51 protein-coding genes and 6 pseudogenes (1 of these 57 running past the window's edge) are annotated in these 57671 nt (G+C 61.2%); 33 read left to right on the top strand and 24 right to left on the bottom strand.

Features of this window, described 5'->3' with window-relative positions; all coding sequences use genetic code 11:
- The 3 genes in view from HY852_RS19690 to HY852_RS19680 are tightly spaced (at most 15 nt apart) and all read left to right on the top strand, a layout consistent with a single transcriptional unit that may run on beyond the window.
- Positions 1–2045, top strand: the 3' portion of a protein-coding gene (locus HY852_RS19690; protein ID WP_291606461.1) for a branched-chain amino acid ABC transporter ATP-binding protein/permease. Its footprint begins 475 nt before the window's first position; only the last 2045 of its 2520 coding nucleotides appear in the window; its start codon lies beyond the left edge, outside the window; the stop codon is at positions 2043–2045.
- A gap of 8 nt (positions 2046–2053) precedes the next feature.
- Positions 2054–3001 carry a 3-hydroxyacyl-CoA dehydrogenase gene (locus HY852_RS19685; protein ID WP_291606460.1) on the top strand — a complete coding sequence of 316 codons (948 nt, stop codon included), beginning with the start codon at positions 2054–2056 and terminating at the stop codon, positions 2999–3001.
- A gap of 15 nt (positions 3002–3016) precedes the next feature.
- Complete coding sequence (locus HY852_RS19680) at positions 3017–3940, top strand: 3-keto-5-aminohexanoate cleavage protein (RefSeq protein ID WP_291606459.1); 924 nt, start codon at positions 3017–3019, stop codon at positions 3938–3940.
- Positions 3941–4603: 663 nt separating this feature from the next.
- Here the strand turns inward: HY852_RS19680 and HY852_RS19675 are convergent.
- A complete protein-coding gene (locus tag HY852_RS19675) occupies positions 4604–5488 on the bottom strand; it encodes a DUF1259 domain-containing protein (RefSeq protein WP_291606458.1) in 885 nt (294 codons plus the stop codon).
- A gap of 648 nt (positions 5489–6136) precedes the next feature.
- On the opposite strand from HY852_RS19675, the pseudogene HY852_RS19670 reads away from it, so the two are divergent.
- Positions 6137–6461: pseudogene (locus HY852_RS19670) on the top strand (MBL fold metallo-hydrolase); the annotation flags it as partial.
- A 158-nt stretch (positions 6462–6619) separates the two neighbouring features.
- On the opposite strand, the gene HY852_RS19665 reads toward HY852_RS19670, so the two are convergent.
- Positions 6620–6952, bottom strand: coding sequence for a hypothetical protein (locus HY852_RS19665; protein WP_291606457.1), 333 nt, complete (start codon positions 6950–6952; stop codon positions 6620–6622).
- A gap of 516 nt (positions 6953–7468) precedes the next feature.
- Here HY852_RS19665 and HY852_RS19660 point away from each other — a divergent pair.
- Positions 7469–7653, top strand: a pseudogene (locus HY852_RS19660) (hypothetical protein).
- Between the two features lie 1379 nt (positions 7654–9032).
- On the opposite strand, the gene HY852_RS19655 reads toward HY852_RS19660, so the two are convergent.
- The 3 genes from HY852_RS19655 to HY852_RS19645 form a co-directional block, all read right to left on the bottom strand.
- Positions 9033–9518 carry a hypothetical protein gene (locus HY852_RS19655; protein WP_291606456.1) on the bottom strand — a complete coding sequence of 162 codons (486 nt, stop codon included), beginning with the start codon at positions 9516–9518 and terminating at the stop codon, positions 9033–9035.
- 137 nt (positions 9519–9655) lie between these two features.
- Positions 9656–10138, bottom strand: a complete 483-nt coding sequence (locus HY852_RS19650) for a hypothetical protein (protein ID WP_291606455.1) — start codon at positions 10136–10138, stop codon at positions 9656–9658.
- A gap of 314 nt (positions 10139–10452) precedes the next feature.
- A complete protein-coding gene (locus tag HY852_RS19645; RefSeq protein ID WP_291606481.1) occupies positions 10453–11358 on the bottom strand; it encodes a Ku protein in 906 nt (301 codons plus the stop codon).
- A gap of 143 nt (positions 11359–11501) precedes the next feature.
- Here HY852_RS19645 and HY852_RS19640 point away from each other — a divergent pair.
- A pseudogene (locus tag HY852_RS19640) lies at positions 11502–11958 on the top strand (transposase); the annotation flags it as partial.
- A gap of 479 nt (positions 11959–12437) precedes the next feature.
- Here HY852_RS19640 and HY852_RS19635 read toward each other — a convergent pair.
- Positions 12438–12881 (bottom strand): MarR family winged helix-turn-helix transcriptional regulator, encoded by a 444-nt coding sequence (locus HY852_RS19635; protein WP_291606454.1) that lies wholly within the window; start codon positions 12879–12881, stop codon positions 12438–12440.
- Positions 12882–13062: 181 nt separating this feature from the next.
- Here HY852_RS19635 and HY852_RS19630 point away from each other — a divergent pair, with 181 nt between their 5' ends.
- The 16 genes from HY852_RS19630 to HY852_RS19555 all read left to right on the top strand — a co-directional run bounded on the left by HY852_RS19630 (position 13063) and on the right by HY852_RS19555 (position 29510).
- Positions 13063–14247 carry a substrate-binding domain-containing protein gene (locus HY852_RS19630; RefSeq protein ID WP_291606453.1) on the top strand — a complete coding sequence of 395 codons (1185 nt, stop codon included), beginning with the start codon at positions 13063–13065 and terminating at the stop codon, positions 14245–14247.
- 154 nt (positions 14248–14401) lie between these two features.
- Entirely contained in the window at positions 14402–15916 is a 1515-nt protein-coding gene (locus tag HY852_RS19625) for an amidase (RefSeq protein WP_291606451.1), read from the top strand.
- Between the two features lie 36 nt (positions 15917–15952).
- Positions 15953–16810 carry a branched-chain amino acid ABC transporter permease gene (locus tag HY852_RS19620; RefSeq protein ID WP_291606450.1) on the top strand — a complete coding sequence of 286 codons (858 nt, stop codon included), beginning with the start codon at positions 15953–15955 and terminating at the stop codon, positions 16808–16810.
- 3 nt (positions 16811–16813) lie between these two features.
- Positions 16814–18034: a substrate-binding protein gene (locus HY852_RS19615; protein ID WP_291606449.1), complete on the top strand. Its 1221-nt coding sequence runs from the start codon at positions 16814–16816 to the stop codon at positions 18032–18034.
- A complete protein-coding gene (locus tag HY852_RS19610; protein ID WP_291606447.1) occupies positions 18028–19134 on the top strand; it encodes a branched-chain amino acid ABC transporter permease in 1107 nt (368 codons plus the stop codon). Before HY852_RS19615 ends, HY852_RS19610 begins: the two co-directional genes overlap by 7 nt.
- Positions 19121–19855, top strand: coding sequence for an ABC transporter ATP-binding protein (locus HY852_RS19605; RefSeq protein WP_291606446.1), 735 nt, complete (start codon positions 19121–19123; stop codon positions 19853–19855). Before HY852_RS19610 ends, HY852_RS19605 begins: the two co-directional genes overlap by 14 nt.
- Complete coding sequence (locus HY852_RS19600) at positions 19848–20549, top strand: ABC transporter ATP-binding protein (protein WP_291606445.1); 702 nt, start codon at positions 19848–19850, stop codon at positions 20547–20549. Before HY852_RS19605 ends, HY852_RS19600 begins: the two co-directional genes overlap by 8 nt.
- Positions 20550–20828: 279 nt before the next feature.
- On the top strand, positions 20829–21206 hold the full coding sequence (locus HY852_RS19595) for a hypothetical protein (protein WP_291606444.1): 378 nt from the start codon (positions 20829–20831) through the stop codon (positions 21204–21206).
- Positions 21207–21323: 117 nt separating this feature from the next.
- The gene (locus HY852_RS19590; RefSeq protein ID WP_291606443.1) at positions 21324–21782 is read left to right on the top strand and encodes a peptidoglycan-binding domain-containing protein; all 459 of its coding nucleotides are present in this window, start codon (positions 21324–21326) and stop codon (positions 21780–21782) included.
- 167 nt (positions 21783–21949) lie between these two features.
- Positions 21950–23116 carry a transporter substrate-binding domain-containing protein gene (locus HY852_RS19585; protein ID WP_291606442.1) on the top strand — a complete coding sequence of 389 codons (1167 nt, stop codon included), beginning with the start codon at positions 21950–21952 and terminating at the stop codon, positions 23114–23116.
- Complete coding sequence (locus tag HY852_RS19580) at positions 23113–23727, top strand: ANTAR domain-containing response regulator (protein WP_291606441.1); 615 nt, start codon at positions 23113–23115, stop codon at positions 23725–23727. Before HY852_RS19585 ends, HY852_RS19580 begins: the two co-directional genes overlap by 4 nt.
- A 232-nt stretch (positions 23728–23959) precedes the next feature.
- The gene (locus HY852_RS19575; RefSeq protein ID WP_291606440.1) at positions 23960–24850 is read left to right on the top strand and encodes a nitrilase family protein; all 891 of its coding nucleotides are present in this window, start codon (positions 23960–23962) and stop codon (positions 24848–24850) included.
- Between the two features lie 53 nt (positions 24851–24903).
- Positions 24904–26073, top strand: a complete 1170-nt coding sequence (locus tag HY852_RS19570) for a substrate-binding protein (RefSeq protein ID WP_291606439.1) — start codon at positions 24904–24906, stop codon at positions 26071–26073.
- 65 nt (positions 26074–26138) lie between these two features.
- Entirely contained in the window at positions 26139–26975 is an 837-nt protein-coding gene (locus HY852_RS19565; RefSeq protein WP_291606438.1) for a branched-chain amino acid ABC transporter permease, read from the top strand.
- A 46-nt stretch (positions 26976–27021) separates the two neighbouring features.
- On the top strand, positions 27022–28812 hold the full coding sequence (locus HY852_RS19560) for a branched-chain amino acid ABC transporter ATP-binding protein/permease (RefSeq protein ID WP_291606437.1): 1791 nt from the start codon (positions 27022–27024) through the stop codon (positions 28810–28812).
- Complete coding sequence (locus HY852_RS19555; RefSeq protein ID WP_291606436.1) at positions 28809–29510, top strand: ABC transporter ATP-binding protein; 702 nt, start codon at positions 28809–28811, stop codon at positions 29508–29510. Before HY852_RS19560 ends, HY852_RS19555 begins: the two co-directional genes overlap by 4 nt.
- Positions 29511–30063: 553 nt before the next feature.
- Here the strand turns inward: HY852_RS19555 and HY852_RS19550 are convergent.
- Positions 30064–30202: pseudogene (locus HY852_RS19550) on the bottom strand (Ku protein); the annotation flags it as partial.
- A gap of 27 nt (positions 30203–30229) precedes the next feature.
- Positions 30230–30871: pseudogene (locus HY852_RS19545) on the bottom strand (methyl-accepting chemotaxis protein); the annotation flags it as partial.
- A gap of 543 nt (positions 30872–31414) precedes the next feature.
- Between HY852_RS19545 and HY852_RS19540 the strand changes: the two are divergent.
- Together HY852_RS19540 and tnpB are read left to right on the top strand one after the other, a co-directional pair.
- Positions 31415–31816, top strand: a complete 402-nt coding sequence (locus HY852_RS19540; RefSeq protein WP_291606435.1) for a transposase — start codon at positions 31415–31417, stop codon at positions 31814–31816.
- Complete coding sequence (tnpB, locus tag HY852_RS19535) at positions 31813–32175, top strand: IS66 family insertion sequence element accessory protein TnpB (protein WP_367116377.1); 363 nt, start codon at positions 31813–31815, stop codon at positions 32173–32175. The genes HY852_RS19540 and tnpB overlap by 4 nt, the downstream gene beginning before the upstream one ends.
- A 212-nt stretch (positions 32176–32387) precedes the next feature.
- Here the strand turns inward: tnpB and HY852_RS19530 are convergent, their stop codons facing one another.
- A complete protein-coding gene (locus HY852_RS19530; RefSeq protein ID WP_291606434.1) occupies positions 32388–32654 on the bottom strand; it encodes a hypothetical protein in 267 nt (88 codons plus the stop codon).
- 13 nt (positions 32655–32667) lie between these two features.
- On the opposite strand from HY852_RS19530, the pseudogene HY852_RS19525 reads away from it, so the two are divergent.
- Together HY852_RS19525 and HY852_RS19520 are read left to right on the top strand one after the other, a co-directional pair.
- Positions 32668–33002 (top strand): annotated as a pseudogene (locus HY852_RS19525) (NYN domain-containing protein); the annotation flags it as partial.
- 27 nt (positions 33003–33029) lie between these two features.
- Positions 33030–34643, top strand: a complete 1614-nt coding sequence (locus tag HY852_RS19520; protein ID WP_291606480.1) for a response regulator — start codon at positions 33030–33032, stop codon at positions 34641–34643.
- Between the two features lie 119 nt (positions 34644–34762).
- On the opposite strand, the gene HY852_RS19515 is transcribed toward HY852_RS19520, so the two are convergent.
- From HY852_RS19515 to HY852_RS19445, 15 genes are all read right to left on the bottom strand, one after another.
- A complete protein-coding gene (locus HY852_RS19515; protein WP_291606433.1) occupies positions 34763–34990 on the bottom strand; it encodes a DUF2274 domain-containing protein in 228 nt (75 codons plus the stop codon).
- Between the two features lie 4 nt (positions 34991–34994).
- Complete coding sequence (locus tag HY852_RS19510; protein ID WP_291606479.1) at positions 34995–36176, bottom strand: TrbI/VirB10 family protein; 1182 nt, start codon at positions 36174–36176, stop codon at positions 34995–34997.
- 11 nt (positions 36177–36187) lie between these two features.
- Positions 36188–37162 carry a P-type conjugative transfer protein TrbG gene (gene trbG, locus HY852_RS19505; RefSeq protein WP_291606432.1) on the bottom strand — a complete coding sequence of 325 codons (975 nt, stop codon included), beginning with the start codon at positions 37160–37162 and terminating at the stop codon, positions 36188–36190.
- On the bottom strand, positions 37159–37842 hold the full coding sequence (gene trbF / locus HY852_RS19500; RefSeq protein ID WP_291606431.1) for a conjugal transfer protein TrbF: 684 nt from the start codon (positions 37840–37842) through the stop codon (positions 37159–37161). Before trbF ends, trbG begins: the two co-directional genes overlap by 4 nt.
- Positions 37842–39074 (bottom strand): P-type conjugative transfer protein TrbL, encoded by a 1233-nt coding sequence (gene trbL / locus HY852_RS19495; RefSeq protein ID WP_291606429.1) that lies wholly within the window; start codon positions 39072–39074, stop codon positions 37842–37844. Before trbL ends, trbF begins: the two co-directional genes overlap by 1 nt.
- Before the next feature lie 3 nt (positions 39075–39077).
- Positions 39078–39413, bottom strand: a complete 336-nt coding sequence (gene trbK-alt / locus HY852_RS19490; protein ID WP_291606477.1) for a putative entry exclusion protein TrbK-alt — start codon at positions 39411–39413, stop codon at positions 39078–39080.
- Between the two features lie 41 nt (positions 39414–39454).
- On the bottom strand, positions 39455–40189 hold the full coding sequence (gene trbJ, locus HY852_RS19485) for a P-type conjugative transfer protein TrbJ (protein ID WP_291606428.1): 735 nt from the start codon (positions 40187–40189) through the stop codon (positions 39455–39457).
- Positions 40186–42627, bottom strand: coding sequence for a conjugal transfer protein TrbE (gene trbE, locus HY852_RS19480; RefSeq protein ID WP_291606427.1), 2442 nt, complete (start codon positions 42625–42627; stop codon positions 40186–40188). Before trbE ends, trbJ begins: the two co-directional genes overlap by 4 nt.
- 8 nt (positions 42628–42635) lie before the next feature.
- A complete protein-coding gene (locus HY852_RS19475) occupies positions 42636–42899 on the bottom strand; it encodes a VirB3 family type IV secretion system protein (RefSeq protein WP_291606426.1) in 264 nt (87 codons plus the stop codon).
- The gene (locus HY852_RS19470; protein ID WP_291606425.1) at positions 42899–43225 is read right to left on the bottom strand and encodes a TrbC/VirB2 family protein; all 327 of its coding nucleotides are present in this window, start codon (positions 43223–43225) and stop codon (positions 42899–42901) included. The genes HY852_RS19475 and HY852_RS19470 overlap by 1 nt, the downstream gene beginning before the upstream one ends.
- The gene (gene trbB, locus HY852_RS19465) at positions 43225–44142 is read right to left on the bottom strand and encodes a P-type conjugative transfer ATPase TrbB (protein ID WP_291606475.1); all 918 of its coding nucleotides are present in this window, start codon (positions 44140–44142) and stop codon (positions 43225–43227) included. The genes HY852_RS19470 and trbB overlap by 1 nt, the downstream gene beginning before the upstream one ends.
- A 217-nt stretch (positions 44143–44359) precedes the next feature.
- Positions 44360–45676 carry an MFS transporter gene (locus tag HY852_RS19460; protein WP_291606474.1) on the bottom strand — a complete coding sequence of 439 codons (1317 nt, stop codon included), beginning with the start codon at positions 45674–45676 and terminating at the stop codon, positions 44360–44362.
- Between the two features lie 97 nt (positions 45677–45773).
- Positions 45774–46436, bottom strand: coding sequence for a hypothetical protein (locus HY852_RS19455; RefSeq protein ID WP_291606424.1), 663 nt, complete (start codon positions 46434–46436; stop codon positions 45774–45776).
- A gap of 132 nt (positions 46437–46568) precedes the next feature.
- The gene (locus HY852_RS19450; protein ID WP_291606423.1) at positions 46569–47006 is read right to left on the bottom strand and encodes a CopG family transcriptional regulator; all 438 of its coding nucleotides are present in this window, start codon (positions 47004–47006) and stop codon (positions 46569–46571) included.
- Positions 47007–47015: 9 nt separating this feature from the next.
- Positions 47016–49010: a conjugal transfer protein TraG gene (locus HY852_RS19445; RefSeq protein WP_291606473.1), complete on the bottom strand. Its 1995-nt coding sequence runs from the start codon at positions 49008–49010 to the stop codon at positions 47016–47018.
- 256 nt (positions 49011–49266) lie between these two features.
- Here HY852_RS19445 and HY852_RS19440 point away from each other — a divergent pair, with 256 nt between their 5' ends.
- The 7 genes from HY852_RS19440 to HY852_RS19410 all read left to right on the top strand — a co-directional run bounded on the left by HY852_RS19440 (position 49267) and on the right by HY852_RS19410 (position 57427).
- Positions 49267–50895: an AMP-binding protein gene (locus tag HY852_RS19440; RefSeq protein WP_291606422.1), complete on the top strand. Its 1629-nt coding sequence runs from the start codon at positions 49267–49269 to the stop codon at positions 50893–50895.
- A gap of 28 nt (positions 50896–50923) precedes the next feature.
- A complete protein-coding gene (locus tag HY852_RS19435; RefSeq protein ID WP_291606421.1) occupies positions 50924–52135 on the top strand; it encodes an ABC transporter substrate-binding protein in 1212 nt (403 codons plus the stop codon).
- A 37-nt stretch (positions 52136–52172) separates the two neighbouring features.
- Positions 52173–53306, top strand: coding sequence for an NADH:flavin oxidoreductase/NADH oxidase (locus tag HY852_RS19430; RefSeq protein WP_291606420.1), 1134 nt, complete (start codon positions 52173–52175; stop codon positions 53304–53306).
- Between the two features lies 1 nt (position 53307).
- Positions 53308–54054 (top strand): helix-turn-helix domain-containing protein, encoded by a 747-nt coding sequence (locus tag HY852_RS19425; RefSeq protein WP_291606418.1) that lies wholly within the window; start codon positions 53308–53310, stop codon positions 54052–54054.
- A 39-nt stretch (positions 54055–54093) separates the two neighbouring features.
- Complete coding sequence (locus tag HY852_RS19420) at positions 54094–54855, top strand: N-acyl homoserine lactonase family protein (protein WP_291606417.1); 762 nt, start codon at positions 54094–54096, stop codon at positions 54853–54855.
- Positions 54856–55415: 560 nt separating this feature from the next.
- Positions 55416–56321: a hypothetical protein gene (locus tag HY852_RS19415; RefSeq protein WP_291606416.1), complete on the top strand. Its 906-nt coding sequence runs from the start codon at positions 55416–55418 to the stop codon at positions 56319–56321.
- Positions 56322–56383: 62 nt separating this feature from the next.
- On the top strand, positions 56384–57427 hold the full coding sequence (locus HY852_RS19410; protein ID WP_291606415.1) for a matrixin family metalloprotease: 1044 nt from the start codon (positions 56384–56386) through the stop codon (positions 57425–57427).
- Positions 57428–57671 lie beyond the last annotated feature (244 nt).

The raw sequence follows: 57671 nt of genomic DNA, 5'->3' as shown, positions 1-57671 counted from the left end.
ACTATTACTGGTTCGTCGCTGCCATCGCGTTGATGGTGTTGATCCTGCTGTGGCGGTTCCACAACTCTGCCGTTGGCAGCGTGCTGGTTGCGATCCGTGAGAACGAGGAGCGCGCACGCTTTCTCGGCTACCCAACCAACCGCTACAAGCTTTTCGCCTTCACGCTCTCGGCCTCGATCACCGGGCTCGCCGGCATACTTCTGCTCTACCAGAACCGCATGACATCCGCCGACCCGATCTCGGTGGCGTTCTCCGGCGATCTCCTCGCCATGGTCGTGATCGGCGGCATGCGTAGCTTCCTCGGTCCGGCGCTCGGGGCATTGTTCTTTATCCTGTTCCGCGAATTCCTGGGAATCTACACCGAGAACTGGCTGTTCGGGTTCGGCCTCATATTCGTCGGCTTCATCGTCTTTTCGCCGACCGGTCTGGTCGGCGTCGGCGAGCGGCTCTTCGCGCCCTTCCGCAGGAAAGTGGTCGAGGATGCGGCGATGTCGGCACGACGGGTAGAGGTACTGCCGCTGCCGGAATTCTTGCGGCCGAAATCATCGGTCGACGGTCCCGTCCTCGCGGCCGAGCACATCTCCAAGAGCTTCGGCGGCATCAGGGCGGTGCGGGATGTCGATATCTCGGTCGTGGATCGGACGCTGCATGCGCTGATCGGCCCGAACGGCGCCGGCAAGACCACCGCTTTCAACCTGCTCTCGGGCATGTTCGCCCCGGATCACGGCAGCGTCTCGTTGATGGGCCAGCCGATCGCCGGCTACGCACCGGAGCAGATCGCGAGCGCCGGCATCGGGCGCTCCTTCCAGATCACAAATCTGTTTCCCGCGCTGAGCGTCGCCGAAAATATTCGCCTTGCGGTGCAAGCGCGCCACCCGCGGCGCTTTGATCCCTTGACTCCAGCTTTGTCAATCGAGGCGATCAATGCCGAAACCGACGCCACGATCCGCTATCTCGGCCTCGCCGGTATCGAGACGGCCGAAGCGGGCATGTTGTCTTATGGCGGCCAGCGCCTGCTCGACATGGGCGTGGCCCTGGCGACCGCGCCTCGCATCCTGCTGCTCGACGAACCGCTTGCTGGCCTCGCCGCGGCCGAGCGTGAGCGGATCGGTGCGATCGTTAAACGGATCTCGACCGATCTGCCGGTACTCCTGGTCGAGCACGACATCGACCGCGTGTTCCAGCTGGCCGATCGCATCACGGTCATGAACGAAGGCAAGGTGCTGCTCGACGGCTCGGTCGAGGGCGCTCGCGCCAGCAGCGCCGTGCAGGAGATCTATATCGGTTCCGGCACCAGCGCGGTGGCGGCACGACCGCGCGAAACCGCGGCCCGCGCCGGTGCGCTGCTCTCGGCCGAGAACGTCAACACCTACTACGGCAAGAGTCATATTCTCAACGATGTGAGCTTTGCCCTACATGAGAACGAGATCATTGCCCTCCTCGGCCGCAACGGCGCTGGCAAGTCGACGCTGCTCAAGACGCTGATCGGCATCGCGCCGGCTGCCGGCGGATCTATCAACCTTGCCGGCAATGAACTCGCCGGGCTGCCCTCGGCCGAGCACGCAAGGCTTGGCATCGGCTACGTACCGCAGGGCCGAGGCCTGTTCGCCGGCATGAGCGTGGCGCAAAATCTCGAGCTCGGGGCCCTGAAGCGGCAGACCGGCAACGGCGTGCACTGGACGCGCGAGCGCATCTACGAGTATTTCCCTCGCATCAAAGAGCGGCTCAACAGCCCCGCGGATTATCTGTCCGGCGGCGAGCAGCAGATGGTCGCGGTGGCCCGGGCATTGTCAGGCGACGTGCGGGTGCTCCTGCTCGACGAACCCTTTGAAGGTCTTGCGCCGGCCGTGGTCGAACAATTGTTCGAAACTTTCGACCGCCTGCGCAGGGAAGTCGCCATCATCATTGTCGACCACAATCTCGATCTGGCGCTGGCGCTCTCGGACGTCACCGTCGCGCTTGAACGCGGCCGGGTCATCCATCAGGGTCCGTCCAAAGCCCTGCGCGAGGATCTCGAACTGCGCCGCAAGGTGCTCTGGTTGTGAGGCAGGATATGTATCAGCCCAAGACCGTCGCTATCGTCGGCACTGGCCTGATTGGACGTGCCTGGGCCGCGATCTTTGCCCGCGCCGGATGGGAGGTGCGGCTCACCGATCCGCACGAGCCGACGTTGCAGGCTGCGCCCGGGCTGATCCGCGACGAGTTGCATGCTCTGGCGCGCCATGGATTGGCTGACGATCCCGAGGGGGCCGCCGCCCGGCTTTCGGTCACGGCCAGTCTGCAGGAAGCCGCGACCGGAGTCGCCTTCATCCAGGAGAACGGGCCCGAGCTGGTGGAGCAGAAACAGGCGATATTTGCCGAGCTCGACAGGGTAGCGCCAAAAGACGCACTGTTGGTCTCTTCGACATCCGCCATTACCCCATCGCGCTTCACGGAGAAGCTCGAAGGCCGTGCGCGCTGCCTCGTCGGCCATCCTGTCAACCCGCCGCATCTGGTGCCGCTGGTTGAACTGTGCGGTGCTCCCTGGACCTCGCCCGAGGTGATAGATCGCGCCCGCGCGATCTATCACGACATCGGTCAGGTGCCCGTCACGATCAAGCGCGAGATCAACGGTTTTGTGCTGAACCGCCTGCAGGGCGCACTACTGGCCGAATCCTTCCGACTGGTCGGCGAGGGCTACATTTCCGCCGAAGATCTCGACCACACCGTCAAAGATGGCCTCGGCCTGCGCTGGTCCTTTCTCGGCCCGTTTGAGACCATCGAAATCAACGCGCCCGGCGGAATACCGGATTATTGCGCCCGCTATACGGGTTTCTACAGGGAGCTTGCCGCAGCACCGGCAGGTCCGGAAGTCTATCAAAGCCCGAATGTCGACCGCGTGATCGCCGCCTGGCCGCACCAGGTAACGCCTGAACGCGTCGCTGCCTTGACCCGCCGCCGAAACGAGCACCTTGCGGCGCTCACCGCGCACAAGAAAGATGTCAGCAAGACTTTTCCTTGAGAAGGAGATCACGACATGGCCCGCAAAGTCATCATCACCTGCGCTGTCACCGGCGCGATCCACACCCCCTCGATGTCGAAGGCATTGCCGGTGACCCCGCAGGAGATCGCTGACGCCGCCGTCGAAGCCGCGGAAGCCGGAGCCGCCGTCGTGCACCTGCACGCACGAAATCCGGAGACGGGCCAGCCCGACCAGAGTCCTGACGCCTTCGCGCCGTTCCTGAAAATCATCAAGCAGCGCTCCAATTGCGTCGTCAATCTAACCACCGGGGGCGCGCCGACCATGACGGTTGACGAACGCGTGCGGCCCGCGGCGGTGTACAAGCCCGAGGTCGCTTCGCTGAATATGGGCTCGATGAATTTTGGCTTCTTCGGCATGCTCAACCGCTTCAAAGCTTTCAAGCACGAATGGGAGCGCAAGCACGTCGAAAACAAGGATATCGTGTTCCGCAACACCTTCCAGGACATCGAGTTCGTGCTGAAGACGCTGTCGGAGACCGGAACCCGCTTCGAGTTCGAATGCTACGACACCGCGCATCTCTATAACCTCAACTACTTCCTTGAACAGGGATTGGTGAAGCCGCCGCTGTTTGTCCAGACCGTGTTCGGGCTGCAGGGCGGCATCGGTCCGCATCCGGAGGACGTGCTGCACATGAAGCGCACCGCCGAGCGCCTGTTCGGCGACAGGTTTATCTGGTCGGTGCTCGGCGCCGGACGCCATCAACTGCCGATCGCGGCGATGGCAGCAGCGATGGGCGGCAACATCCGCGTCGGCCTTGAGGACTCACTATGGGCTGCGCCGGGGCGCATGGCGGAATCGAATGCCGAGCAAGTGCGCCTCGCCCGCAAGATCATAGAAGGTCTGGGACTCGAGGTTGCGACCTCCGATGAAGCGCGCGAAATCCTCCATTTGAAGGGCGGCGATACGCTGCAGGTATAGGTTGCCCCTACCCTCTCGCAGGAAGTACCATCAGCTCTCGACATGGAAGCGGACTGCTGGTCATGGAGCGCCGCATCTCCCAATGCGGAAGGCTTAATTGATCGCTCCGATAGGCGTCCGCTCGAGCGAACGTCGGACCCTAGTGTCGCCATTCAATCGTGCCTGCTCCACCGGCTTGACCTGCTTAGGTCAAGCCGGTGCAGTGTCGCCGTCACATTTTATCCCACCGGAGCCGAATTACAGCAGGCTTCCACGACCGTTGCAGAACAATGCTCTCAGCGTTGTCTCAGTTGGAAAACAATTGGATTTGACGTTTGGTGGATGCCTTTGCGCTCAGTTGCCCGGGCACAACCGTCAAGTACTAATACATCACTTGTGGTGCTGGAAACTGAACAGCACTATGCCAGGCAGCATCACAAGCATGTCAGAGGATGATATGACGTTCACAGTGGGACGCAATCCATCCGAGCAATTTGATGGGCTGCGAGATGAGCGAAGCCGATCACTGAACTAGATTGGAGTTCAACGCCCCCGCGACGCGCCAGCCATCACAAAAAGACAAAGGACCGCTATTGCTCTTTTGACCATGATCTGTGCCCCTGATATTTACGCCGCCACTTCTCCGAGAATAACCGGCTACCTTGTCGCCCTCACACTTGAAAATCAGTGCAGCGCGACTGCTGTCTTATCGAGCGCGGCGCGGACGCCGCGCGCCAGTTTCAACGCATCGTCGTTGGCCCAGAAATGAATGAAGAACATACGCGGCTCTTCATCAAGCATATGGCTGTGGATCGCGGTCACTTCGATGTCGCTGGCACGTAGCGCCCGGATCAAGGGATTGACTTCGTTGCCCGTCACCAAGAAATCGCCGGTGATGGCCGCCTTGCCAGCGTCGGTTGGCTGAAAGTTGATGGCGTTGGCGCCGCCAAGCGCGGCATTGACCTGCATGCCCCCCTGAGTCGTGGATTCGCGGCGCGGGATGCCAAACTGATAGACGCCTCCATTGGCGGTGCCCTTCGCGCCCATCGCCTCATCGATCTTGGCGGTGTCGAGATCGACAATTGGCGCTGCGGTAGTCGCCGGTGGATCGAACGGCGTCTTGCTAGCGGAGGAAAGAGCCGCGCGAATGCTTGCCGCCATCTTCTCCGGATCACCGTGCCCGGCGATGTGCATGTAGAGAGTGGCGGGCGAGGCACGCAGGATGTGGTTGTGAACCGCGGTGATCTCGAACCCGCTGTCCATCAATTTGGTCATCACGGGCGTGATCTCGGTTTCGAGTAGGACAAGGTCGCCCATCACCATGGCCTCGCCATGCATCGGCGCGAAGGTGACCCAGCCGCCGAGTGCTAGCGCGGGCTTAATGGCGATGCCGTCCAACGTGACGTGCAGGTCCGAACGCGGCAGCCCATAGCGATGAACCTCGCCGCTGACGGCGGCGGCCTTGCCAAGTGCGGCGTCTACCTTCTTCCACTCGATGTCAGCGGCGCGGGCGGGCAGGGAAATTAGCAGAGCGGTGCTTAGCGCGACGAATGTGAGGGGCCGCTTCATAGCCTTTTCCTTTTTACGCTGCCAATTACTTAACGGACGCGATGGGCATGTCGCCTCGTGGGGAGATCGCAACTCCGCATGGCCGATCCAATCTTACGGACGAACGAAAGTTCCGATGCTTCGCAGTATCTTCAACACTTCCCGGTGGTGGCGGGACCAGTCGACCGGCTACTGAATTGTAGACTGGAACTTACTGCTGTAGGGACGTTGCTCCCACATCGGGACGTCAATTCGATCAAGCTCCCAGATAATTGATCAGGCAGCAATCCCAGCACGAGGAAAACAAGTAGGAGAACCCACCCGATTCCCATCCCGCCCGTCATTCCGAACGACATATAATCCATCATGTTTCATCATGACCTTACCTCACAATCCGGTGATACATAGCGATCCGACCTTCGGTATTTCGAGCGTTCCTATTTATGTGTTCCAAACAGGCGCGCCGCCCGAGACCGGTCAACGCGCGACGGCTCGTCGGCCAAAGCGCTTCCTTAAGTTGCGGGATGAACGCAAACGCGTCGAGATGCGCTTTTGCTCATCTCAAGATCCACCACAGTTTTGTACGTATGCGGCTCCGAGGGCTCTCCGGTGCGCGAATATGAGTGGCCCTCGCCCCTTCGCCCGGACACTTCAAGACGGACCATCCGGGTCGACAAGCTGGAGGGCGACCATGATGTCTTTAGCGACGGCAGTGTGATTCTCATCGCGACCCCCGGGCACACGCCCGGCCATCAATCGCTTTTGATCAAACTGCCCAACACCGGCGTGCTCCTGCTCTCGGGCGACGCCGTCCATTTCAAGGACAATTGGGAAAACCGCCGCGTACCTGACATCAATTTCAACAAGGAGCAGACCTCCGCCTCCCTGCAGCGGATAGCTAATATTCTCGCCAAGGAAAAGGCGCAACTTTTGGAACAACCATGACAAGGTGCAACGCGACAGCCTAAAGATGGCGCCGGGCTTCTATGATTGAGGTTTGCCGGCTGTCTCTGACGTCATGGAGCTGTGTACGCGCAGAAAGGCAAAGCGGACGCCGCGATGCGAGCGCCAAGACTGAATGCCCCGAAGCGGACTTAACTGCCTTTAATGAAGGCACCGCGATCGGCCCGATCCGACTCACGCACCAAGAGATCACGTCATCATCAATGCATCGGACTCTGCTTTCAGGCCGATCACGATCTCGACGATCTTTGCGTGCCAAGCCATTGCTTCTTCAAATGTCGAGTGGCGCCAATGAGCTTCCGGGCTTCCACCCCGGAAGACCATAGTTTCAAAGAGGAGCGGCTCGTTGTAACTGGGCTGCGCATGATCCCAGCCCAGAAAGATCGTGCGGACATGCACGTCCCGGACCCGATCCTCAGCGAGCTTGATCCGGTCCGGATGTGCTTTCTCGAAGGCGATGAATTCAAGGATGTCATCGCCAATGGGAGCCGGCTGGAACTGATCGTCAAGCATGTAGAACATCGGCTGCCCCCGCATTCTCGGCTTCTGGCCGTAAGTAGACGGCGTGGCATTCGACGATGCAGAACGCGCCGCGCTCCTGACGTGAGTGGCGTCTGCATGGTGTGTAGAAAACGAACCGCTTATCTTCTGAGGCCCTATCGCCGCATTCCGGGCAGCCTCTGTTCGCGGCATCGCCGGTTGCGGTGACCAGCCCAGAAAGATGGTCAGTATCATCGAGGACGGTCATAGTGCTCCACCGCTACGATACGGAGCCCCCCGCGCTGATCCTTTCGATTGGGCACCTGATCTGTCAAGGCAAGCAGCCCATCGGGATAACAAAGGTTAAAGACCTCAGAGACATACGTCCGTTCGCACATGACGCGATCGGGGATCTGCACGTCGGGCCTCGCTGTTTTCGGACTGATCACTCAGACCGCACCATCGAGGACGCCGCCCAAATCGGTTGACTTTCCCCGGTTTGAAGCCCCGAAGATAGCCGGCTGTCGCTTGGCTGGCATCAACAAGGGAGAGCAGCCGATGCAGGACATGAACGCGCAGGCAGAAAAGCTCCGCACCGACGCGGCCGAATGTGCCCTGATCCGCGATCTTGCCACGGACCCCAAGAAACGCGATCTGTTCGCACACTTTGCTGAACCCTCACAGTTCTGGCGCAGGAGGTCGAACGAGCCCTCGAAAAGCAATCTGCACCTGATGCAGCTTAGGGAACGGCGCAATCGAGCAGATCGAGTTGATCGTACAGCTCATTTGCGCGGATAAGCGCAGCGCCTGCCAGTTTGGTCCTTGAAACGCGGACGGAGAAGCTGATCCAGGCGGTAGCGCGCTCTCCATCTGGTCCTCCTGCGGAAAACTCAATCTACATCATCAATGTGCTTCCATAGTTTGCACGATCAGCTCTCGGCCTTGGGCGTTCGAGGTTGTCCGCGTCTTCAGTATCTGCTGAGCCAAGTGGTATCGTGCCGAAAATTTCTGCGCTGTTGCGTTAACAAGCGAACAGACGAGCCGTCTCAACAACCTGCAACATGGCTGTGGACAGGGAGGAAACGTCCATGGACGGAGTAGAGCGAGCGTTGTTCGTTAGTACGGTGGCAGGTTTCTTTGTGTTCCTCAGTGCCATGTCTCTGTTGATAATCATTAATTAGGACAGATGAGAACAGCGGCGAGATAGCAGCGGCGCGGGAAAACGCTTGCTTCGGGTGCCCCGACAGCCGAAGCAGACGGCGGCCTCAGCTCTCGTTCTGAGAGTTGGGGCCGTTCCCTCCATCACCCCTGCTTCTCTGCCCAGCAATATGACCTTCTCGCGGTTCATAAATGCAAACGCAGGCACACTGAACAAAGTAGCGTCGTCTCGTCCTTGGCGACGCTGCTTGGCCTTCGCCTGACCCCCGCGCAGATGAGCGGCATTTACGACCGTAGCGAAGGGCCGTTGGACATACATTTGTTAAGGACGGAATAGGCGTGCGTCCCGCAACGTGAGTGTGGCGCTTTGCGTGATGACTCACGTCTGCTCCAAGTTGCCCGGCAAAGCGCACACCTCACGGCTCCAGCTTGGTATCAGGCTGGAGCCGTCTTTAATCCTGAACCCATATCTCCAGCCAATACGTTGCCCATTTGATTTGACTTCTTGCCTGACCTTGGCGAAGCGGTCCCGGCCGCGCGACTGGCTCACGAAATCAAGTCTGACAGTTGCCGCGTGCGATCCACCGGGAGGGCAAGCGGGGGGCCTTTGGTGTCGAAGCACCGGATAGGCCCTATCGAGGCGGCCGCAAAAGGGCTGGGTCAACGTCAAGAACCGAAAACATCCCGCGATGAAGCGGTCAAATGGACTGAACCCGCAAGCACCGGCGCCGTTATCAGGCCATGATCGGAGGATTTGACATCGTTCATGAACGGGCCTTCTGGGCTGCACTGGCTGCTGGCTTAGGCCCGATTGCGATCGGCGGCATCCTCCTATGGTGGTCGGACAGCTGATCGCATTGAATGCCGTGCCGTGCGGGGAGGAAGGGCGTGTCCGACTAGCCCTCTGCAGTCACGAAAAGGGCCCCACCGGAGTGGGCCGCGAGTTGGCGGGTGGTCCGGCCTGTCACGTCAGCGGCGGCCATAAGGGAAGCGGCGTCGGCATCTTCTGCGCCGGATAGCAGAGCCACGGCGCCGGACGGACGCGAAATAGGTTAGATAGAGAGAACCCGGCGTGAGAGGCAGACCCCGTTTCGTAAAGTCTTAGCATATTGCTCAACCAGCCGCGTAATGATTTCCCGAGTAGTTCTGGGTCCTGCCGTAGCTTTAAGAGTTCTGGATCACTGCGACCTTTGATCAGATCGCGGCGATGCTTTCGGACCGCTTCAAGCCAGGTGTCATCAAGAAATTGACCAGCCCCTGTAGCGCTGGAATGCTTATTTCTCTTATCCGCAACTCCCGTCGATTCGACTTTGATGATGCGCTCCACCAGAGCCTTGATGTCTATTGCCTCGATTGTCTGACGGTTTGGGTGAGTACTGCGAATAATGTAGGAACTTAGGATCGCAGCCGACGCAATCGCCGCCGTCAAGACGATCGCCGCGATTGCCACGCAAACCGACTCTCGCGGCCCACCGCTCGTCGGGGCGGGGCGCCGTGATTTCGGCCGTGCTTCTGTCTGCTTTGGGGCCTGGGCCAAGGGTGTCGGTCTGGCGCTGCCTGGCTCGATATTGCACAAGAATCGTTGGGCTAGGTTCGGCATCGGGAGGACAAGTTCAATGCTTTGAGCAGGCCATCGAACGCACCCGGACGACACGGCTTGTGCTCGACCATCGCATCAAATCGCTCCGTCTTTGGAGCTCTGTTGGAATTTATGAGCTTAGGCCGAGTTCTTTTACCAGTTGTATACTTGGGCTTAGGGCTTAGCTTTTTGACAACGTGTTTTTTGTCGTTTGTACCAAGCTGAACAGTGCTCAAATCCTTTTCTGAAATTATGGCCGCCAGATTCGGGGTTGACGTTGGTTCAACAGGTGAAATCTCCGCAACTAATGATTCATGCTGCAAATGGTGGACTTCGCGCCTATCAACCATCTCCAAGGTTTCGATGCTTGCGTCGAGCGCTAATTGCTCAAACCGATCCGGCGCACTTGTTGTCGTGCGTGGTGGTGTCGCCAGCTCCATGATAGCAAGTGCGCTGAGGCCAACAACGATGAGACCCACCCTCATCATCATCCACTCTTCCAACACGAAGAAGTTTGATCCGAGGCGGGCGAAAGAATCTGCCCACATCGCAGAACGATTTTTAGGATCCAATTAGGCGGGTTAGCGGCAGAACTGACTTGCTCGCAGCAGCGGCGAGGTAGTCTTATAACAGGGTTAATGACGCCCAAACGCATGCGGCCTGCACGGGGCCTACGCCCGCGAGCGCGCCCTCGCCGTTGCAGCTCGGGAGCCGCCAGCCGCGTCGCTCCGGAGCAGCCTGCGGCAGAGGTTCGGGACGTGCTGGATTCAATTGGCGACACCTGCCCAGAATGCCCGCCGCAGGTCTAGGCCGACTTGCGCCGCGTCTTCGGCTTCTTCGCGGCCGTTTCCCGCGCCGGTTGCTTGCCTGCGATCGGTAGGAGCATCTCCTTTTGTCCCGCCGCGGTCTTCTTTGGCTTCTTCGAACCCTTTGACGTCTGCTGCTCCTGGCCGACGCTCCGGCGCAGCGCCTCCATCAGGTCGACAACGTTGCCGGCGGCGGGCTTCGCCTTCGCGGTGATCGACCGGCCGGCGCGTTTTTGGCTAATCAGCTCGGCCAACGCCGCCTCGTAGTGGTCCTCGAACTTCTCGGGCTCGAAATGCGCCGACTTCTTGTTCACGATATGCCCGGCGAGATCGAGCATGTCCTTGGTCAGCTTCACGTCCTCGATGTCCTCGAAATACTCCCGCTCGGAGCGGACCTCGTAGGGATAGCGCAGCAGCGTGCCGACGAGGCCCTTGTCCAGCGGTTCGAGCGCGATGATGTGCTCGCGGGTTGTCAGCACCACGCGCCCGATCGCGACCATGTCCATGTCGCGGATGGTCTCACGGATCACCGCAAAGGCGTCGTGGCCGACCTTGCCATCCGGCCGCAGGTAGTAGGGCCGGATCAGGTAGCGCGGATCGATCTCCTCGCGGTGGACGAACTCGTCGACCTCGATGGTGCGCGTCGAATCCAGCGCGATGTTCTCCAGCTCCTCCTTCGTCACCTCGAGATAGGTGTCCTTGTCGACCGCATAGCCCTTGACGATGTCCTCTTTCGCCACCTCCTCGCCGGTCTCGGCGTCGACGCGCAGGTAACGGATGCGATGCCCGGTATTCCTGTTAATCTGGTTGAAGCTGATCTTCTCGGCATCGGCCGCGGCCGGATAGAGCGCCACGGGACAGGTAACGAGCGAAAGGCGCAGGAAGCCCTTTTCAATCCGCGCGATGGAGCCTGTCGGTTCATCGACCGCGCTGTGAAGCTGGATTGAGTCCGCAACGAGATCGCGCGGATGCGCAGGCTGCTGGAAAACTCAGTTTACGCAAGAAGGGGATTGAAGGCGACAAGGGACTTCCGCCGGAGGCCGCTGGCCGAGCAATCGATGAGTATCTGGCTGTCCTCGACGATGCCGCTTTCGGAGCGGCGACCGAAGTCACGCCGAAGTTCGTGTCCCCCTCTGACCCGGCGGCGCGCTGGACGGGGGCGCACGGCAGCCAAGCCTTCTTCGCCTACTCGACGAACTACCTGATCGACGTCGAGAACGCGATCATCGTCGATGTCGAGGCGACCACGGCAATCCGGCAGGCGGACGTGTTGGCTGCCAAGCGCATGATTGAGCGTTCGCTCGAACGGTTCGATCTCTATCCGAGCCGGCTCCTCGGCGACAGCGGCTATGGCTCGGCCGAGATGCTCGGCTGGTGGTCCACGAGCACGGGATCGAGCCACACGTTACAGTGTTCGACAAGTCGGCCCGCACAGACGGCACCTTCTCCCGCGAGGACTTCACCTATGACCAGCGGGTGACGTCTACTGCTGTCCCCGTGGCAACGTCCTCACCACGACCGGAGCGCTGGTGAACGACGTCAGCAATTGATGCTGCAGCCCTTCGGCCTCACTTGAAACCTGTCCATCTCGAACACGATAAGATTTTGTTCGAGGCCGGAGAGGAGATCGCGGATATCTACTTTCCCAGCCGTCCCCGACGTTGATGGTGTCGTTGCCACGACCGCCAATGAACGGACAAGGGACTTCCGCCGGACGCGCAATCGATGAGTATCTGGCTGTCCGTGATGATGCTGATTTCGGAGCAGCGACCGAGGTCACCCTGAAGTTCGTGCCGCCCTCCGACCCAGCGGCGCGCTGGACGGGGGGCGCACGGCGGCCAAGCCTTCTTCGCCCACTCGACGATCGATGTCGAGAACGTGATCATCTTCGATGTCGAGGCGACGCCGGCAATCCGGCCCGCGAAGATGTTGCCCGCCAAGGGCTTGATTGGGCGCTCGCTCGAACGGTTCGATATCTATCCGCTCAATTCGAAGTGTCGATCAAGCTCTCCAATAGCCGCTTCAGTTGGTTGGTCGACTCGTCACCATAGCTCTCTAGGATGTGCTCTTCCTGGCTCACCGCCAGTGAATTGAGCCGCTTGCACAGCGCCTTGCCGCGGTCGGAGATGAACATCAGGACCTTGCGGCGATCCCTGGGATCCTGGACGCGATAAACCAAGTTATCGGACACCATGCGGTCGATCATCTTGGTCAGCGTCGGATGGTTGAGCAAGACCGCATCGGCAAGCTCGCCCATGGAATGGCCGTTCCCGTCCGACAGAACTTTCAGAATGCGCCATTGCTCGACGGGTACGCCCTCTTGGCTCAGCCGCAGTTCCAACTGTCGGTTGATCTCCCGGTTGGCTTGCGCGAGCAGATAGGTGAGGTGTTCGGTGATGGGGGAGTTCTCTCTCGGCGGCTTGGCCACGGCTGAAACTTCGTTCTGACCCAAATGAGTGAATGTCTTGCAGCAATGCTGCATCTATATGCACTTCAATTGTTGAACATTCAATATTTTCAAATAGGATATTTTCGCAACTAAACCAGGGAGGGGCGCTGGCCGCCCGCTGCATGCATTGCGGCCCGGCAGCAGACAGACAGGAGTTGGCGTGCGCTCGACCGTAAACTTACCGGCTCATGGCGGTCCCGCGATTCCGCCGTCGCTCCTGTTTCGGAATTTGTCGTCGGGCGCGACCGGTCTCGACTTGTCCCCGACTCGGGCGCATTTCTCAAAACGGCGAGGGGCCGGCAGCAAGCTGCGGGTCGGCAATTTTCTCACCTTCACCGGGTCGCCCGGCATCTGGGGTCCGAGCTCCACCAACAGCGCGCTTTTAGCGCTCGCCGAAATCAACAAGCGCGGCGGCATTCTCGGGCGCGAGATCGAGATGTCCATGTACGACGCCGGCGGATCGCTGCAGGAAGTCGTGGCGCGCGCGGCGGAGGCGATCGCCTCCGACGAGGTTGATCTCATTATGGGCTCGCACATGAGCGTGGTTCGCGTGGCGCTGCGCAAGCTCACGCGCAATCGCATCCCCTATATCTACACGCCGGTCTATGAAGGCGGCGAGCGGACTCCGGGCGTGATGGCGATCGGCGAGACGCCGCGCAGCCAGAGCCGGCCCTCAATCCATTGGCTCGCCGACGCCAGGAAGGCCTCGCGCTGGTACCTGATCGGGAGCGATTATGTCTGGCCCTGGCAGTCGCATCGCGCGGTGAAACGGTACATCAGGGAAACCGGCGGAATAGTCGTCGGCGAAGAGTTCGTGCCGGTCGGCGAAGATAATCACGAGCCGCACGTGGCGCGCATACGCGCTGCCAAGCCCGACGTCGTGCTGATTTCGCTGATCGGCACCGACAGCATCATTTTTAACCGCGCCTTCGCCGAATGCGGCCTCGCCGCGACGACGCTGCGCCTGGCCGGCGCGATGGACGAAACCGTCCTGCTCGGCATCGGTGCCGACAACACCGAGAACCTCTTCTGCGCCTCCGGCTATTTCAACTGCCTCGCCTCGAGCGCCAACGACGAATTCTTGAGCGACTACCGCAGCATGTTCGGCCCGCACGCGCCGCCGATCGGATCCGTCGGCCAGTCCAACTACGAAGGATTGCGCTTCCTAGAAGCCGCCGCGAACCGCGCGGGTTCGCTGTCGCTGGAGCCGTTGCTCGCCGCCGCCCGCAACATCGTCTACACGGCCGCGCGCGGCCCCGTCACCATTCGCGACGGCAACGCCGAAATGCCGATATATCTCGCCGAGGCCGATGGTCTAGATTTCAGGATGATCATGACACTCTGAAAGCGCCCGCGGCCATTTCCCAAGCGAAAGTTCGAAATAAACCTTGAAAAGGAAAATATTTCCGTTTGTAATGCCCGCATGAAGCCGAGTGACCCGCGCGCCATGCGCGCCTGCGGCTTCGCGCCCAGGGATCAAAAAGCTTCAGGAGAGCGCAGTGTCAGTCGTCCTTCCAACTCCCACCCAACTTCGCGCGGTCGCCGACCAGTGCGGTCTTTCGCTGACCGATGAAGACGTTGCGTCATTTCGCGGCCTGATGCAGGGCTCGGTCGATGCGTACAATCTGGTTGCCGCGATGCCCGATGAAGTTCCACCGGTGAAATACCCGCGGACGCCCGGCTATCGCCCTTCGCCTGAGGAAAATCCGCGCAACGCCTGGTACCGGAAGGCGACAGTGAAGGGGGCGTCTTCCGGCAAGCTCAAGGGCAAGACGGTCGCGCTCAAGGACAACATCATGCTCGCGGGCGTGCCGATGATGAACGGATCGGCGACGCTGGAAGGCTATGTGCCCGACTTCGACGCCACGGTCGTCACCCGCATGCTGGATGCCGGGGCCGAGATCGTTGGCAAGACCCACTGCGAATCCTTCTGCATGTCCGGCGGCAGCCACACCGGCGCGGTGGGGCCGGTGCACAACCCGCACAAGATGGGCTATTCGGCCGGCGGCTCGTCCTCCGGTAGCGGCGTTGTCGTTGCGCTCGGTGAGGTCGATATGGCGATGGGCGGCGACCAAGGCGGCTCCATCCGTATGCCGTCTTCGTTCTGCGGCATTTATGGAATGAAGCCAACCTGGGGCCTTGTCCCCTATACCGGGATCATGCCGATCGAGATCTTCGTCGACCATACCGGGCCGATGACCGCCACGGTCGCCGACAACGCGCTTCTGCTGGAAGTGATTGCCGGGGACGATGGCTACGATCCGCGCATCAAGGCGCCGAAGGTCGAGGAATACACGAAGGCGCTCGGCGGCGACGTGAAGGGCCTCAAGATCGGCATCCTGAAGGAAGGCTTTGAGCAGCCGACCGCGGAAAGCGCGGTCAACGAAAGCGTGCGCGAGGCGGCGAAGCGCTTCAGAGGCCTTGGCGCCACCATCGAGGACGTCTCCATCCCGATGCATCTGCTAGGCCCTGCGATCTGGACGCCGATCGGCACCGAGGGCATGACGCAGACCATGATGTTCGGCGACGGCTATGGTCTGAGCCGCGCCGATCTCTACTCGACCTCTTTGATGGACTTCCACCGAGGCTGGCGCCGGCAGGCCGACTCGCTTTCCGAGACGACCAAGCTGTTCATGATGCTCGGCACCTACATCAACAACACCTTCGGTCCGCGCTACTACGGCAAGGCCCTAAACATCTCCCGCCGGCTGACCGCGGCCTACGACAAGGTGCTCAATGCCTACGATCTGCTGCTGCTGCCGACGACACCGATGAAGGCGACGCTGCTGCCGTCCGCCAATGCCAGCCGCGAGGATTACGTCGCCCGGGCGCTCGAAATGATCGCCAACACGGCACCCTTCGACATCACGCACCATCCGGCGATGTCGCTGCCCTGCGGCATGGTTGATGGCCTGCCCGTCGGCGTGATGCTGGTCGGCCGGCACTTTGAGGAGACGACGATCTATCGCGCAGCCCATGCCTTCGAGCAGGCCGGCGACTGGAAGAAGATGTGAGGGATTGCGCCATGCCGGCTGCTAGGATCGCAACCCATGGCTAGCGCATTCGTCGCCGCGTTCGAAATCCTAAGCTTCGCCGCGATCATCGTTCTGGTCGTGCTGGGGCTCGGGATCATCGCCAGCATGATGGGCATCTTCAATTTCGCGCAGGGCGAGTTCGTCCTGCTCGGGGCCTATGTCACCTACCTCGCCTATGGGCATGGCCTCCCGATCTGGGCCGGCATGGTCGCGGCGCCGGTCCTGGTCGGCGCGCTTGGCTTTGCGCTGGAGGCGCTGATCATCCGGCGCTTCTATGCCGCGCCGATCGTGGCGATGCTCGGCACCTATGCATTGGGCCTGATCATCCGCGAAAGCGTGCGGGGGCTGATCGGCGGCTTTTATCTGACCGTGCCGGAGCCGATCGGCGGTTCGATCGATATCGGCACGACTCACATCTCGACCTGGCGCCTCATCATCATCGTGGCCACGGTTCTGGTAATGGGGGCGTGCTATCTGCTGCTCTCGCGCACGAGCTTCGGCTTGCGTGTCCGTGCCACGCTTGAAAATCCCTCGCTCGCGCGCGCATCCGGAATTTCCACGCCCCTGATCTACGGCACCGCCTTCGCGTTCGGCGCGGCGCTGGCAGGACTCGCGGGTGCCCTGATCGTCCCGGTGTTCAGCCTCTTCGCCGATCTCGGCATCCGCTTCCTGATCCAGGGATTTGTCGCGGTCATGGTCGGCGGCGTCGGATCGTTCATCGGCCCTGTGGTAGGGGCTGGCGTGATCGGCACGATGAGCGCCGCGCTGCCCTGGGTAATGGCGCCGGTAGTCGCCGACGTCCTCGTCTTCGTACTCGCCATCGCCTTCATTAAGTTCCGGCCGCAAGGCCTCATTGCTGGAAGAGGGGTTTAGCCCATGTTCCCAGATCGCGTTAGTCTCACCCGTCGTCGCTTTCTTAGGAGTCTTGCCTTCGCGTCCGGTGCCATCGCGACCGGCGTCGGCAGCTGGGTGATCCGGCCCGACTGGGCCAACGCCGCCCAAGGCCCGATCAAGGTCGGTATCGCGACAGACCTGACCGGTCCGATCGCCTATGCCGGCAATGCCGATGCCAACGTGGCCAAGATGGTGATCAAGGAGATCAACGACTCCGGCGGCCTGCTGGGGCGGCCGCTCGAGCTCTACATCGAGGATACCGCCTCCAACGAATCGGTGGCCGTCGGCAATGTCCGCAAGCTGATCCAGCGCGACAAGGTGGACATGGTGCTCGGCGGCATCACGAGTTCGATGCGCAACGCGATCAAGGACCCGATCGTCGCCCGCGGCAAGACGCTGTACATCTATCCGCAGCTTTATGAAGGCAAGGAGTGCACCCCCTATCTGTTCTGCACCGGGCCTACACCGGCCCAGCAATGCGACGAATTCATTCCCTGGCTCATCAAGAATGGCGGCAAGAAGTTCGCGCTGCCCAGCGCCAACTACGTCTGGCCGCATACCCTGAACGTCTATGCACGCAAGGTGATCGAATCGAACGGCGGCGAAGTCGTGTTCGAGGAGTACTACCCGCTCGACCAGGTGGACTTCAGCGCGACCGTCAATCGCATCATCTCCAACAAGATCGACGTCGTCTTCAACACGGTGATTCCGCCGGGCGTCGGTCCTTTTTTCAAACAGCTTTATGAAGCTGGGTTCCTGAAGAACGGCGGCCGGCTTGCCTGCGTGTACTATGACGAGAACACGCTCAACATCAATCAGCCCAACGAAATCGAGGGGCTTGCAAGCTGTCTCGATTATTTCAGGGCGGTTACGAAGGACGATCCGGGCAGCGCCAAGATCCAGGCGACCTACGACAAGGAATTTCCCGGCAAGATCCTGTTTGCAGCCGGCAGCGCGGCGACAGGCACCTATCGCGGTCTCAAGCTCTGGGAAGCCGCCGTCAAGGAGGCCGGCAAGGTCGATCGTGACTCGGTTGCCGGAGCGCTTGATCACGCCAAGATTGCCGAAGGACCGGGTGGACCGGCCGAGATGGTTCCAGGCAAACGCCACTGCAAGATGAACATGTACACCGCCGTCGCCAAGAATGGAGATTATGAAATCGTGGCTCGCAGCAACGGTCTCGTCGATCCCAAGGAATGCTAAAGAGTGGTGCTGAACTGATGGGCGCCGCAAAGCAGGTTGTCCACGCCGATCCCGGCGATGGACCGGACGTCGCGATGGCTGAAACTCGGAGCACCGGAGGAGCCGCGGCAGAGCCGAGCATCCTGCTGATCGTTGAAGGCGGGGTGCTGCTCGCGGCGTTGGTCCTGCCGCTCGTGCTGCAGGACTATCTCACGGTTTTTGCAACCCGTGTTCTGATCCTCGCCCTATTCGCGCTCTCGTTCGATCTGGTGTGGGGCTATGCCGGGATCATGAGCTTCGGCCAGGCCCTATTCTTCGGCTGTGCCGGCTATGGTGTCGCACTGCTCGCGCGCGACCTCGACATCACCTCGATTTTCCTGGTGCTGCCGGCGGGAACGTTGATCGGGCTTGCTGTCTCGTTGATGCTCGGCGGATTCCTTTTGCTGGGGCGGCACCAGTCGAGCGTGATCTTCGTCGCGCTCGGCACGCTTACCGGCTCCTATGCGGCTGACCGGCTTGCACGCGGCTGGTACTATCTCGGCGGACAGAACGGCATTCCTTCGATCCCGCCAATGACGCTCGGCAGCTACGACATCACCGAAGGGCCGGTCTACTACTATCTCGCGCTCGGCATTCTCGTCGTCGTCTACCTCCTGTGCCGGTTCCTTGTGCGGTCGCAGTTCGGACTGGCACTGGCGGGTCTGCGCGAGAACGAGCAGCGCATCGCCTTTTTCGGCTACAAGACGCAACATCTGAAGGCGATCGTGTTCGCGGTAGGCGGCGCGATCGCCGGGCTTGCGGGCAGTCTCTATGCGTACCACGAAGGTTTCGTCTGGCCCAGCATGCTTGGCGTCGTGCTCTCGACGCAGGTTGTTTTGTACGTCCTGTTCGGGGGATCCGGCACGCTGATCGGTGCGGTGATCGGGACGCTCATTATCGAGGGCGTCAGCTTTTGGCTTTCGGACAATTATCGCGACGTCTGGCCGATCATTCTCGGTGTCCTGCTGCTGCTGGTCATCCTGTTTCGGCCGCTCGGCCTTATCAGCTTCGTCGTCGGGGAGCGCGAGCGCGTCGGCAGTTTTGGCGCGAAGGCGAAGGAAAAGCACAATGCCGCTTCTTGAAGCCGCCGGCATCGTCAAGGTTTTCGGCAAGCTGACCGCGCTTGACGGTGCCGCGCTCACGGTCGGCGAGAACGAGTTTCACGGGCTGATCGGACCGAACGGCTCTGGCAAGAGCACGTTGATGAAGTGCATCGCCGGCGCGGAAATGCCGACCCAAGGCAAGGTCAGTTTCATCAATAGCGACATCACCATGCTGAGCCCGCACGTGCGGGCTCGCGCCGGCATGAGTCTGAAATTCCAGATCACCTCCGTCCTGCCGACGCTGACCCTCTATGACAATGTCCTGTTGGCGCTGCAGGCGCGTGCCTCCCTGTTTGATCTGGTATTCTCGCGCACACGCGGCGCGCTGCACGAGCAGGTAATTACTATGCTGCGTCAGTTTCGCCTCGCTGACTGCGCCCATGACGCGGCGGCGACACTGTCGCACGGCCAGCAGCAATGGCTGGAGATCGCAATGGCGCTTGCCGGCAAGCCGCGCCTGCTGCTGCTGGACGAGCCGACCGGCGGCATGAGTATTGAGGAACGTCGTGTCACCGGTGAACTACTGCGGCCGGTGAAACGGCATTGCTCGCTCGTCATCGTCGAACACGATCTGGATTTCATCCGCGATATCTGCGATCGGCTCACCGTGCTCGACCAGGGTCGCGTGCTCGCATCGGGTACGGTTCCGGAAATTCAGGCCAGCAAGAGCGTCCAGGAGATTTATCTTCGTCGTGCCTGAACAGCATTTTCTCGATATCCGGCATCTCGAGGCCGGTTACGGCCGGAGCCAGGTGCTATTCGATCTCAACATGGGCATTCCCTGGCGCGGCGCGGTCGCCGTACTGGGCCGTAACGGGGCCGGCAAGACGACGCTCTTGAAGACGATCATGGGCGAGCTTCCGAGCTCAAGGGGCGAGGTTTTCTTCGATGGCCGCGACATCACCCGCCGTCGGACCGAAGAGCGGGTGCGGATGGGGATCGGCTATGTGCCGCAGGAGCATTCGGTGTTCGCCCGCCTCTCGGTGCGGGATAATCTGGCGGTCGGTTCGCTGTCCAACCGCGATGCTACCGCCGTCGATCGGGTTTTAACGATATTTCCAAAGCTTGGGCAACGCCTTGACCAGCCTGCCGGGACACTGTCCGGCGGCGAACGAAAGATGCTGGCGATCGGACGTGCGATGCTGGGCAATCCCAAGCTCTTGTTGCTGGACGAACCGACCGAAGGCGTCTGGGTCGGCGTGATCGAGGAGATCACGGAGCGGCTGATTGATCTAGCCAAGGAGATCGCGGTCATCATCGTCGAGCAGCATCTCGATCTCGCGCTGCAGGTCGCAGGCTATGCGTACGTGCTCGACCGCGGCCGCGTCGGGCTGCAAGGCGGCGGGGGCGAGGTGCGCAGCAACCCCGAACTGCTGCGATATCTGGCGCCGTAGGCCGTTGCTTTAAGGCGCTACGCCGCACCGCTTCTACGCGTTCGAGGTCCTGGTTTTTCGCCGAGCTAGAGGCATTTGCAAGAGCGCATCCAATTCCAATCGACGGCGGCAGCACTACTTCTCGTGCCGCGACATCCGGTATCGCGGTCCAAATCGTTGATTTGTTGGCTGACCCGCGCAAGGTGAGGTTGCCCGTGAGTACCAGCGGCTAGGCGGCCACCGAACAAACCTGGCGTTCCGCTCAAGCTGAGCAAGGGAGAAACGATCGGTGTTTTCACGTTGAGGCGGCAGATCGTCCGGCCCTTTACCGAGAGGCAGATCGAGCCAATTTCTATTTTCGCCGATCAGGCCGTCATCGCCATCGTAATCGTCCGGCCGTTCGAAGGAGTTCAGGCGCGCACTGAGGAACTGCGCGAATCATTGAAACAGCAGACTGTCACGGCGGACGTACTGAAGGTTATCGGTCGCTCGACGTTCGCGCTTGGACGCGAAGTCCCCGCCGGCCTGCGCTTCCCTTCCCTGTTGCAGTTTCAGACAAGGCTGTTCCGGGAAATCATTACCCCTGCTCGATTGTGCGGGGGTTCAAGCGAATCCTTTGACTGTGCAAGGCGCTGCGCGTTCTGTCGCGGCGAGGGGCGCAACGGAAGCTTGCGATGATTGAGGCGAGCCGACGCGAAGTGCGCCCCTCCCACGATCTTGCGATCTGGCGCGCCATGTCGCGAGCGCCTTCGTAGATTGAGCGAGGCACCCTTCGGGATGCCGTTAGCTCCGCAAATGGATCAGGCCGACATTGCGCGGCTGCTGCAGGCCCATCTCAAGCGTGTTGGATGCAATCCGGGCAATGTCGACGGGAGTTGGGACGATGCCTCGAAAGCGGCTCTCGAGTCGTTCAACAAGAACGCGCAGACCAAGCTGAACGTCCAGCTGGCAACTCTGGATGCTCTCGCTTCCGTCCTCGGCAAGACCGAGCGCGTACGTCCGCTGGTTGCAAGAAAAGGCCAGCGAGCCGACGGGGACCGCTGCATTCAAGTCAACTGCGAGAGCGGCTATTTCCTGAACTCCAGCGGGGCGTGCGAGAAAAAGCCCGAACCGCGGCCAAGCCTCGCGCAATCGGAAGAAACCATCATTCAATTGAGCTGGGTCGAAATTGCGAACCGTGTTTCTCCTGACCCGTTGTCAAACATCCGGACACAACAGGAAATGACACTACGTCTTTCATCGCACGCCCAGTAGAACTAAGTTACTGTGAATCACCATCGGAAGGGTTTCGTCGGACGATGATTTGCGCCCAAGAAGCGCGAAGCCGCGATAGATCGTTCCGGACCGGCTCTCCATAGTGACCAATTGAACGGGGGTTGTTATCAATAGGCCATTCGGGGCTTCTTGCGAAGGACGTGGCGATGGTCAGCAGCACTGCATATGTGGCGGATACATGGAGGGTGGGTGTCCTCTTTTCCCGCACAGGGTTGACGGCCGTCACCGAGACCGAGCATTTTCTAGGCACGGCACTGGCGATCCAGGAAATCAATCGGGCCGGAGGCATCCTCGGGCGCGAGATCGAAGTCGTCGCCCACGATCCGGAATCCGATCCTGAAACCTATCGCCGTCTGGCTGACCGGCTTCTGACGGAGGACGGCATTTCCGTGATCTTCGGCTGCAGTTCGTCAGCGCAACGCAAGGCGGTGCTGCCGGCGATCGAACGTCGTAACGGGCTGTTGTGGTATCCGTCGCTCTACGAAGGCTTCGAATATTCGCCCAACGTGATCTATACCGGGGCGTCGCCGAATCAGAACAGCTTTCCGCTCGCCGAATATCTAGTCCGCAACCATGGGCGCCGAGTGCTTATGGCCGGGTCCGACTACATCTATCCGCGGGAATCGAACCGCATCATGCGCGATCTCGTCGAATCCTACGGCGGCAAGATCGTCGACGAAGTCTACGTTCCCATGGCGGCGACTGAATCGCGGCTGCGCGAAATCGTCGCGCGGGCCAAGGAGCTGGCCCCAGATGTGGTGTTTTCGACCATCGTCGGTCGCTCCGCGCAGATGTTCTACCGGCTCTACCGTGAGGCGGGTCTCGATCCGGCATCGATGCCGATCGCCAGCCTGACCATGGCCGAAGGCGAGGTGCGCGAGGTCGGCGCGGCGCTGTGCGAGGGACACATCACGGCGGCGACCCATTTCGGATCGCTGCGAGGTTCCAGCAATCGCCGGTTCGCGGAAAACTTCCATCGCGCCTTCGGCGCCGACAAGCCGATAAGCATGTGGAGCGCCGGCGCCTATGCCCAGGTGAATCTGTTCGCGCTGGCGCTGGAGCGGGCCGGAACGCTCGACACCCAGCGGCTGGTCGAGGCGGCGCTCGGACTTTCGTTCGAGGCGCCGGAAGGCACGGTCCGGATCGATCCGGACAACAACCATACTTGGCTGACGCCGCGGATCGGCCGGGTTCGGCGCGACGGCGGCTTCGATGTGGTCTGGGAAGCCAAGGCGGCGGTGAAACCGGATCCCTATCTGGCGGTGTCGCCGCTCGGCGGGCGCTGGATCGGGGAGGAGGTATCGGTCGCATGAAGCCGGGCATCCGCCGTCTCATCGAAGAGCTCCGCGGCGCGCGCGTCCTGGTCGTGCATCCGCGGGACGCCGAAGGCGACGCGCTGCTCGATCAGCTGAAGCGCATCGGCTGCAACGTGCGCGGCATATGGCCACCGCCGGTCGAACTACCCAAGGACATCGATACGGTGTTCCATCTGGTGGAAACCGCGGAGACGCCGGCCTTCGTCGCTTCCGCATCCGACGACGGGCCGACCTTCGTCGCCATCGTCGACTACGAGAATCCTACGGTGCTGCGGCGGCTGCTCGACAGCAACGCCCACGGCGTCATCAACAAGCCGATCCGCTCGTTCGGCATCCTCTCCTCGCTCGTGCTCGCCCGCTCGCTGCGCGGCTATACCCGCCGCCTGGAAGGCAAAGTGCAGAAACTCGAAGAGACGTTGAAGGCACGTCGCGATGTCGACAAGGCGGTGAAGATCCTGGTGACATTGAAGAAGATCGGCGAAGCGGAGGCCTATGAATTGATCCGCGCCCAGGCGACGCAGAAGCGATTGTCGATGGCCCAGATCGCCACCACCATCATCGGCGCGCAGGATGTGATGGCTGGCTTGGGTCTGATCGACGAACTCTGAGCCGCCTTTGCACAATACGTCATCATCGCTGCCGATAATTCGATCCTGCCGCACGATTGACATTACGATCGCGTTATTGCTGTAATTCGAACGTTGTCGATGTTCGACCCTCGGGTTGAGATCGTCACGGCGGCCGGTCGGCCGCTTCAACATGTGGCTATGTAGCCCTCGATAGGTGCCGGACGGCGCTATCGGGGGTTTTTGTTTTGCGCGCTCCAGGGAGTTTTGCGCGATGACCTCGCACGTCTCAACTTCACCGGCGGCCGGTTCGATCAGAGTCGCCTGTATTCAGATGCAACCGGTGTTCGGCAACGTCGCCGCCAACGTCGCGCACAGCCTGGAGCTGATTGATCGGGCGGCGTCGCAAGGTGCCGATCTCGTCGTGCTGCCGGAGTTGGCCAACACTGGTTACATGTTCGCTTCGCGTGAGGAAGCGTTCGGCCTTGCCGAGCTAATTCCCGGCGGCTCCTCGGTTGCGGCCTGGTCGGAGCGGGCGGCGCGGCACAGCCTGCACATCGTCGCGGGGATCACCGAACGTTCAGGGCCCGATCTCTACAACAGCGCCGTGGTCATCGGTCCCGACGGCTACATCGGTACGTTCCGGAAAGTGCATCTCTGGAACGAGGAAAACCTGTTCTTCGAGCCCGGCAATCTCGGCTTCCCGGTGTTCCATACGCCGATCGGCCGCATCGGCGTCGCGATCTGCTACGATGGCTGGTTTCCGGAGACCTTTAGGCTGTGTGCCCTGCAGGGCGCCGATATCGTCTGCGTGCCGACCAACTGGGTTCCGATTCCGGGTCAGGCCGAAGGCCGTGAGGCGATGGCGAATATCCTCGTGATGGCCGCCGCTCACTCGAATTCGATCTTCATCGCCTGCGCCGATCGCGTGGGCATCGAGCGCGGGCAGCCCTTCGAGGGCCAGAGCCTGATCGTCAGTTACACCGGCTGGCCTGTCGTCGGGCCGGCCAGTCGGGACGCGGAAGACATCCTCATCGCCGAAGTCGATCTCGGCGAGGCCCGGCGTAAACGCAATTGGAATGCCTTCAACCAGGTTTTGCGCGATCGCCGCGTCGACATCTATCACGAGATGCTCGGCTCCGTCGCAAAGCGCGGCTGGTACTGATCCCTTAGCCTCTGCATCCCGAACGTTCCATCAAACCCCAGGAGTATCGAACCATGACGCTCACTCGTTCGCTTTCAACACTGCTTGCCGCCGCCGCTTGTGCGGCCATCCTCGCCGCTCCGGCGCTGGCCGCGGATCCCATCAAGATCGGCGTGCCGGTCGGCCTATCCGGCGCCAACAGTGTCGTCGCGCCCTCCGTGGTGCAGTCGGCCCAGCTCGCCGTCGATGAGATCAATGCCAAGGGTGGGGTGCTCGGCCGCCAACTGGCGCTCGAAGTCGCCGACGATGCCTCCGGCGCGGCCGGCGCGCAGAAGGCGTTCGACAGTCTCATATTCCAGAAGAAGGTCGACGTGCTGATCTCGATGGAAACCAGCGCGGCGCGCAACGCTGGGCTGCCGATCGTGGCGCGGGGCAAGGTGCCTTACATCTACACCTCCTTCTACGAAGGCAAGTCCTGCAGCCCGTTCATGTATGTCAATGCCTGGGTGCCGGAACAGCAGGTGCCGCCGATCGTCGACTATTTTGCCAAAGAAAAGGGCTCCAAGAAGTTCTTCCTGATCGGCTCGGACTACGCGTTTGGCCGCGGCATGCTGGCCTTCACCAGGGCCTATATCGAAAAGACCGGCGGCAAGGTCGTCGGCGAGGAATATCTGCCGATGGACGGCAGCGACTGGACGCCGATCATCTCGAAGCTGAAGAGCGCGGCGCCGGACGCACTGATCACCTCTACCGCCGGCGGGGCGCCGAACGTCACTCTGACCAAACAGCTCCGCGCGGCCGGCGTTGCGCTGCCCTACGGCAATCTCGCGGTCGATGAGGGCACCGCCAAGAGCATGGGGACCGACGCTGAAGGCATCTATCTCTCGGCTTCCTATGTCACCGGCATCGACAGCGCCGCCAACAAGACCTTCCTGGCCGCCATGCAGAAGAAATTCGGTGCCGAATTGAAGACCCCGAACGACCTTTCGGTGCCGGAATATGAAGCCGTCTATGCCTATAAGGCCGCGGCGGAAAAGGCCGGCAGCACCGAGCAAGCCAAGATCCTGAAAGCGCTCGGCGAGGTCTCAGTGGATGGTCCGCGCGGCAAGATTGAAATGTCGAAACAGCATCACGCGCCCTTGACGATGTATCTCGGGCAGGTGCAGGCCGACGGATCGGTGAAGGTCATCAAGAGCTTCCCCAATGTCGATCCGGGCGCGCAGTGCCCGAACCTGAAGTCTTAACGTTCATGGCCGGCGGCGGAGGGAGATGATCTGCTTTCGCCGCCGGCTCAATCTGGTCCGCCCTCATGATCACGCTCGTCCTCGACATCATCACCACCGCCGCGATCCTGTTCATCGTCTCCGCCGGTCTGTTGATCGTGTTCGGCGTGATGAAGATCATCAACTTCGCCCATGCGGCCTTCATCACGATCGGGGCCTATGCCGGGTTGGGGGCCTCCCGCCTCGGGCTGTCGCCGGTGCTGGCTCCCGCTTTAGCCTTCCTTGCCGGCGGGCTGATCGGCGTTGCCGCCGAGCGTGTCGTGGTGCGGCGGCTCTATGGCCGACCGTTGGACGCGATCCTGGCGACCTGGGGACTCAGCATCGTCATCGGCCAATTGGTGACGCTCGCCTTCGGGCGCGAGGTGCAGTTCGTGCCGGCTCCGGTTTCGGGCACCGTGATGATCCTGGGCGAAGACTATTCGAGCTATCGCCTACTGATGGTGCTGGCGGCGATCGTGATCGCCGCCTTGTTCACCGGGCTCCTCAACGGCACACGGCTCGGCCTTTCGACCCGCGCAGTCATCATGAATGAGACATTGGCGCAAGGACTGGGCATCGACAGCACGCGGGTCCGCCTGATCACCTTCGGCATCGGTTGCGGCCTCGCCGCGACTGCCGGCGCCCTGATCACGCCGCTCGCCAGCGTCGATCCCAATATGGGTCTGTCCTGGCTGATCGGCGCCTTCATGCTGGTTATGATTTCAGGCGGCTCATTGCTGACGCTCGGCCTGTCTTGCATCGTGCTCGGCGGTCTGCAGGTGCTGGCTTCCACCTTCATCAGCCCGATCCTCGGCGGGCTGACTATCGCGGTGCTGGCCGCCGTGGCACTGCGACTTAGGCCAGAGGGGTTTGCCCGTGCGTGATCGTGGCTCTGCGTTGAGGTCGATGGCATCGGTTCCGCAGCCGGGCATGCCGAATTGGCTTATCCGGGCCGGGCTTCCTGCCCTGGTGGGGGCGGCGCTGGTTGTCGCCGGCCCTTGGATTCTCGACACGTATATGCTGAACATCCTGGTCCGTGCCCTGTTCGTCGCGATCGCCGCGCTAACAGTCGACGTATTGTGGGGGTTCAGCGGCACGCTCACGTTTGGTCAATCTGCATTTTTCGGCATCGGCGCCTATGCCCTGGCGATCGGTTTCACCCAATTCGGCTTCGGTCCGTGGCAAGCGCTGCTGTCGCTCGCGGCGGCGGTGGGAATGGCCGCCGCGGTGGCAGGCTTTGTCGGCTGGCTGTCGTTCTACCCGGGGTCCACTCCGCTCTATGCTTCCGTGATCTCGCTGGTCCTGCCCATCATTCTGGTACAGATTCTCTATTCCGGCGGTTCGTTCACGGGCTCTTCCAGCGGGCTCGTCGGCTTCGAAAGTTTTGATCTGTCGCTCGAGGGTTGGTTCCGCCTGGCCGGCGCAACGGTCATCGGCGCCCTTGTCGTAGCCTCGGTCGCTCTCTCTAGCGACGCTGGACGTGTGCTCAGCGCGATGCGCGACAATGACGAGCGCTGCACTTATCTCGGGATCGACACCTCGCTGGTGCGCATCGGTCTGACGGTGATCACGGGCGTGGTGGCCGCATTGGCCGGCTTCGGCTACGTCGGTTTCAGCGGCGTCGCCGCGCCGGAGAACGCGGGCTTCGTATTCGGTACCCAGCTCGTGGTCATGGTGGCGCTCGGCGGGCGTGGATCTTTGATCGGCGCGGTGGTGGGCGCCGTGGTGATCGAAGTAGCCAGCGCCTATCTCTCCAGTAGCCTGCCTTTCGTATGGGAATTGATCGTCGGCGTCGCGTTCGTCGTGGTCATCGTCGTGCTGCCCGGTGGCCTGTTCGGCAGTCTGCGGGACGCAGCCACCGCGCTGCGCGGCCGCATCGGCGCGGCGCCGGTGCTGGCTCTTTCGCCGGTCACGCTGGCGACGCTGGAGCGCGCCGCGGTTGCGCCCGACCGGAATGACGTCGTGGTCGAAGCCGACGGCGTCTCCAAGCATTTCGGCAGCCTGTCGGTGCTCTCTGGCGTCTCGTTCACGGCGCGTCAGGGTGAACTGGTCAGCATTGTCGGGCCGAACGGGGCCGGCAAGACGACCTTGATCCGCTGCCTCGCCGACGGCCGCGAGCGCTCAGAAGGAACAGTGCGAATCGCTGGGCACGCGATCGCGCGTCTGGCGCCAGACCGCATCGTGGGCCTCGGCCTGGGGCGCAAGTTCCAGGCGGCGTCTGTGTTCGAAACGTTAAGCGTAGCCGATTGCCTGCGCATAGCGCGCGTCAAGAGCGATCCGCCGTCTTTCGTCGGCGCCTCGCCGCTTCTGGCGCTGCCGGCCGCCGCACGCGCCGTGGTGGAGAGTTCGGGTCTGGCCGAGCGGCTCGGCGAGCAGGCGCGCTTTCTCAGCCACGGCCTGAAACAGGCGCTCGAACTCGCAATGGTGCTGGCGCTCGAGCCGCGTGTGCTGCTGCTGGATGAGCCGACCGCGGGACTGACGCGCACCGAGCGCCAGGTCTTTGCCGGGGTGCTCACGGAGCTGGTAGCGCGCGAACGGCTATGTGTGCTGATCATCGAGCATGATCTGGATTTTGTCCGCCAGATCTCCTCCCGCATCATCCTGTTGCACCGTGGACGCGTCGCGCTTGACGGCCCGGTCGCCGACGTGGTCGACGATCCTCTGATCCGCGAGATCTACACTGGCAACAATCGCCCGCAGCGAGGCGAGGTGATGTCATGATCGCCGCCCTCGAACTCGTCAACTTGACCAGCGGGTATGGCAGCTCGAGCGTTGTGCACGGGGTTTCGCTTGAGATCGCTCCCGGCGAGATCTTCGCTTTGGTCGGAAAGAACGGCATGGGAAAGTCGTCGCTGTTGAAAACGATCCTTTCGTTTCTGCCGGCATGGGACGGCGCGGTCCGCCTCGACGGACGCGATGTGACGCGGCTCGCGCCGTTTCGCAAGCGCGCACTTGGCCTGGCCTATGTTCCGCAGGAACAGGCGCTGTTCCAGGATCTGAGCGTCCGCGACAACCTCCGGCTCGGGCTCAGCGACGACCGCGGCTTCGAGGCAAGCCTCGCCGCCATCAGCGGCTGGTTTCCCGTTCTCACCGCGCGGCTGTCGCAGCGCGCCGGCACCTTGTCGGGAGGCGAACAGAAAATGCTGATCGTGGCGCGCGGACTGATCGCCGAACCGCGTCTGCTGCTCCTCGACGAAGTGACGGAAGGTCTGCAGCCGTCGGTGGTGGACCGGCTCGCCGAAGTATTGGCCGAGACGCGGCGCGATCGCGGCACCGCGATGCTGTTGGTCGAACAGCATCTGTCCTTCGTGTTGGGACTTGCCGATCGCTTTGCTGTGTTCAAACGCGGCGAGGTGGTGGATAGCGGGCGGGTCGATGCCGGCTCCGCAGAGCGGATCGACGAACATATGCGTTTGTGAAGCGCGCCGGGCGCAGGTATCTGCTGGTCACCCGCGCCAGTTCTGCTTCGCTCCTCGTGCTCGTATGGCGGCCGAGTTATATGGTCGCGATCTGCGCATCCGAAATATACGGAAGTCTCAGTTGCATTCTGAATGGCGCGCCAATCAATAGCTTCGCTAAATCGTTCAGAGACGTGCGAAAGCCAAACTCACCAAAGACTCACCAACAAAACGTGGTGTGACATTTCAGTGCTATCGCAAGGTTCGTTCCGGCGCTGCGGAACCAGCGTCCCGAACGCAGTTAGTATCTTCTAAGTTGCTGTTTTTTCTTGCTGTGAAACGCGCTTCCATCACGTTTTGTTCACGGTCGTTTCAATGGGACATCCTCGATCCTTGATGGAACGGTGCATGACCTTACGCCCGCGGTCCAGGGAAGGTGCGGCGGCCCCTTAGGCGCCATTTATACGGCACTATCGATCGGGCTGCGATCGCGCCGGTTCTCTACCGCGCTCTCATCCGCGAACGTCTGCACCGCACCGACAGTCTATTCCTTCGAAGGCGGCAGCCGGGCCAACTTGTCCAGCGGTTCGAGCGCGACGATGTACTCACGGGCGTCAGCACCACGCGCCCGATCGCGACGATGTCCATCTCGCGGATGGTCTCACGGATCATCGCAAAAGGGTCGTGGTCAACTTGCCACCCGGCCGCAGGTAGTTGGCGGTGAACGAGTGGGACATACCTCAGGCCGCGCGCACCGTGTTCAGGAACTTGGCGACTTCGAGCTTCAGCCGATTGCTGTCGCTGGACAGCGAACGCGCGGCCGCCAGCACTTGCGAGGATGCGGATCCGGTCTCGCTCGCCCCGCGCTGCACATCGGTGACGTTCGAGGACACTTGCTGCGTCCCCTGCGCCGCCTGCTGCACATTTCGGGAGATCTCCTGGGTCGCGGCGCCCTGCTCTTCCACGGCCGCAGCGATGGTCGATGCAATCTCGGACAGCTTTTCGATGGTGCCGCTGATCGCCTTGATGGCGTCAACCGATTCGTGCGTCGCCACCTGGATGCCCGATATCTGCTGTCCGATCTCGCCGGTGGCCTTTGACGTCTGCTCGGCCAGCGCCTTCACTTCCGAAGCGACCACCGCAAAGCCCCGGCCGGCTTCTCCGGCCCGCGCGGCTTCGATGGTGGCATTCAGCGCCAGCAGATTGGTCTGCCCGGCGATGCTGTTGATCAGCTCGACCACGTCGCCGATCCGCGTCGCGGCCTTGGACAGTTCGCTGACGCGCTCGGTGGTCGCCCGCGCTTGGCCGACCGCCTCGTTGGCCATGCGAGCCGAGTCCTGGACTTGCCGGCTGATCTCGGTGATCGAGGCCGACAATTCCTCAGCAGGCGATGCGTTCTTCCGAATGGCTGCTTAGACATGATGGGCAGAGCTATTTGCCGGGGCATCTTTCCTGGCAGGTCGCCCTCATCGCACTCGAAACCGGTGACGTCGATGGTGCTCTACGAATGTACAAAGAACGCGTTAGGCCATCAGAAGCCCGCTACGCCGAGGAAACGTCTTTACAGACTCGGCTTTGCTTCTGTGGCGTCTTACACTGGTCGACAAGACGGCAGCGGCGGTCCACTGGAATGAAGCAGCCGAATACGGGAATAAGTTTTTCCCGAGGGTCGGTGCGCACTTTGCCGGTCCCCACTAGGCTCTGATCGAGCCGCAACGCGCAACGAAATCCTGCATTCGAGATTGGCCCAGTTGGAAGCGCTTCAATCAGAGGCTGGCACCAGGTCCGCCCGCAATCGATCTCTGCCGGGGAACCCAAGTATTTGCCGACGGTGACTACGAGAAGGCAATTGACATGCTTGAGCTTGGTATCCGTCCGCTGAAGGCCGCTTTGCCGAGTGAGGCGCGGTGTTGAGAAGTGTGCTGATGGACAGTGATAGGCGCAGTGCCCAAGTCGAACGGCTCGAAGTAGTGGACACAGGCCGCCGACGGCGCTGGTCCGAGGACAAGAAGCTCAAGATCGTCCTGGAGAGCTTGCAGGCGCCGCGCCAGGTCGCGGCGACGGCGCGGCGCTATGGCATTTCGCGCTCATTGCTGCTGCGATGGCGGCGGTCGTTTCGCCCCGAGCCGAAGGAAGCCGCCGATCAAACGGGCTTCGTACCGGCGATGGTGGTCGCGGAAGCGATGCCTGGTGCAGTCCGGTCGGCCGGCGGCGGAGCGATCAAGATCGAGTTTGCCGCCGGAACTCGGATGCGGATCACGGGCACGGTCGACGCGGCTTCGCTGAAGGCCGCGGTCGCGGCGCTGGCAGATGGACGGCCGCGATGATCCCCATTCCGTCGGGCGTGCGGGTGTGGATTGCGACCGGCCACACCGACATGCGCCGCGGCATGAACTCGCTGGCCGTGCTGGTGCAGGAAGTCTTCAAGCGCGACCCGTACGGCGGCGACCTCTATGTGTTCGGTGGCAAGAGCGGCAAGCTGATCAAGATCCTCTGGCCCGATGGGTTGGGCATGTCACTCTACGCCAAGCGGCTGGAGCGCGGTCGTTTCCTCTGGCCGTCATCGACTGATTGGCGTCGTAACGATCAGCCCGGCCCAGCTTGGCTATCTGCTGGAGGGCATCGACTGGCGGATGCCGCAACATACGTGGCGACCGCAGGCGGCTGGCTGATCGCCGGGATTTGAAACCGAACGTGCACCGAGCGTGACCTCGAAGGTGATGTTGCCGCCTGAGCGGCTGATTACCCAACCCGTGTGATATTGGCCAAACTATAGAGGTTCACGGAACTCAACAGTGGCGGATAGGCGCGAGGATTCTGTCTTACTCGTTTGCGCTTAGACCCGAAAGCTTGAGGCAGATCAAAAATCGGCGGCACCCGGGCGATAGATTTCCGCCTTTATAACTCATGCGGGATCAGGAGAGCAGCATGCGTCCGGTCATTTTCAAGTGCCCGACGACCAACCTGAACGTGCAACACTGGCTGCAGGATGATGTTGAGGAAGCGCCTCAGGTCGAGTTTCAATCTTTCACCTGCCCTGCCTGCACCCGCTTGCATTTTATCCATTGGAAGACCGGCAAGCTGCTGGGCGACCGAAGATAGCGTGGAGATGCTCATCACTGAGATCCCCGGATACTGAAAAGCCGTTACATGTGCACCGTTCATAGGAGATTATCCTCTGTCAGACGCTCCCAATAAGATTGCGGTGTTCATCGACGGCGCCAACCTTTACGCCACGGCCAAGACGCTCGGCTTCGACATCGATTACAAGTGCCTTTCGGAAAGACTTTCAGAGCCGCGGAACCCTGCTGCGCGCTTCTATTTCACCGCAATCGTTGAGGATCAGCTGTATTCGTCGATTCGGTCGACTGGCTCGACTAAGATGGCTGTACCGTCGTCATCAAAGCGATCAAGGAATTCATCGACGCGAGCGGCCACGGCAAGGCCAAAGGCAACATGGATTTCGAGCTCGTGGTCAACGTCATGGAACTCGCCGAACACATCGATCAGATCACTACGCGTGGCCGAGAAGAGGTTAAGATGTGGGAAAAGATTAGGCTCTTCTTCGATACTAGCGCATTCTCTCCTCATGGCATCTGCCTGCTCTGGGAACCGGAGCTGCTGACCGTCCACGTGGTTTCGGATGCGGTGATTGCGCTGTCGTATTTTTCAATACCATTTGCACTTGCTTACTTCGTGTACCGACGGCGCGACGTCGAGTTCGGGTGGATCTTTTGGGCATTCGCCCTCTTCATCATGGCGTGCGGCTTCACTCACGCGTTCGCGATCTACACTCTATGGATTCCGGCCTATGGCCTTGAGGGTGTGATCAAGGCCGCAACTGCGATCGCTTCGGTTCTGACCGCGGTACTTATCTGGCCCTTGATACCGAAAGTCTTAGCACTGCCCTCTCCGGGGCAGCTCAGGTTGGCGCACGCGATGCTGGAGGCCGAGTCACGCCAGCGGCGTGAAACGGAGGCTCTTTTTAGTCACACTCAAAAGATGGAGACAATCGGGCAGCTGACCGGAGGCATCGCACATGACTTCAATAATCTCCTGATGGTGATATCCGGAAACCTTGAGATTGCCGACCGCGCGTTAGCGCGTGGGAGCGAGGCTTCGTATGACAGGATCAGAAAAGCAATCGAGAGTGCGCGCCAGGGATCGCAGCGCGCTGCAACACTGACACAGCGCCTTCTCGCCTTTGCCCGCAAACAGCCCTTCGACACGAAAGTGATCAACGTGAATCAAGTTGTCGCTAGCATCGAAGAGTTTATCGTCCGTACGGTGGGCGAATCGATCAAGATGGAAATGGCCCCGGACGCCACTTTGTGGAACACTGAGACCGATCCCCATCAGCTGGAAGCTGCGCTTCTTAACCTCATCGTCAACGCGCGAGATGCCATGCCGTCCGGAGGGCAGCTGACCATCGAAACCGCTAACGTCTATGTCGACCGCCAATTTGCGGGGCAGCACCTGGATCTCACCCCGGGACCTTACGTCGTTATTTCCGTAACAGATACCGGAATGGGCATGGATCAGCCTACAGTCGAGCACGCGTTCGAACCGTTCTTTTCAACCAAAAGCATCGGGCAGGGTACCGGGCTTGGCCTCAGTCAGGTCTATGGATTTGCGAAGCAGTCAGGTGGGGTTGCAACCATAGGCAGCGTGTTGGGCAAGGGCACCTGCGTCAGCATCTATCTGCCGCGTACTGAATTGCCGTTGGATGCGCAGCCGGCCTTTTTGGAAACAGCCCACATTGAAATTGGCAACGGTGAGACAATTCTCGTCGCCGAAGACGACAACGATGTCCGCAATTATATCGTGGAGACACTCAATGAGCTCGGATATACGGTCCTCGAGGCGTGCGATGCCGAGCAAGCCGTAGAGATGTTCGAGGCGCACAGAGGCGCAATCGACTTGCTTCTGACCGACGTAATCATGCCGGGGAAGAACGGTCGCATCTTGAGCGATGAGCTTCGCAGGTCGAATGAGAAGCTGAGGGTCATTTTCATGACGGGTTACTCTCGGGACGTCATTACGCACGATGGCCGTCTGGAGCGAGGTTTGGAGCTGCTGCAGAAGCCTGTCACCCAAAAGGGGCTGGCCGACAAACTGAAGGCGATCCTGGGCAAGAAGACCGAGGGGTCGTAAAACAGGAGCTGGGTCCTAGTTGTTGCACTGTTCACGACGATCTGCACCCACCCGAGTGCAAAGAAAGTTAGAGCGGAGAGTGAGTGTTCAGCTCGAAGTCGTGGTTTAAAGGCGTGTCTCTACTTAACCGTCCGTATTTGCTTGCAGGCTTTCCTAAACACTCGATCAGTACTCATGAATCGGGCCAACATGGGCGCAATGAGCAGAGTTGGATCGACGGGCTGTCCGGCTTCCCGCGTCAGAATCTCCGCATAAGCGATCAGATCGCGGTGCACTCTGGCCGGGAGCTTAACCGTGAACGCCACCGGCTTTTCATCCTCGATGGCGCCGATCTTCAGTTTGGTCATGGAGCTACCCCCGATACCGCTCGAGTACCAGATCTCGATTCACAATCACCCGCACCGCAAATCCCGCCCGGATCGTCAGCGTGGGCTGGATATTGAGATTTCGGCGAACGATTTGCTGGCCGGTCTGATTGAGCGAATTCGCCGCGCCTGATCGAAGCGCCTGGAGAATGGCCGTGTTGGTTCCGCTGTCCGCCCCGGCTCCTACTTCCGACCCGATGCTCAGCAGCGTAGACAGCCCAGCCGCCTTGGCGAGTTCGCCCCAGTGATTGTCAACCTCGTCCTCAAGCCCCGCGTAACCACGAACGTCCGCCCCCGGCTGTCTCTCCAAAACGATCGAACGACCATTCGGCATGATCAGTCGCGTCCAAACCAGGAGGACCCGCGACTGACCGAATGCGACTTGACTGTCGTAGACCCCGATGAGGCGTGCACCCTGCGGAATCAGACGCGCGCGTCCGGTCGGACTATCATAAACGTTCTCGGTCACTTGCGCCGTGATCTGACCTGGCAAGTCGGAACGCAGGCCCGTGATCAAGGCGGCGGGGATGACCGTTCCCGCCTGCACGACGAACGGCGACGCCGGACGCGCCAACCGGTCGGGCGTTGTCGTTCTCCGGTCAACTGAGGCGTTGACGAAGAGCAGCTTACGATCTTGTCCATTTTGGGCGAAGGATTCGTCGGTCGAAGCACCTGGATTCGCTGAGGCCTCCGTGCCCGTGCTCTGGCTCGTAGCGACCGCTCGTGCGTTCATCGGGGCGAACACTTTGCTCGTTCTCGCTGCCTCGCTCTCCTGGTTGACTCGTTGCTGCTCAGCGTCGGCGCCTAGCGGACCGGATTGATTTTCTGCGGCGATGATTGGACGGCCGAGGTCACCCGGCAACGGAGGCCCAAGGCGCGGAACGTCACGTGGAATCCCGGCATAGTCCCGCGGCAACGCTGCGAGACCGTCGGCGATGTTGTGGTGATCGGCACTATGAAGCTCCTCCGGAGTCGGATTGCGCGGATGATTGCCTCGTAGCCCCCACAATGTAACGCCCCCAATAGCTAGCAGGGCAAAGCCGGTGGCGCCTACCAGCACTTTTCGCGAGAGCCGCGTAACGCGCGGGCCCTCGGGATGGAGGCGAAAGGCGCGCTCGGGATCCTCCGAAACTGGTGTATGCGCGCCAGGAGTTGGCGTTTCACCCATCTCGCCGTTGCTCACGCGCCCCTCCCGTTGGTTCTGACAATACGGACCTTTTGCTGGCTTTCCCCACCGAGGCGGAGCTCGGCCGCCGCAAACAGCCGGTCGACGATCAGCACGTTCTTGTAGACGCGATAATTGACGAGTTCGGGCTGGCCGTCGTTTCCGATGACAAACACCGGTGGCATCTCCCCCTGGCCGATTCCCGGCGAAAACTCGATGTAGACCTTGCGGCCGTCGTCGAAAGCATTGACCGGCCGCCACGGCGGACTGTCGCCCTCGATCGCATAGCGGTAGCGACGATGGTCGGGATCCGGGATGACTGGAGTGGGTGGTAAAGCCTTGGCGGGGCCTCTCCGGTCTTCTGGATAGAACCAGGCCACCGAAGGCATGTACGGCTTTTCACGGGAGCGTAGTTCGATCAGGTAAGTGCGCCGGTCCGTGTTCACCACAAGGTTGGTCTGGATTGCCGGGCGAGTCGGCTTGACCATGATATGGACACGCCTGGTATCGGCGCTACCGCTTTCGGTGTCGCCGATGACCCAACGCACCGTATCACCGGCGGCAACGGGACCCGAACCGGTCAGTTGCTCGCCCGGCTCGAGCGCGATGTCGGTGATCTGTCCCGGCGCCGCGTAGACTTGGTAGAGCGCGCCGGGACTATAGGAAAAGACCTGGACCGCATTGAAGTACCCTGCCCGCCGTGGCTCGACCCGCGCGGCATCGTTGGCGGTCTCGATCCTGGCCACTGGTTCTTTTTCTTCCGCGTCGCCCTTCTTGCCACCGTGGGCGGCTCTCCACAGCGGTGGCACGTGCAATGGCCGGGCGTGATCGTCCGCGAGCGCCGGCACGTCGGGGAGCGCCGGCACATCATCGTCATAGCTGATCTGTGGCGGCTTGAACGTGGTGCATCCCGTCAATAGGAACGCGACGAGAAGCGAGATCGCACCTGCGCGTCCAGGAGGCTCAACATTTCTGATCACGGCCGTCATTGGGAAAGCTCCTTGGACCAGCTGATAGCGTTGACGTTGACACCGAGAGGATTTTTGCGCAGGCGGTCAGTATCGCGAGGCGTTTCGATGACGACGGTGAGAATCGCCGTCCACCGTTCGGTCACCGCGAGCTGCCCGTTGTCGTAGCGCCGCTCGGTCCAGGCGATTCGAAAACTCTCCGGTGAGGCGCGGATGACACTGGAGACCTCGACCGAGACCTGCGTTGTGCCGAGCTTCGCAAAGGGATCGTTGGCGCGAGCGTAGTCATTGAGGGCGCTGGCGCCACGGTCGGTCGTAAAATCATAGGCACGCAGCCAGTTCTGGCGCAGCACGATGGCGTCGGCGGGTAGGCCTCGGACGTCCTCGATGAATCGAGCGAGATGGAACGCAACCTGCGGATCGGTCGGCTGATAGAACGGAGTTGCGGGGGCCACCGCCTGAGCCTGGCCGAGACGATCGACCTCAACCACCCAGGGCGTGACCGTTCCTCTGGCGGACTGCCAGACGACAGCCGCGGCGAGCCCACCGGACAGGAATAGGCTGCCGAATGCCATGAGTCGCCAGTTCCTGGCCTGCACGCGAGCTGAGCCGATGCGGTCGTCCCAAACCTGGGCCGCGCGCTGATAAGGCGTGACCGGCTCTGGCGTGCGGCCATAATGAACTGACGGTCGCCGGAACATCACTTATCTCCTTCGGACAGATCAACGGCAGCACCACCACCTGCGTGATCGCCGCTCCGAATGGCGTGGGTCGCTGCGGACGTGCCATGGCTGACGGTTTGCGCGCGCTTCATGCGGCGCGCCCAGGCGGGCGGCGCAGCCGCCCCGTTCGGACCCGATGGAGCGCCTTCTCCTGAATCAGCGCTTTCGCTCCCGCCTGCTTTGGCGCGAAGCGGGCTCGTCACGGCGGAAATGCCGGCCGCAGCGACGCCGCTCATCCCTCCTTGCCGGAAAGCACTTGCCGCACCGCCTGCAATGGAAGCACTTGCACGCAGGCCGCCCGCAATTGCTCCCCGCGCAAGTCCAGCGCCGCCGGCGGCAAGTCCTGCTCCGGCCGCAACCAGGCCCCCGGCCGCGAGACCCGTGCCAATAGCGGCGCCGGCCCCAAGCTGCGGCCCGCCGGAGACGATTCCGTTGGCAATCCCAGGGCCAAAGATCCCAAGGCCCAGCAACGAGAGCGCTCCCAATACCAGCGCCATGGCATTCTCGATGGTCGGCTGATTGCCGCCAAACCCGGCCGTGAACTGGGCAAATAAAGTCGATCCAATGCCGACGATGACGGCCAGGACCAGGACCTTGACGCCTGATGAGATCACGTTGCCGAGCACGCGTTCGGCGGCAAACGCCGTCTTGCCGAACAGGCCAAACGGAATCAGCACAAAGCCCGCGAGCGTCGTCAGCTTGAACTCGATCAAGGTGACGAAGAGTTGGATGGCTAGGATGAAGAACGCCAGCAGCACCACAATCCAGGCAAACAGCAAAACTGTGATCTGGACGAAATTTTCGAGAAAGCTCACATAACCCATCAGCCCGGAAATCGCCTCCAGGATCGGCCGTCCGGCGTCGAGCCCGACCTGAGCGATCCTTCCCGGTCTGAGAAAATCTGCCGCCGAAAGACTGGTCCCGGAGGCCTTGAGGCCCAAGCTCGCAAAGCTCTCGAAGACGATGCGGGCGAGACTGTTCCAGTTCCCAATGAGGTAGGCGAAGACGGCAACAAACAGGGTCTTCTTAACCAAGCGCGCGATGATGTCCTCATCACCGCCCCAGGACCAGAACAGCCCTGCCAGCGTGAGATCGATGGCAGCGAGCGTCGTCGCCAGATAGCCGACCTCGCTTCCCAGCAATCCGAACCCGGAGTCGATGTAGCGGGTGAAGGTTTCCAGGAATTGATCGATGACGCCGGTACCAATCATTGCTTACTCGCTTCGCACTGGAATGGAGGTATGGCCAGACGGCAGACGCGTCTCGTGCTTGGACGAAACAGCCGATGAGGATCCGGGCCTGGACGGCGCAGTATTGGGATCGCTCGGAGATTCTCTGCTATGGCCCAAGAACTGGCGACGCCTGTGAGCCCAGAGGTCGCGGCAATCGCGAAGGGCGTCTTCCTGCTCGTATGTGACGGTGCGGCATTGTTCGAGCTGCGCCGTCATCGGGCCGGGCTTCCGAGCGACCGACGCGGTGGGCTGGGCCTGGTCCTCGTTGCCGCGAAGCCCGATCGCGCACGCGGCGACGACCAGCACCGCGATCGTCATTGCCAGGACGGTCGGAATCCGTTTGAGCTGGTTCGCCATCATCAATGGAACATCTGCACGGTTGTGGGTTGGTAACTCTTTCCTTGGGCCAGGAAACGTCGGAGCTGCTCCCTAGCCTGATCCTGAGCTGCCGTTCGCTGGGCCGACTCCAGATTCTGAGCGCGCCCCTGGACGACAACGGCTGCGACCAAATCGGCAAGCTGTTGCGACTGGAGCGCAAGGAGCTGATTGCCCGCTTGGCTCACCTGCAGGGCACCGGTCGCCCCCTGGCTCGCAGTCACCAGGGCAGACATTTGGGCTCGGTTGGTGTTGAGATTACCGGCGACAGTGGCTTGCAAGCGCATTGCGTCTTGAAGACCTGCAACCGCGTTCTGCCAACGAGTCTGCGCAATACTGACGAGCGCCTGATCCGAAACATTCGCTGACGCTGGAGCGTAGGTAGTCGAAAACGCCCGGTCAATTTGCTGGACGTCGTAGGTTACGCGCTGCGCCTGGGCGAGCAGTTGCTGCGTGCGCTGGATTGACTGCTCGAGCTGCTGCAGCGACGAATACGGCAGGCTCGCCAGATTTTTCGCCTGGTTGATCAACATCTGCGCTTCGTTCTGCAGCGATGTGATCTGGTTGTTGATCTGCTGCAGTTCGCGCGCCGCAGTCAGGACGTTCTGAGTGTAATTATTGGGATCGAACACAACCCATTGTGCTGGAGCCGGTCTGATTGATTGCGCCATCGCGACGACCACTACGCTCGCCACGAGAAGATTGCCGAAGCGTGTCATGAGAGCGCCCCTTCGGTTGCCAGTTGCGGAATCAGATCAATGGCCCAGCCGAGTTCACGGATTTTGAGCCAACCGCTCAGAAAATTGTCGCGCCCGTGCTCGGCCAATACCTGCTCGATTAAAACCTGATCGGCCTTGGAAGACGCAGCCGTGAACGCGAGCGCTACTTCGCCAAGCCCAAGCTCGAACAGGCGGTTTCCGCGGCGCGACTGGCAATAGTAGTCCCGCTTCGGGTTAGCACGGGCGAGAATTTCGATCTGGCGATCATTGAGACCAAAACGACGGTAGATCATCGTGATCTGCGGTTCGATCGCGCGATCGTTGGGCAGCAAGATCCGAGTCGGGCAGCTTTCGACGATCGCTGGCGCAATCGCCGAGCCGTCGATATCGGCAAGCGATTGGGTCGCGAAGACGACGGAAGCGTTCTTCTTGCGCAGCGTTTTCAGCCACTCACGCAGCTTGCCCGCAAAGTCAGCATCATCAAGAGCGAGCCACCCCTCATCGATAATGAGCAGAGACGGCCGGCCGTCGAAGCGATCCTCGATCCGGTGAAACAGATAGGACAGGACGGCCGGCGCAACGGCGGTCCCGATCAATCCATCCGTCTCGAAGACCTGGACAGATGAGGTGCCGAGCCGCTCGGTTTCGGCGTCGAGCAATCGGTCATAGGGCCCACCCAGACAGTAGGGCTGCAGTGCCCGTTTGAGGAAGTTGGATTGAAGGAGAACGGAAAGTCCGGTTAGCGTGCGCTCCTCGACGGGCGCCGAAGCCAATGAAGTCAGAGCCGACCAGACATGATCCTTGGTCTCAGGCGTAACCTCGATCCGTTCACGGGTAAGGATCGAGGCGATCCAATTAGCTGCCCAGCCCCGTTCCGAGACATCGTCGATCCTTGCGAGCGGCTGGAGAGCGATTGGCTCAGACGCATCTCCCGTAATCGCGCCGCCGAGGTCGTGCCAATCGCCGCCCATGGCGATCGCCGCGGCGCGGATCGAGGCGCCAAAGTCGAATGCAAAGATCTGGGAATTCGGGTATCTGCGAAACTGCAGCGCCATGAGCGCCAGGAGAACGGACTTGCCGGCGCCGGTCGGCCCGACGACCAAGGTATGTCCGACGTCCCCGACGTGCAGCGAAAATCGGAATGGGGTCGATCCCTCCGTCTTGCCGAAGAAGAGCGGAGGCGCCTTGAGGTGAGGGTCCCTCACCTCCCCCGCCCACACCGCCGACAGCGGAATCATATGCGCCAGGTTCAAGGTCGAGATGGGCGGCTGGCGGACGTTGGCATAGACATGTCCCGGCAGGCTGCCGAGCCAAGCCTCGACCGCATTGACCGTCTCCATCATGCACGTGAAATCGCGCCCCTGGATGACCTTCTCGACCAACCGCAACTTCTCGTCAGCGACGTGGGCGTCTCTATCCCAGACGGTGACTGTCGCGGTGACGAAGACCTGACCGATCTCATCCGATCCCAATTCCTGCAGGGCCGCATCGGCGTCGTTGGCCTTGTTCTGGGCGTCGGTATCGAGGAGGTGAGAGGCCTCGTTGGTCATCACCTCCTTCAGGATGGCTGCGATCGACTTGCGCTTGGCAAACCACTGGCGCCGGATCTTGGTCAGCAGCTTTGTGGCGTCCAGCTTGTCGAGCGTGATCGCCCGGGTTGACCAGCGGTACGGAAAAGGTAGCCGGTTCAAGTCATCGAGAATCCCAGGCGTGGTCGCGCTCGGGAATCCGACGATGGTCAGAACGCGCAGATGCGCTTCCCCCAGCATCGGTCGCAACCCGCCCGTCAATGGTTGATCCGCGAGCAGCGCGTCGAGATACATCGGAATCTCAGGCACCCGCACCCGGTGTCGCCTGGTCGAGATCGTCGAGTGCAGGTAGGTCAGCGTTGCCTCGTCATCGAGCCAGCCGCATTCGGGCATAAAGCCTTCGATGAGCTGCAAGACCCGATTGGTCCGGTCGATAAAGCCGCTCAGCAGTTCACGCCCGTCCGCGCCAGCAGCACGATTGCCACCTTCGTAGAGCAGTCGTTCGGGCAACGCCGCGCTCTCGGTCGGCGGCAGATACAACAACGTCAGATAATAGCTCGATTCGTAATGAGCCCCTCGCTCCTCGAACTGGGCCCTTCGCTCGGCATCGACGAGCGCGGACGCCGCATCGGGAAACGTGTTCGGAGGATAGGCGCCCGCCGAATGCCGCTGCGCTTCAACAAACACGGCCCAGCCGGACCCAAGACGACGCAGGGCATTGTTCAGGCGACCTGAGGCCGCGACCAGTTCGGCCGGCACCGCGCTGTCGAGATCGGGCCCGCGAAACTTTGCCGTCCGCTGAAACGAGCCGTCCTTGTTCAGGACAATTCCTTCATCGACCAGCGCGGCCCAGGGCAGAAAATCCGCCAAATGCGCGTTCGAACGTCGGTATTCGGCAAGGTTCATCATGAGAGGCTTCACTGGCTGAGGTGAGAAGGAATGCGAAGGTGGCGCCGTACGACCTCGACGAACTCGGGATCGTGCTTGGCGGCCCAGACGGCGACCATGTGGCCGACGAACCAGAGGAGGAGACCAGCCAGCCAGAGGCGCAGGCCGAGGCCGAGTGCTGCCGCCAACGTGCCGTTGACAATGGCGACTGAGCGCGGAGCGCCACCCAACAGAATCGGCTCGGTGAGCGCGCGGTGCACCGGCGCGACGAGCCCTGGCACCTGTTCGCCCATCAGATCATCACTCCGCCGCCGAACGAGAAGAACGCCAGAAAGAAGCTTGATGCGGCGAATGCGATCGACAGGCCGAACACGATCTGGATCAGCCGGCGGAAGCCACCTGAGGTATCGCCGAACGCCAGCGACAGGCCCGTGGTGATGATGATGATGACGGCGATGATCTTGGCGACCGGTCCCTCGACGGACTGCAGAATCTGGTTGAGCGGCTGCTCCCACGGCATGTTGGAGCCGGCAGCCCACGCCGGAGCCGTAATCAGACAGACGGCCGCGCTTGCCACCCTGGAAATTCGGGCCCGTCCGAGCAACGATCGCGAGCTCATCAGTCCTCTCCTATGGCCGAAATGCGGTAATCGCCTGAGGGGCCGAGCCCGGCGACATAGGCGAGCTCAGAAAGGCGGCGATCGACGCCACGGCCACTGAGAACCGCGATAACGTTGATCGTTTCGGCAAGGAGCGCGCGGGGGACCGTGATGACCGCTTCCTGAATGAGCTGCTCGAGCCGACGCAAGGCACCGAGCGCGGTCCCGGCGTGGATGGTGCCGATCCCGCCAGGATGACCCGTGCCCCAGGCTTTGAGCAGATCGAGGGCTTCGGCCCCGCGTACCTCACCGATCGGGATCCGATCCGGCCGCAGGCGCAGCGACGAACGGACAAGGTCCGACAGTGAGACCACGCCATCCTTGGTGCGCAACGCTACGAGATTTGGCGCCTTGCACTGCAGCTCCCTTGTATCTTCGATGAGAACGACCCGATCGCCGGTTTTGGCGACTTCTGCCAGCAGCGCGTTCGTCAACGTCGTCTTGCCGGTCGAGGTACCTCCAGCCACCAAAATGTTCTTGCGAGCGGCAACTGCACCTCGCAGCGTGTATGCCTGACCCGATGTCATGGTTCCCGCAGCGACATAGTCTTCAAGGGTGAACACGGCGACCGCTGGTTTGCGGATGGCGAAGGCTGGCGCTGCAACGACCGGCGGCAGCAAACCTTCGAAACGCTCTCCAGTCTCAGGCAGCTCGGCCGAGACGCGTGGAGCTGCGGCGTGAACTTCGCTACCGACGTGATGGGCAACCAATCGGATGATCCGTTCCCCATCGGCAGCGGACAGACGTTCTCCGGTGTCGTCGAGGCCCCGCGCCAGGCGATCGATCCACAACCTGCCGTCGGGGTTGAGCATCACCTCGACAATGGATGGATCCTCCAGAAAGCGCGCGATAGCAGGACCAAGGGCGGTGCGCAGCATGCGCGAGGTGCGCGAGGTCGCCTCTGACGGAAAGGAATGGACTGCCACTGCTGCCCCCACGATTCAGGCGCCGCGAGCGCCTTGCGATGGGGTGATTAGAAAACGTAGGACGTGGATTGCGGCAACAATGGGCTGACCAGGGTCGTACTCTGGCGTAGGAAAAGAAAGTCCGCGTGACGGCCAATAATCGCATGCAATAAACAATGCAAATTGCGTGTTACCATTCCGGACGTTCGGGCGCGTCGAGTATGGCGATTTCGGCCGGCGGGATTACTGGATCAAGCAGCCCTTCACCGCTTGCTGATTCCCGACGGGTGACTGTTGGCATCCGCGAGCTCAACGCACGAAGCCAAGGAACAATGAACCAGCCCAGCGCCGCGATATGCACAGCAGCGCTGAGTCCGAAGGTGACTTGATAGGCCACTATCGGGTAGTGACCGTTCTGAGCTGGCCATTGTTGCAGGATGAGGCCTGTCCCGTACTGGGTCGCAAAGGCCCAACCGAAATGAAGCACATTTAGGCCGCCATTCGCGCGCGCAGCCAGCTCCATTGGGAAGTATTCGGCCAACATTGCATAGCTGAGAACGGTCGAAGCCCCGACAAGCGGGACCATTGACCAGGGCAGTAGCGATGGCAGGGGCAGGCGCAAGATCAACGCCAGCTCAGCCACCACAAACAAGGTCGCCGCCGCGGCGAACAGGATTTCCGGCCCCACACCGCGTCTGCGCAAGCGGTCAGCTATCACCCCAAGCAGCAAAGCAGAGACGCTCAATCCGATTGCCATGATGAACAGTTGCGCGATCAATGCTTCGCGGGTGAGACCTTCGACGTCCGTCAGCCAAGGCGCCGCCCAGAGTGATTGCAAGGACCAGGCTGACCCGATGCAGCTCGCTGAAAGCGGAGCTATTCGCCAGAAACGTGAATCTGTATAGATCGCTCGAAGCCCCGGCGTGTTTGGACCAGATTCTCCTGACCGCGCGACCTCTGGCACCGCCGCAAAGATCAGGGCGGCTACCGCGAGGCTCGCAATGGCCAAGACTGCGAACAATCCCCGCCAACCCAGCCATTCCATCAGCCATTCGGCCGGCACTGTGGCGGTCACCGCGCCCAAGCCACCCAACATGATCATGTAGCCGTTGACCAGAGCAACCCGCTCTCTTGGAAACCAGATGACGATCGCTTTCAGGCCCGCCATCAACGCGGCCGCGACGCCCAATCCGATCATGGCGCGCGCGATCAAAAGGGGGAGAAAACCGCTAGACGCGCCAAAAAGGGCGGCACCGATTGTTGCGACGAGCAGCAGCACGCTCTGCACACGGCGTGGACCATAACGGTCGAGCAGCATTCCGATTGGAATCTGCGCGCCCCCAAACGCCAGAAAATAGACCGACGTCAAGAGCCCGAGGTCGGCAGCATCCAGGCCCAACTCGGTCGCAAGAGGACCGGAAACCAACGCGTTGATGGTCCGAAAGAGATACGAGAGATAATAGCCTGCGGCAAAGGGCAGAAAGACACAGGCGATCAGGCGCCAGATTGGAAGCTGCGGCGCGCTGCCCGCTTCCGAAGCCTTTGGTGGCTGGGATGAACCGCCGACGGCTTGCCGCGCAGTCCTCACCACCTGGTCGGGAGGATCAGCAAAATGCGTTCGGCAAGTGCCGAAAGTTCCGATTGCTGCCGTCCTCCTCGCCGGCAGCGCTCAGGTCGGCTTCTGCCTTCGGGGCGGACGCGGCGAGAATTTCCTGGTCAACTTCTGCGGACCCCAGCGAAATCTCTGCATTGCTCTCAAGGCGAGAGGCATCAGCTCTCGCGGCGGCGAGATAGGCGATCGTCTCCCGCATCAACGGATGCCCCTGCCGCACGCGGCTGTCGACCTGTTCGGCCAACGCCTTGAACCGCGCGTGACCCAGAACGCACGCTTCATGCTGCTGAGGCTGCGACATCGGCGGCGTCACGGTGAGATGATAACGGGCGTGCAGCGCGACCGTCTCGGCGATGATCGCGATTTCGTACTCCAGCCGCTCGAGCCGGCTGTCTATCCGATCGAAAGACTCCTGCACGATGCCCGCGACGGGCGGCGCCGGATCCAAAAAGCGCTCAAGCGCGGCTTCGATGACCATGCTCTTGCCAAGGCCTGGGCGATCCGTTGCAGCCTCGAGGCGTTCAAAGGTTCTTTCCGAGAGCTGAACCGTTACTCTTTTCGTCCGTAGCGCCTCATGGGCCCCTGACCGGCTATCCGGGTCGGCTTTAGTCAGAATCGAGCCAATTCCCGTATCGGCCTCATTCTGCGCAGTCATTCCCTCCCCCCTCGATTTGCGACATACCTACGTCGTGTCGCTCTCGAGGGAAGGACAGCACCCTGGTCGCTTCAATCGTACGAACATCAACTTCGTACTCTGGCGTAGGGAAAGAAGAGAACGGCGGACTGGTCAGACAGGGCTGGATTTCTCCCCTTGTCGACCACGCGGCTCGATGTCGGAAGAGACCTCCTGCGCCAGGCTCTGCCCTTTGGCGAGCCTGCGTCCGAGGGCTTCGATGAACCCTTCATAGCGTTCGCGGCCTTTGGCCTGGGCAGCCGATTGCACCGTATCCGGCAGAGGCGGCGTCGCCGTGAGCCAAAAGCGGACAAAAAGCGCCAGTGCTTCGTTTGAAATCGTAACGTGGCGTTCGAGCCGCTCGAGCTGCCGCGTCAACCGGTCCAGCCGTCGTCCGAGCGCAGCCTCCATCCGTTCGGAGTTGTCGGGCGATAAAAACGATGACAGCGCCGTTTCGACAACGAGCGCCTGAGATACCCGCTTCCGGTCGGCATACTCGGCAAGCTGGCCGGCAAGATCGGGTGGCAGACGAAAGGTGTGTCTGGTCCGCATCGTTCCACCTCAGAGATCGAGGCCATCATCGGGATCCATTGCCGCCTGACGGGGAAGGCTTGCGGCCTCCTGGCGAAGTGCGCGGGCGCGCTGGACCTCATCATCTCCCTCGTCGATAAAATCGAACTCGGTCTTTGTCGGCCCTGGTTCTGGCGCCACCTCTTCGTGCTCGGAAAGTTCTGGTTCTCGTCGGATCCCAGCGTTGGCTGAATCGGCAATGGACTCGATATGCTCTTGCCGAGCCTTTGCCTTCCGGCTGGCCGCCCGGATAAGCGGCAGCGGCAAGCCGCTCCAATCATCGTCGGGCGGGCGAAGGCGATGTTCGGGGTTAGCCGGCTTGGGCGGCGGAAGCACCCGTTCCCGAAATCGCTGATCCTCGTAGTAGCGCGCCTTCTTGGCCCGGATCGGGGGGCAGCCCGAAACCAGAATGAGCTCATCGTCCGGTGGCAGTTGCATGACCTCGCCAGGTGTCAGCAGCGGGCGCGCGGTCTCCTGCCTCGATACCATGAGGTGCCCGAGCCACGGGCTCAGCCTGTGGCCTGCATAGTTCTTCATGGCGCGAAGTTCGGTCGCCATCCCCAGCGCATCCGAGACGCGTCGTGCGGTCCGTTCGTCGTTGGTCGCAAACGACACACGGACATGGCAGTTGTCGAGAATGGAATTGTTCGGACCATAGGCCTTTTCGATCTGGTTCAAGGATTGAGCAATCAAAAAGCTTTTCAAGCCATAGCCTGCCATGAAGGCCAACGCCGATTCGAAGAAATCAAGCCGCCCCAACGCAGGGAATTCATCCAGCATCAGCAGCACACGATGCCGGCGTCCTCTGGCGTTCAAGTCTTCCGTGAGCCGCCGGCCGATCTGGTTGAGGATCAATCGGACCAGTGGCTTGGTCCGGCTGATGTCTGACGGTGGTACGACCAAATACAGCGTTGCTGGCTGGTTGCCTTCGACAAGATCGCGGATCCGCCAGTCGCTACGGCCCGTCACCTGCGCCACCACGGGATCGCGATACAGCCCGAGAAAGGACATCGCCGTCGACAGCACGCCGGAACGTTCGTTCTCGCTCTTATTCAGGAGTTCGCGTGCGGCGGAAGCGATCACTGGATGCGGTCCCGCCTCGCCAAGATGCGGCGCCGTCATCATCACCTGCAGCGTCGCTTCTATCGGACGCTTCGGATCCGACAGAAAATTGGCAACGCCGGCCAAGGTCTTATCCGGCTCGGCATAAAGAACATGCAGGATGGCTCCCACCAGCAACGAATGGCTGGTCTTTTCCCAGTGATTGCGCCGCTCCAGGGCGCCTTCCGGATCGACCAATACGTCGGCGATGTTCTGGACATCGCGGACCTCCCACTCGCCCCGGCGAACCTCGATCAGAGGGTTATAGGCGGCCGAATCGCGATTGGTGGGATCGAACAGCAGCACCTTGCCATGTCGCGCGCGGAAACCCGAAGTGAGCATCCAGTTCTCGCCCTTGATGTCGTGAACGATGCAACTGTCCGGCCAGGTCAGAAGGGTCGGCAACACAAGCCCGACACCCTTGCCCGATCGCGTCGGCGCGAAACAAAGCACATGTTCCGGTCCATCGTGGCGAAGATACTTGCGTCCGAACCGGCCGAGCACGACTCCATCCGGTTCGACCAGGCGGATTTCGGAAGGTAGCGCCCAGCGCGCAGAACCGTACGTCGCCGCGGTCTTCGCCTCTCGTGCGCGCCATAGCGACATGGCAAACGCGACAACAATCGAGATGATTCCACCTGAAGCCGCGATACACGCTCCCTCGACGAATACCCTCGGCGCGTAAGCGTCGTATGCGTACCACCACCAGAAGAAGGCAGGTGGCAGGTACACCGGGCACCCCGCGCCTAACTCGAACCATGGCTTTCCGAGCTGCGGCTGGAATCCGAGTTTCCAGGCAACCCATTGTGTTGCCGCCCACGTGGTGGTGAGCACGATTGCCAGGACAAGGGTGATCTGACCCCAAAGGACCTTGGTCGAGGACATGGTACGTGAGAAACCCATGCCTCCACGGGAAATCAAGCAGCCTTGTTGTGAGGCGTACCTGCTGCGGCTGTAGCGCACAAATCGGACGCCTACTTGGTTTGCGAAGAAGCCGGCTTCGACGCTGCGCTCCCCTACGACCGCACCAAAATACATATGAATTTTCACAAAACTGAATACTAGTTTGACACCGGGTTCCCGCCGCTGTTAGCTGTGCCCGATCCATCCGGCACGGCTTGCAACCGGGATTCGCGCGTCCATGTACGCTGTCAGCAACATCTTCTCCTCAAGTGCGGACGCGCAGCCGTTCACGCCATTCCTTTGCATTCCTCCACGTGAGCAACGCGACTATCTGCCTTCCGGCGCCGAATTCAGCTACGGTCAGGTGTCCGCAAGCATAGCGCGCTTGCAGGCACGCTATGCCGCCGCCGGCTTCGGCCACGGCCATCGCGTGGGGCTCTTGCTTGAGAACCGGCCGGACTTCATCGTGCACTGGCTGGCGCTCAACGCCATCGGCTCCTCGATCATGCCGATCAATCCGGCGTATCGGGCCGATGAAATCGCGTACATGCTTTCGCATGGCGAGCCGGATCTGATCGTTTCTCTTCCGGCGCGGCCAGAACTCGACTTGGCGCTCCGGAGCCAGGACAGGCGCATCCCGCTGATGACGGTAGCCGGCGATGACCTCGCCGAGTCCGTCACCAGCATTCCACGAGCGGAGCGGGCGCCGCCGCTGAGTGGTCTGCCTTCGCCACTGACCGAAGCTGCACTTCTCTACACGTCAGGAACGACTGCGCGTCCCAAGGGATGCATCTTGTCCAACGAGTACGTTGTGACCACTGGCCGTTGGTACGCGAGCCGCGGTGGTGAGGCGAGCTACCGGTTCGGCACGGAGCGGCTCTATAGCCCGCTGCCGCTGTTCCACATGGCGGGCCTGACGCTGACAACCATGGCGATGATGCTGACCGGAGGCTGTCTCATCGTCCCTGAACGCTTCAACTCCAGGCATGCATGGACCGACATGGTCGGCTGTCGCGCAAGCGTCCTGCATTATCTCGGCGTGATTGTCGCTTCGCTGCTGGGCCAGCCCGAGACGCCGGAAGAAAGGCAGCATGGCCTGCACTTCTCCATGGGCGTCGGGGCCAACCCGGATTTGCGCGCGCGAGCCACGGCGCGGTTCGGCATTCCCTTCGTCGAAGGATGGGGAATGACGGAGACGGGCCGCAGTTGTTTCAATACCGTCGAGCCGCGGCACCTCGAGTCCAACACGATCGGCCGCAGCGAGCCGGGCTTTGAATTGAAGATCCTGGATGGCGCGAACAGGGAAGTGCCGGCCGGGACGGTCGGAGAACTCTGCGCCAGGTTTTCACCGGACAATCCGCGCAAGGGCTTCTTCTCCGGCTATCTGAAGAATCCCGAAGCGACCGAAGAGGCATGGCGGGGCGGCTGGTTCCATACCGGCGACAGCGCCTGGCAGCACGAAGATGGCGCGATCGTCTTTGTCGACCGCCTCAAGCACCTCATTCGCCGTGCGGGCGAGAATATTTCCGCAGCCGAGGTCGAGGGCGTCATCAACCTTGCGCCGGGCGTAAGGCAATCGGCGGTCGTGTCGGGACACGATCCGGTGCGACAGGAAGAGGTTGTTGCGTTCGTTACTGCGGAAGCGCCGGCCACTCTCGAAATGGCGCAGAACGTCTTCTTTTTTTGCGCCGAGCGGCTCGCCTACTACAAGGTGCCGGCATGGATCGCTTTTGTCGAAGCGCTTCCGATGACTTCGACCAACAAGATCCAGAAACACGCGCTTCTCGGACCGGACAAGGATCCCGCCTCATGGCCGGACATCTTCGATCTGCGATCCCAAAAATCAAAACTCGCCAAACAAGGTTAGGTCTCACTCAATCGGGGGGAATAGAACGATGAAGAAAACACTGAATTTACTGGCGCTCAGCGGCGCCTTGGCTCTGCTGGGCACTGCGGCAAAGGCACAGATTTCAGACGACCAGGTGAAGATCGGCGTCTTGACCGATCAGTCAGGCCTCTACGCCGACGCAACCGGGCCCGCATCGGTCGAAGCCGTGCGGATGGCGATCGCCGATTTTGGCGGCAAGGTCGCCGGCAAGCCCATCGTGATGGTCGATGCCGACCACCAGAACAAGGCCGACATCGGCGCGGCCATCGCACGTCGCTGGTATGAGAACGAGAGTGTTGACGTCATCGTCGACTTCGCCAACTCGGCTGTCGCGTTTGCGGTCCTGGAGCTCACCAAGCAGAAGAATAAGGCGATCCTGATTTCGTCCGCCGGCTCGTCCGACCTCACCGGAAAAGCCTGCTCGCCGAATTCAGTGCAGTGGGTCTACAACACCTATGCCCTTGCCAACGGCACCGCGCGCGCCTTGCTGAACGATGGTGCCAAGAGCTGGTACTTTGTCACGGTCGACTACGCGTTTGGCCAGGCGCTGCGCAACGACGCAGCCAAGACCGTGGAAAAACTCGGGGGGACTGTTGTTGGCGAGGTGCGCCATCCCCTGAACAGCATGGATTTCTCGTCGTACATCCTGCAGGCCCAGGGCTCCAATGCGGATGTCATTGCCTTCGCCAACACCGGCGGCGACCTTGCGAACTCGATCCGTCAGGCCCAGGAATTCGGATTGACCAAGGGCAAGCAGAGACTGGCCGCGTTCCTGATGCAAACCAGCGATATCCACGCCATCGGCCTGCAGGCGGCTCAGGGACTATTGGTCACGACCGGCTTCTACTGGGATCTTGACGACAAGACGCGTGCGTTTGCTCTGAAATTCATGGATAAGACCGGCAAGCGACCGACCATGGTCCAGGCGGGGCTTTATTCTTCCGTGATCAATTATCTGAAGGCCGTCGAGAAGTCGGGGGCCGACGACGGACCAAAGGTCATTGCGCAGATGAAATCGATGCCGATCGACGATTTCTTCGCGCGCAACGCCTTCCTGCGCGAGGATGGCCAACTCATTCACGACATGTATCTGGTGCAGGCCAAGGCGCCGAAGGAGTCGAAAGGCGCGTGGGACTACGAAAAATTGATCCAGGTGATTCCGGGCAAGGATGCCTTCATCTCCCCGGAAGAGAGCGCCTGTCCGTTGCTGAAGAAGTGACCCATTGCACCGGCCTCGGCCAGGGAAGGCTCTCGTCATGACTGCTACACCACTGCTCTTCACGCCGATCAAGCTGCGCGAGCTCTCGCTGAAGAACCGCGTCATCGTTTCGCCCATGGCGACGTATTCGGCAATCGATGGTCACGTGACCGACTGGCATGTCGGGCACATTGCGAAGCTCGCGGCCGGAGGGCCGGGCCTGGTTTTCGTCGAACAGAGCTCGGTCAACCTGCAGGGCCGGATCACCCATGGATGCCTTGGCATTTGGGACGATAGCCATGTCGCGGGCCTTTCCAAGCTGGCCTCGATCATCCACAGCCTGAACGCCAAGGCGGCGATCCAGATCGCCCATTCGGGACGAAAGGGGTCGTCGCAGCGTCCCTGGGAAGGCGGCGGCCCGCTCGGGCCGGCCGACGCGGTGGCGCGCAACGAAGGGCCGTGGGAGCTCGCGGCCTCAAGCAGCATACCCTTCGACAATGGCTGGCCTGCGCCGCACATGATGACGACCGAGGATATCGACAGGGTGGTCGAGGATTACAGGCGAGCGTTTCGGCGAGCGCGCGAAGCCGGCTTCGATGTCGTCGAGCTGCACTGTGCCCATGGTTATCTGCTGCACTCGTTCCTGTCCCCGCTCGCCAATAATCGGAACGATCATTACGGCGGCTCGCTTGCCAACCGCATGCGCCTGCCGCTGCGGCTTGCCGCCATCATGCGGGAAGAGTGGCCGGCCCACTTGCCGGTGTTTGTCCGCATCTCGTCGGTTGATGGCGTGGATATCGGCTGGTCGATCGAGGACTCGGTCGAGTTTGCGAAGGCTCTCAAGCAAGTCGGCGTCGACGTGGTCGACTGCTCGTCGGGTGGCATGAAATTGCCGCGGGGCAATTCGCTGGTGTCGCGCACGCCAGGCTTTCAGGTGCCGTTCGCCGAGAAGGTACAGCGCGAGGCGAAAATTCCGACCGTTGCGGTCGGTCTGATCCGGGAATGTCAGCATGCCGAGACCGTGCTGGAGGAGAGCAAGGCGACTCTGATCGCGCTCGGTCGCGAATTGTTGTGGAACCCAAACTGGCCGGCGCAGGCGGCCCTCGAGATGGGATGCGATCCGGACTGGTCGCATTGGCCGCCGCAATATGCCTGGTGGCTGAAACGCCGCGTGATCCAACAGGGACAATGACGTGGAGAGTTCGGTAAAGTCCGCGGGTCGTGTTTTTGCGGTGCTCGAGTTCTTCGAGGAGCACCAGCGTGCGGCTTCGGTGGTCGAAGTATCGCAGGCGTTGAACTTTCCGCAATCTTCGACGTCGGCGCTGATGCGGACCATGACCGCGCACGGCTACCTGCACTACGATTCGAGTCGTCGCGAATACATTCCGACGGCGCGGACGGCCATGCTGGGCCACTGGCTGAACCCCGTCCTGTTCCAGGAAGGCCGATTGTTCAACTTGATGGAGGAGCTTTCGGCGAAGACTAACGAGACGATCATGGTGGGCCTGAGGCGGGGCTTGAGCGCCCAGTACATCCACGTCATTCAGGCCAAGGTGCCGATGCGGCTGCATGTGAAGCCGGGCACCCTTCGACCGCTGGCGCGCTCCGGCCTCGGTTATGCATTGCTATCGCAACATCCAGAAAAGGACGTTCGCCGATTCGTGAAGCAGCTCAACGCCTTGGAGCCGGATCCACAGCGCAGGATTGAGATCAAGGATCTTCTGGCGCAGCTAGCCAAGGTGAGGGTGAAGGGGCATGCTTTCTCCATTGACCTCGTAACCCCGGGTGCGGGCGTGGTCGCGATGACTCTGCCGGCAACATTGGGCGCCGAGCAGCCGCTCGCGATATGCGTCGCGGGCCTCACCGATGCGCTGATCGCACAGGAGAACGAGATCGCTGCACTGCTCAAGCGCGCCATCGCGTTTCATTTGTCCGAATAGAGGCCGCAACGGCTCGAGCTTGCGTGAGGAAGAGACGCCATGAAACTCAATTTCCTGTCGGCGGGCCGGCTGCGGATGCGCAAGAGCGTCTATTTTCCCGACGCGGACCGCGGCGAACTGATCGACCTTCCGGTGAGCAGTGCCTTGTTGAGGCACAAGCAGGGGAACGTCCTCTTCGACACTGGGTGCCATCCCTCCATCGTCGATCACGCCGAAGAGCGCTGGGGCGGGCTCGCCAAGTTCATGAAGCCGGTCATGAGCGTTGAAGAGACCTTGATACCGAGCCTGGTCTGCGTCGGACTGGAGCCCCACGACATTGATGTCGTCGTCAACTCTCACCTCCATTGCGACCACTGCGGCTGCAACGAATTCTTTGGGAAGGCGACCATTGTCATGCATGCGAAAGAGCTGGAAGCGGCCACCTCTCCCGGCGCTGAGGCGGCGGGCTACTTGCGCAACGAATGGGCCAGTGGTCAGCCCATCGAAACGGTAACCGGCGAGCGCGATCTGTTCGGCGATGGTAGCCTCGTCCTGGTGCCGCTGCCGGGCCACACACCCGGCACACTGGGTGCGCTGGTGAGCCTGGAACGGGACGGCCAGTTCCTCCTGGCCTCCGATACGGTCAGCCTGCGGCAGAGCCTCCTAACCGATACTCCGCCGCGCCAGACCTGGAACGTGGATGCTCTTCAGAAGTCACTCGGGGAGGTGAGGCGGATCGAGAAGTCGGGTGCGACGATCATCTGCGGCCACGACGACCAGCAGTGGCAATCATTGCGCAAGGGTAATTCCGCCTATCAATAACGAGCGCTGTTGCGGGTGTCGGCGGGCTTCTGGATTGCTGTAATCGCTGAAAGGGCTCACGCCCGCGAAGGCGAGTAAGGTTTCCGCTCGAAGCGAGCGCAGCAGCTCCTGGCGAGGAAGGCAGGCCTGACCGGGCCGAGGGCGCAGCCCGCGTACTCCATTTGGTTCGATGGACAGAGCCTGCCATCCGGCAGATCCGCTTTGCGTCAAAATCGGTGGTGCAGGCCGATCCAAATCGTTTCCGGTCTATCCTCGACAGCTGACGCTTGGACGAGCGTCGAGTTAGGCAGCCTCGGGCCACAAGCGGAAGCACTCGATTTACAAGTAATGCGTGCGGCGTTGGGGCAATATGGCTGTCGTGATGTCCTGATCATTGACGGCGAGCGTGATCGGCTTCGGAGTCTCTGATTGATCTTGTGAGAGTTTGCAACATGTGATAGTTTTTTCTCCGGAGATATTTGACTGTAGCGCACCTTTGGTTTGTAGCGCGGGCATATTCATTTCATTTTTCATTCTTACTGTGCGAAAGCTTGCGTCCGTTTGAATCGAAGGCGTTTGCAATGAGGAGACTGAAGCTCGCCCTTGTCGCCGCCTTGCTAGGGACAGGCTTACTCGCCGCGTTCAATACGTCGGCGACTGTTGTGCTTGCGCTGAAATTCGACGAACTAGTCCGCATGGCTGACGGCGTAGTGCTCGGCACTGTCGAAAGTGTCATCTCGCGGCGGGACGAGCGCAAGCACATCGCCACCTATGTAACGCTGACTGATCTTGATCTGCTCACCGGCAGCTACCAAGGCAAGACGCTTACCTTGCGGTTTGCGGGCGGCACCGCCGAGAATGAGATCGTTGAGGTCGAGGGCAGCCCTACGTTCCATGCTAAGGAGCGCGTCATACTGTTCGTCAGCGGGAACGGCGAGCAGCTTGTCCCGGTGCTCGGCTGGGGTCAGGGTGTCTTTCGCGTCGTCCGGGACCCACAGGGTGGTCCCGAGGTCATCAGCGATAGCGTCGGTAACCGCGTGTTCGGCATCCGAGATGGCCAGGTGGTCAAGGAACGCAGGGTGGCATCGGAGTTAGAGTTGTTTGGCCCGCGGATGGGGGGCCCCTCAGAGGCTACGCCACCAAAGGGTGGCCTCGGACGAACGGAAACCGGCGAGCAGATCGGGCCGCCGCGTACCAACGACATTCAGGGTTCGCGAGCAGGCGACGAGACGCGAACCCTGGCCGAATCCGGCGAGGTCATGCGGCTCGACCAGTTCGTCGCCGACGTGCGCCGGACCGCCGAAACGGCTGGCATTCAGGGCAAGCCGCTCCGTTCCGTCGCTGAGGGCCAAGCGCTTGCCGTCAGCGACAAAGATGCGGCACCCCGCGAAGTCACAACAACCGAGCCTGCACGGCAGGCACCACCTGAGCGCGGCGAATTCCCACGTCCGATAGAGAGGGGCACCACCGACCCGAGCCTCAGGTAGTGTCTCTGCCGCTCGCAGGCCGGTCGGATGGTTCTAGAAGCGTCCGTCCCGGATGACAAGCCATGAGCAGAACATCAAGGTCCACTCTTGCGGCGACCGCCCTCTGTCTCGCAACGCTACTCGGTGTCTCAAGCGTCGAGGCCTACACGTACCGCGCTTGCGACGGCAACAGAATCCGCTGGGACAGGCAATGGGACAACAGGTGGATCAGTACGACGTCGTTCCCGCCGGGGAGCGCTTGGGATGCCCGCTATCAGAATGCCATGTGGCACTGGAACAATGTCAGAGGATCGGCATTCAATTTTTTCGTGATGCGCGATACTGACGGAACGCACAATGAATCTAATGGCCGGAGCGAAGTTTATCTTGATAACAGCATCACACTGCCGACCCTGGCCGTGACCCTAGTAAGGTATCACTGCTATTGGTTCTTTGGATTGCACTACGGAATTGACGAAGCCGATATGGGCTTCAATAACAATATCGGATGGAATCTGGGGCAGCTTAACTACAGCAACCTCGGCTTGCCTGTCAGCTTTGAAGGCGTAGCGCTGCACGAACTTGGCCATGCTCTCGGCCTGAAACACGAAGATCGCTGGCTCGCCACGATGAATTCGAACTATCCGGCTGCTGGGCCGCTAGGTCATTGGCGCGAGTGGGATCCGTCTGGTGACGACCGCGAGGGAAGTCGCCTCTTGTACCCCGACGGTATAGGAGAGGTGGACATAGCCGGATCTGTTTTCCGCAGCATTGGGGGCGGCAGTTCGGCTCTGGTCACGAGCCCCGCATCGGCGGCGCGCGGTTCGACAATAAATATTCAGTTCACGTTCAGCAACCTGAGTACCACCACGCAGACTTTCAATATCGGTTTCTATCTTTCATCCAACGACTTCATCAGCAAGTTCGACCGGCTCATTGGCACGAATACTGGCGCTTGGGGCAGTCCTGGCTTTACCGGCACGTTCACCCGCAGCCTCACGATTCCCGGTGATATCGCACCCGGACAGTACTGGCTTGGCTTCATTGTCGACAATTCCGAAACAACTGGAGAGGCGAACGAAACGAACAACAACATGGAAATGCCGCGACCCATTCAGATCAACTAAATCACGTGTATGCGACCAATCCGCCCGGTTAATGACGATAGCAAGTCAGTTGAGAAGTTGAGATCGCCCGCTACATGACGCTGTTACTTCCGCTCTGGGTCATAGGACTAAACCGCTCGCGCGGTAGGACGCTACGGCTGGCGACGGGGCCCAGAGGATAGCGCAACGGGGCGTCCTGTCTTGAGATGAGGGGTTCGCAACCTTCACTCAAAACAGGAGCATCCCCATGACCGACGAGGCAGTG

This window comes from Bradyrhizobium sp., from assembly GCF_016213215.1.
Lineage (GTDB): Bacteria > Pseudomonadota > Alphaproteobacteria > Rhizobiales > Xanthobacteraceae > Bradyrhizobium.
The sequence above is the reverse complement of the archived record's forward strand: the minus strand, read 5'-3'. Positions and strand labels throughout refer to the sequence as shown.

What these genes read in the sequence shown, in the direction of transcription:
- HY852_RS19615 (WP_291606449.1), top strand. Translation starts at nt 16,814, where the DNA reads ATGTTCCCAGATCGCGTTAGTCTCACCCGTCGTCGCTTTCTTAGGAGT.
- HY852_RS19580 (WP_291606441.1), top strand. Translation starts at nt 23,113, where the DNA reads ATGAAGCCGGGCATCCGCCGTCTCATCGAAGAGCTCCGCGGCGCGCGC.
- HY852_RS19560 (WP_291606437.1), top strand. Translation starts at nt 27,022, where the DNA reads ATGCCGAATTGGCTTATCCGGGCCGGGCTTCCTGCCCTGGTGGGGGCG.
- trbG (WP_291606432.1), bottom strand. Translation starts at nt 37,162, where the DNA reads ATGACGGCCGTGATCAGAAATGTTGAGCCTCCTGGACGCGCAGGTGCG.
- HY852_RS19530 (WP_291606434.1), bottom strand. Translation starts at nt 32,654, where the DNA reads ATGAACGGTGCACATGTAACGGCTTTTCAGTATCCGGGGATCTCAGTG.
- trbF (WP_291606431.1), bottom strand. Translation starts at nt 37,842, where the DNA reads ATGTTCCGGCGACCGTCAGTTCATTATGGCCGCACGCCAGAGCCGGTC.
- HY852_RS19415 (WP_291606416.1), top strand. Translation starts at nt 55,416, where the DNA reads ATGAGGAGACTGAAGCTCGCCCTTGTCGCCGCCTTGCTAGGGACAGGC.
- HY852_RS19440 (WP_291606422.1), top strand. Translation starts at nt 49,267, where the DNA reads ATGTACGCTGTCAGCAACATCTTCTCCTCAAGTGCGGACGCGCAGCCG.
- tnpB (WP_367116377.1), top strand. Translation starts at nt 31,813, where the DNA reads ATGATCCCCATTCCGTCGGGCGTGCGGGTGTGGATTGCGACCGGCCAC.
- trbB (WP_291606475.1), bottom strand. Translation starts at nt 44,142, where the DNA reads ATGCTGCGCACCGCCCTTGGTCCTGCTATCGCGCGCTTTCTGGAGGAT.
- HY852_RS19430 (WP_291606420.1), top strand. Translation starts at nt 52,173, where the DNA reads ATGACTGCTACACCACTGCTCTTCACGCCGATCAAGCTGCGCGAGCTC.
- HY852_RS19650 (WP_291606455.1), bottom strand. Translation starts at nt 10,138, where the DNA reads ATGATGATGAGGGTGGGTCTCATCGTTGTTGGCCTCAGCGCACTTGCT.
- HY852_RS19510 (WP_291606479.1), bottom strand. Translation starts at nt 36,176, where the DNA reads ATGGGTGAAACGCCAACTCCTGGCGCGCATACACCAGTTTCGGAGGAT.
- trbK-alt (WP_291606477.1), bottom strand. Translation starts at nt 39,413, where the DNA reads ATGACGATCGCGGTGCTGGTCGTCGCCGCGTGCGCGATCGGGCTTCGC.
- HY852_RS19540 (WP_291606435.1), top strand. Translation starts at nt 31,415, where the DNA reads ATGGACAGTGATAGGCGCAGTGCCCAAGTCGAACGGCTCGAAGTAGTG.
- HY852_RS19420 (WP_291606417.1), top strand. Translation starts at nt 54,094, where the DNA reads ATGAAACTCAATTTCCTGTCGGCGGGCCGGCTGCGGATGCGCAAGAGC.
- HY852_RS19475 (WP_291606426.1), bottom strand. Translation starts at nt 42,899, where the DNA reads ATGGGCGAACAGGTGCCAGGGCTCGTCGCGCCGGTGCACCGCGCGCTC.
- HY852_RS19575 (WP_291606440.1), top strand. Translation starts at nt 23,960, where the DNA reads ATGACCTCGCACGTCTCAACTTCACCGGCGGCCGGTTCGATCAGAGTC.
- HY852_RS19410 (WP_291606415.1), top strand. Translation starts at nt 56,384, where the DNA reads ATGAGCAGAACATCAAGGTCCACTCTTGCGGCGACCGCCCTCTGTCTC.
- HY852_RS19445 (WP_291606473.1), bottom strand. Translation starts at nt 49,010, where the DNA reads ATGTCCTCGACCAAGGTCCTTTGGGGTCAGATCACCCTTGTCCTGGCA.
- HY852_RS19515 (WP_291606433.1), bottom strand. Translation starts at nt 34,990, where the DNA reads ATGACCAAACTGAAGATCGGCGCCATCGAGGATGAAAAGCCGGTGGCG.
- HY852_RS19555 (WP_291606436.1), top strand. Translation starts at nt 28,809, where the DNA reads ATGATCGCCGCCCTCGAACTCGTCAACTTGACCAGCGGGTATGGCAGC.
- HY852_RS19585 (WP_291606442.1), top strand. Translation starts at nt 21,950, where the DNA reads ATGGTCAGCAGCACTGCATATGTGGCGGATACATGGAGGGTGGGTGTC.
- HY852_RS19520 (WP_291606480.1), top strand. Translation starts at nt 33,030, where the DNA reads ATGTGGGAAAAGATTAGGCTCTTCTTCGATACTAGCGCATTCTCTCCT.
- HY852_RS19675 (WP_291606458.1), bottom strand. Translation starts at nt 5,488, where the DNA reads ATGAAGCGGCCCCTCACATTCGTCGCGCTAAGCACCGCTCTGCTAATT.
- trbE (WP_291606427.1), bottom strand. Translation starts at nt 42,627, where the DNA reads ATGATGAACCTTGCCGAATACCGACGTTCGAACGCGCATTTGGCGGAT.
- HY852_RS19610 (WP_291606447.1), top strand. Translation starts at nt 18,028, where the DNA reads ATGCTAAAGAGTGGTGCTGAACTGATGGGCGCCGCAAAGCAGGTTGTC.
- HY852_RS19685 (WP_291606460.1), top strand. Translation starts at nt 2,054, where the DNA reads ATGTATCAGCCCAAGACCGTCGCTATCGTCGGCACTGGCCTGATTGGA.
- trbL (WP_291606429.1), bottom strand. Translation starts at nt 39,074, where the DNA reads ATGATTGGTACCGGCGTCATCGATCAATTCCTGGAAACCTTCACCCGC.
- HY852_RS19570 (WP_291606439.1), top strand. Translation starts at nt 24,904, where the DNA reads ATGACGCTCACTCGTTCGCTTTCAACACTGCTTGCCGCCGCCGCTTGT.
- HY852_RS19620 (WP_291606450.1), top strand. Translation starts at nt 15,953, where the DNA reads ATGGCTAGCGCATTCGTCGCCGCGTTCGAAATCCTAAGCTTCGCCGCG.
- HY852_RS19455 (WP_291606424.1), bottom strand. Translation starts at nt 46,436, where the DNA reads ATGACTGCGCAGAATGAGGCCGATACGGGAATTGGCTCGATTCTGACT.
- trbJ (WP_291606428.1), bottom strand. Translation starts at nt 40,189, where the DNA reads ATGACACGCTTCGGCAATCTTCTCGTGGCGAGCGTAGTGGTCGTCGCG.
- HY852_RS19470 (WP_291606425.1), bottom strand. Translation starts at nt 43,225, where the DNA reads ATGAGCTCGCGATCGTTGCTCGGACGGGCCCGAATTTCCAGGGTGGCA.
- HY852_RS19565 (WP_291606438.1), top strand. Translation starts at nt 26,139, where the DNA reads ATGATCACGCTCGTCCTCGACATCATCACCACCGCCGCGATCCTGTTC.
- HY852_RS19605 (WP_291606446.1), top strand. Translation starts at nt 19,121, where the DNA reads ATGCCGCTTCTTGAAGCCGCCGGCATCGTCAAGGTTTTCGGCAAGCTG.
- HY852_RS19590 (WP_291606443.1), top strand. Translation starts at nt 21,324, where the DNA reads ATGGATCAGGCCGACATTGCGCGGCTGCTGCAGGCCCATCTCAAGCGT.
- HY852_RS19450 (WP_291606423.1), bottom strand. Translation starts at nt 47,006, where the DNA reads ATGCGGACCAGACACACCTTTCGTCTGCCACCCGATCTTGCCGGCCAG.
- HY852_RS19435 (WP_291606421.1), top strand. Translation starts at nt 50,924, where the DNA reads ATGAAGAAAACACTGAATTTACTGGCGCTCAGCGGCGCCTTGGCTCTG.
- HY852_RS19680 (WP_291606459.1), top strand. Translation starts at nt 3,017, where the DNA reads ATGGCCCGCAAAGTCATCATCACCTGCGCTGTCACCGGCGCGATCCAC.
- HY852_RS19665 (WP_291606457.1), bottom strand. Translation starts at nt 6,952, where the DNA reads ATGTTCTACATGCTTGACGATCAGTTCCAGCCGGCTCCCATTGGCGAT.